This is a genomic window from Pedobacter albus, assembly GCF_036324255.1.
Taxonomy (GTDB): domain Bacteria; phylum Bacteroidota; class Bacteroidia; order Sphingobacteriales; family Sphingobacteriaceae; genus Pedobacter; species Pedobacter albus.
Genome location: NZ_JAZDQT010000001.1, coordinates 2,302,087 through 2,359,757 on the forward strand (window position 1 = coordinate 2,302,087; position 57,671 = coordinate 2,359,757).

The following is a 57,671-nucleotide window of genomic DNA, read 5'->3' on the forward strand; positions in this document are numbered from 1 at the left end:
ATCGTAAGCTGGATAGTTATTCATCAGCTTGGCCAACACCTTGTTGAGGTGAAAGAAAATATTAACGCCAATGCTAAAATTAGAGCCGTACAATAGGGTATTGTCGCTAGTTGCGCAATCGTTTTTGATCTGTTGCAGGTTGCCATACCAGCCGGTGGTACCCACTACTACAGGCACATGGGCCTCAAAACATTTGTAGATATTGTCGACCGCAGCACTTGGCGCACTAAAATCTATGGCCACATCGGCTTTGGCCAAATTGTCTTTGTTCAGGTCTTCTAAGTTATCGATGCTTATTTTGAGCACAACTTCGTGTCCTCTTTCTATGGCAAAGCGCTCTATAATCTGGCCCATTTTGCCATAACCCAATAATGCAATTTTCATCTATACTAATTTTATTTTATCGATCGGCTGGTTGTATGCCCAACGGGCTAAAGGTAACGAAACTGTTTTGCACTTTAAAGCATCACGCCACAGCTCTTTGTTTTTCATAGCTTAATAATCAGCTTTAATGCCGGAGCAGGCGAATTGAACCCATACATGGTATTGGGGCTGATAAAGGAAGGTGCTATTTTAAACGACAGGCTTTCGTCTACGTTGAAGTATTTGAGGCGGGCTGTTACATAGGCATCAACGGCGCTCAATCCGTATAGGCCCACTAATGAAATGAGTACGATTTCGCGGTTACGCTTGTAAATGTTCTTGGCAATGGTCAACGCATCGGTATTGGGGTATTGGCTTAAGCCACCGTTCGGATCGGGCTTGTTGTTATGCAGCTGCCTGTACTGCAGTTCGGTCAGAAACTTGCGGTACATCTTGTTATTGTCCATATAAGAAATAACCAGCATCGTACCTCCACCATAAATAGCGCCCAGTTTGGCCAGGATATAGGTTTTTTGCCAAAATTTGGTTCCTTCTACCCTGCCGCTCCTTACATCGTCAACCACCAGGCCATAATTGTACATCTGGCCCAATCCTGGAAAAATAAGCGAGCGGTGGAAAGCCTTTTTGCCAGCAATTCTACCTTGGTTGATGTATTTGGGCTCCGTGTTTATGGTATCGGTTCTGCTTTTGAGCGTATCTTTCGGTTTTTTGGTTATAGGGTCTTGTGCCTTTGCAGCCACAAAAGCAAAAAACAGAACCATCAAAAGCAAAATGCGCCGCATTACCAATCTAAAAGTTCCAAAATACGGTTCAGGTCATCGTTCGATACGAAAGGAATTTCGATGGCACCTTTGCCATTTTCGTTCACTTTAAGCTTCACCTTGGTTGCAAATTTAGAAGCCAAATCGGTTTGCAGCTTTTGGTATTCGAAAGAAACCCCACTTGGCTTAACCTTATTCGGCTTAACTTGCACATGGTTGATGCTGCGCACCAATTCTTCCACCTTACGTACCGAAAGGCCTTTATCGAGGATTTCCTGATGGATAAACAACTGCTTTTCGGCCTCTTCTACGTTGATGAGTGCACGGGCGTGGCCCATGGAGATTTTACCATCGCGGATGGAAGCCTGTATTACCGGAGGCAATTTGAGCAAACGCAGGTAATTGCTTACCGTAGTGCGGTTTTTGCCTACACGGTCGCCCAACTGCTCGGGCTTAAGGCTGCATTCGTCAATCATCATCTGAAAGCTGAGTGCGACCTCGATGGCATTCAGGTTTTCGCGCTGGATATTTTCGATCAAAGCCATTTCCAACATCTGTTGGTTATCGGCATCGCGGATGTAGGCAGGAATTTGTGCCAATCCGGCCAGTTTCGAAGCCCTTAGCCTGCGTTCTCCAGAAATAAGCTGGTACTTATCGCCATGTTTTCTTACGGTGATGGGTTGGATCAGTCCTTGTACCTTGATCGATTCTGAAAGTTCGTTCAAGGCCACCTGATCAAACTCCGTACGCGGCTGATAAGGGTTGGTTTCTATGTCGTTGATATTAACTTCGCTAATGTTACCGGCCAATAAGGTTGGCGCCGGCGCTTCGGCTACCGCTTTGGGCTGGTTTACCGAATCATTATCATCTAAGAGCGCACTTAATCCTTTTCCTAAACCTGTTTTTCGCTGAAAAGATGTCATCTATATAATTTATATGGTTGCCGTATCTACATTTTGTTCTTCGTCGGTTAACAAACCGTTTTTGCGAACAATTTCCCTGGCCAAGTTCAAATAGTTAATCGCCCCTTTACAGTTGGCATCGTGCATAATTACCGATACGCCATAGCTTGGTGCCTCGCTTAAGCGCGTATTGCGCTGGATAATGGTATCGAAAACCAGGTCTTGGAAGTGGGTTTTCACTTCTTCCACCACTTGGTTAGACAGGCGCAAACGCACATCGTACATGGTTAGCAGAATACCTTCGATCTCCAATGCAGGATTTAAACGGTTTTGAACGATTTTAATTGTGTTCAGCAATTTGCCCAATCCCTCCAATGCAAAATATTCGCACTGTACCGGAACGATAACCGAATCGGCAGCGGTTAAAGAGTTGATGGTAATCAAGCCCAAAGACGGCGAACAGTCGATGATGATAAAATCGTATTGGTCTTTCACCTTGTCGAGCACAGCTTTCATTTTGTACTCGCGGCTGCTCAGGTTGATCATCTCTATCTCCGCACCTACCAAGTCGATGTGGGCCGGCAACAAGTCGAGGTTAGGGGTATCTGTTTTAAGGATGGCATCTTGAGGTTCTACATCGTTGATGATGCACTCGTAGATACTGTTTTTGATGTTTCGTGGATCAAAACCTATACCCGATGTAGAGTTGGCCTGCGGATCGGCATCAACCAATAGCGTTTTGAATTCCAAAACCGCTAAGCTGGCAGCTAAATTAATAGACGAGGTAGTTTTACCTACGCCTCCTTTTTGGTTTGCTAAAGCAATAATTTTACTCATCTATCTTTCTAAAAATCGCCAAAATTGGACATGGCTTTATTTCACAATTAAAAATCTTTAAAAAATGCTATTTTTGTATCGATTTAGGCACTTTTTAACAATTAGCTAAGATACAAACTAAATCAGAATATTAGTAGCCTAGCCATAAGTGTTTTGAACATCTTATCCACAATTTTAGCATGATTACCATCGTATCCGGTACCAACAGACCTGCAAGCAACACCTTAAAAGTAGCTCAATATTATCAGAAAGAGCTGGCTAAAAAGGGATTGCAAACCGAGTTGCTGAACCTGCAGCACCTGCCTGCCGACCTGATCAGTTCGGACCTTTATGGCAAAAGAAGTGCAGCTTTTGAAGAAATACAGCAACTGGTAACGGCTACTTCCAAATTTCTGTTCATCATACCCGAGTATAACGGCAGCTTCCCGGGCGTACTCAAAACCTTTATCGATGCCTGTGCTTTTCCAGAAAGTTTTTACGACAAGAAAGCCTGCCTGGTGGGCATTTCGTCGGGCAAATACGGCAATATTAGAGGCATAGAGCATTTTAACGGGGTTTGCGCCTACCTGCATCTTAACGTAATGCCTTTGCGCCTGCATATTTCGAGTATCAAAAACGAGCTAGACGAAGCCGGAAATCTTTACCAAGCCGATACGCTCAAGTTTACCAACGAGCAAATGGATAAGTTTGTTAAATTTTAGGGGTTATTGTTCAATTGCTTTATTGTTGGATTGCTAAATTGCTGTAATTATTCAATTGTTTAGCCACCCCGCCCTTTGGGCACCCCTCCGAGGGAGAGGAATTGTTCAATTGTTGGGATTGTTCAATTGTGAACTGAAAACTGGCAACCGTTAACTAATAACTGTTCATTGCCAACTGCTACAATTCCTTACAACTTTCCAACCTTACAACCTTTCAACTCTCTGCTAAACCGAAAACCTGATCCAGCGCGAGCCTTCGTGGCCAAAGATAAAATGCCCGGGATGGGTCATTTCGGCCATGTCTTCTATTAAAGTGATGGCATTTTCGGGCGTACGCTGCCTTTCGGCATCATCGTTCAGCAAAATAACACGTCCGTTTTTTACGGCCTGCCATTCCCTATCCAACAGGGCCGGCACTTCGCGCATCAGGTCTGTCAATGTTTTGTTGGGCTGGTAATAAATGATATAAACCGCACCCAGCACATCGGTTTCGAGCATGCCTCCAGCGGCCTTGATTTCTTCGGCCAGCAAAAGGCTTGGGCTATTGCTCAAGTCTAAACAAACTACAGGTACCTGTTCAATAAACTTGATTTTATGGGCTACTATATCCACACGCTCTTGCAGCTCTTCGCGCAGAACGGGGTCATTTTCACTATTTATCAACTCATTTAAAAAAGACATCTGAATTTATTTATTAATTTGTACAAAAATAGTATTCCTCAACCGATGCGTAGAATTATAAGCGATATATTTTGGATTTTCTTCCTGCTTTTGTTGGTTTCCTGCAAAGGCAAGCCCGAAAACGACGACAAAAAGGTATTCAACATCAACCTCGACCAAAATGTAACCTCGCTCGACCCGGCTTTTGCCCGCAACCAGAATGCCATCTGGATGATCAACCAGATTTTTAACGGCTTGGTACAGGTAGACCGGCAACTGAACACCGTTCCGTGCATCGCTAAAAGCTGGACTACTTCTCGCGACGGACTGGTTTACACTTTCAACCTCCGTAACGATGTTTTTTTTCAAGATGATGCCCTGTTTAAAAACGGGAAGGGCCGAAAGGTAGTGGCCGAAGATTTTGTGTACAGCTTTAACAGGCTCATCGACCCCAAGGTGGCTTCGTCGGGAGGCTGGATTTTTAGCGACAAAGTAAAGGATTCGACCAGTTTCAAGGCCGTGAACGACACCACCTTCCAAATTACCTTACTCAAGCCTTTTCCGGCTTTCATGAACCTTTTAACCGCCCAATACTGCTCGGTAGTGCCCCAAGAAGTGGTTGAACATTATGGCAAGGATTTCAGGAGCCATCCAGTAGGCACCGGCCCTTTCAAATTCAAGTACTGGAAAGAAGACGAGATTTTGGTACTGGTGAAGAACGAAAACTATTGGGAAAAAGACGGCACACAGCAACTGCCTTACCTCGATGCCGTAAAAGTGACTTTCATTACCGACAAACAGAGCGCTTTTATGAATTTCATCAAAAAAGACCTCGATTTTTTTAACAGTGTAGATGGCAGCTACCGCGACGACATCCTGACCAAGAGCGGGCGCATGACCAGCAAATACAAGGGCAAATTCCAGCTGATTAAAGGCCCCTACCTCTGTACCGAATACATCGGCATTTTGGTTGACACCTCCAAAGCGATTGTAAAGAACTCGCCTTTGCGAATCCAAAAAGTACGCCAGGCCATTAATTATGCCATCGACCGCCCGAAACTGATCAAATACCTGAGAAACAGCATCGGTACGCCAGCAACAGCAGGCTTTGTGCCCAAAGGCATGCCTGGTTTCGACAGTACCCGCGTAAAAGGCTATGATTACAATCCGGCCCTATCGGCAAAATTGCTGGCCGAAGCAGGTTTTCCGAACGGGAAAGGAATGCCCGAAGTTACGCTCAGCACTTCGACCACCTATAAAGACCTGATCGAGTTTGTACAGGGCGAACTGAACACCATTGGCATTAAAGTAAAGGTAGACGTGAGCCCCAATGCGAGCTTGCGCGACATGATGGCCAAAAACGAGGTCAATTTTTTTAGGGGTTCGTGGATAGCCGACTACCCCGATGCCGAAAACTATCTTTCGGTTTTCTACTCGAAAAACCGTGTTCCTTTTGGCCCCAATTATACAGGTTATTTCAACGACGAATTCGACAGGCTGTTTGAACAGAGCTATTACGAAAGCGACCCAAAAAAACGCTACGAGCTCTACTACAAAATGGACAACATGGTAATGCAGTATTCTTCGGTGGTTCCTTTACTGTACGACCAGTCGGTAGTGATGCTTCAAAACAACATCAGCGGCTACCCTACCAATGCCTTAAGTTTGATGATTTTAAAACGGGTGAAGAAGAAGTAGTTTATTGGTTCACTTGTTCATTGGTTCATTAGTTCATTGGCTCATTAGCTTATTGGTTCACTTGTTCATTAGTCCATTGTTAAATGGCTAGATGGTCGGATTGTTAAATTGCTCAATTGTTAACTTCGAACTGAGAACCGATAGCTGTTAACTCAAAACAAAAAAGCCTCTAATGCAATTGCACCAGAGGCTAGAAATTATATTTGGTTGTTTTGAATCTCTTTTGTACCCCTGCTTGTTTATCATTTCTAGCAGGGCAGTTTTTCAAAGATAGAAGAAAATTTGATTCCAAACGAATCGGATTAAAAATAACTTCAACTATTTTTTGACTGGCTTGGCTGCAACAAAATTTCAATGGCCAAGCCTAAATCCAAATCACCACTAACAAAAAAAGACCTCCGATTTTATCCAGAGGTCTTTGGGTTTATTTGTGTTTTTGTTGCTTGTTATTGGTTGCCACCCATTTGGCCGCCACCGCCCATGCCACCTTGTTGCTGGTCTTGTTTCACGTCGTCGTTTTTGATTTTTTTCTTCTCGGTGAATTTCAGTTTACCAAATTTATAGCTAAAGTTCAAGCCAAAAGAACGCAACGGATAGTAGATATTTTGGCGTTGGAGGTTGCCATCGCCTTGGGTAATGGTTTTGATGTGCAAATCGCGGTTAAACGGATTCAAAACGTTCAAACCAATGGTTCCTTGTTTCTTCAGGATATCTTTTTTAACTGCTCCACCATAGAAAAACATCGGATCGGTTTTGCTTTGGTAAGTATAACGAGGTGAGTTAACCACGCCAAAAAGCTCCAGATTCCAACCTCCCTTAAAGGCGTTTGCCGAACGGAAGAAGAAGTTATAGTTTAAGAATGTTCCTTCGTTCATTCCTTTGATATCTGCCCTGCTTTTAACCTCGTAAGTGTTTAAAGCGATGTTACTCATCAATGTCCACTTAGGCGTAGGGTTGTAAGAGCCAAACAAGTTAAAGCCATAGCTTTGTGTGGTACCCACATTCTCGAAGGTTGATAAAATCCTGCCGTCTACATTTTTATTAAGGGCTTCGATGATGTTTTTGGTATTGCGATAAAACACAGAGGCATTGATGATCGAACCTTTAATAAAAGTCGAATAACCAAATTCAATGTTATCGCTTAGCTCAGGATCCAAATTCGGATTTCCCTGAAAATCGAAACTCAGGTTGCTTTTATTCAAAAATGGATTCAAGTAAGCTAAGCTTGGACGCTGTACCCTACGGTTATAGGCCAATTTCAACGTGGTTTTGCCGTTAATGGTCTGCGATAAAATGGCGCTTGGAAATAAATTCAAGTAGTCGTCTTTACCTACATTGGAATTAACATAGGTATATTCAGCCCTAAGACCTCCTTTAAACTGTATTTTTTTGGTCAGGTTAAAAGCAATTGTACTGTAGGCAGCTCCTACGTTTTGCGTGTAATCAAAATCTTCGCCCACGCCATACTGACTTTGGATGTTCCTAAAAATACCCTTGGCTCCTGCTTCAAAAGTTATGGTTTTGCTAAAAGGGTAAACATAGTCTGTTTGGGCCGTGTACTCTTGGTTTTTACCAATGTTGTTACTGCCCACATAACTGATCGGCACACCAGCTGCAGTTCTGTAATCGTTTACAAATTCGTTGGTGTTTCTGCCTGTGGTTAACTGGCCAGATACCGTAAGCTCTTCGCCTGGTTTTTTAGAAGTAACTCTATAATCTACGTTCCAATCCAGGTTGCCATTGCTCATATCGGTACTGCTTACAATGTTTCCAGTTGCAACATCGTTAGCAAAAATAGCCGATTTTCCGGGGCCACCGTTATAAAAACGAGTGTACTTGGCATTGGTACTGATGTTGTTGTAGGCATTAAAGTCATAATCTAAACCCAAGCTGCCATTGAATGCTTGTCTGGTCCAGTCAGAAGTTCCATCTTGAAGAACAGCGGTGGTGGCATTATTTGCTGTAGTTTGGTTAAAAAACACCACCCTTGATTCTTGCGGATAAGCCAACTGGGTACCTAAAGCCGTATTCACGCTTAAGCGGCTGCTTTTGGCCGTCAAATTAAAGGCACCAGCATTTTGCCTGGTTCCAGCGGTTGCATTTACGCTACCACTTACGCCTTCTGCATTGCTTTTTTTGGTAATGATGTTGATGATACCACCTGAACCTTCGGCATCGTATTTAGCCGATGGGTTGGTAATCACCTCTACGCTTTTGATCTGATCGGCCGGCAACATCTTCAAGGCATCGGCCACGCTGTTGGCCATAGTACCCGATGGTTTGCCATTGATCAAAACCCTTACCGAACTGCCGCGCAGCTGCACGTTGCCGTTGATATCAACCGAAAGCATCGGCACTTTGCGCATTACGTCGGTTGCATCGCCGCCCGCATTGGTCGCATCGGCCTCTGCGTTATACACCATCCTGTCGATTTTGTTCTCGATCACATTTTTCTTGCCCTCTACGGTTACTTCTTTCAACGTATTCGGACTAGGTTTCAATAGGATATTGCCCAAGCTGTTATCCGGCTTGCCAGGCGTAGTTTTAACGATGATTGTTTTTGAATAGTAACCGATAAAACCTACCGACAGCTTATACTCATCGGGCGCTACGTTTTGAAGGGTCACTTTCCCTTTCTCGTCGGTTACGCCACCGTTTACGGCTTTGCCATCTTTCACTTTGGTTAGCGAAACCGTTGCATAATCAATAGGTTGCTTGGTTAACGAATCTATGACGGTTGCGGTTATACGCCCAGTTATTTTGGGTGCGGCACTGCCACCTCCCAAACCTGGGAATTGGGCCTTGGCACCTAAAACTGAAATTAAACCGATACATAGAAGTAGAATTTTTTTCATTGCTATATTGTTTGTTTGTATTTAGTCTGCCAAAATTAGCTTTTGTTACAGCAATGCCTAGCGATTTTTGACCATTTGTTGGTAAAAATCGGTGAACGGAGCTTTTGAAGCGGTGAACTGTTTGCCTAGGCTTTTTCGAAGTGCTCGATTTCTTTTAAAAATGCTGCCGATTCGAGGATTGGTGTCCATTCGGAACCATTGAACAGCAATCGGAACCATTTTTTATGTTTGTTTTCCTCTTTGATATTGATAAATAACCAAATTGCCAAAACAACAAATGCAATAGTGACAATGCACTGTATAGCCCACAGCCAAGCATTTCCGCTTTGGAACATTTCGTTGCTCCAATAAAAAGTGGTCCAGATTGGAAGCTGCAACCATAACCAACGGGCTACGTTAAGCGTAGAAGCCCTCAGGCTCGCCAATTTTTCCTGGGTAGCCAATACCGATCCGCTACTGTCTACTTCGCTAATGAGGATCAGCTGATAGATGTAAGTGCCAATAGCGAACTTACTCAGCAACGTTTGAATGATAGCAGACACCAAGAAATAAGGACTGGCTACATGAAACAGATGAATGATCATTGTATCGACAAAACCTACCCAAGTTATGCCCGCTAAAAGGGCAAATATTTTTATCGGCTTCATGGTAGCCAAAGCAGATTTTACCTTAAGCTGGGTAATAGCTACTGTATTTTTGCGATTGAGAGAAAGCGATTGTTCCAATTTCTCGTCGTATTGTTTCCAAAGATTTATAATTTCTAATTCTTGCATGATGTTAAGCTTTTAAGTTGGAAAATTTTTGTTTGAGCTGTTCCTTGATCCGGCCAATCTTCGTAGCCACGTTGGTGATACTGATGCCTATGATTTCGGCGATTTCCTTGTGTGGCTTTTCTTCCAGGTACAGCAACATCAGCGCCTTGTCTAAGGGCTTTAGCTGTCCAATAAATTGTTGCAACAAGCCCAAATTGCTTTCTAAACCCGCGTCCAGGTTTTCGTCGGCCATTTCTATCACCTGCTCGCCTAGCAACAGGGTGCCGGTCGATTTCTTTTCGCTACGGTAAAATGAAATGGCTACATTCAGGGCAATGCGGTACATCCAGGTAGAGAGCTGATAGGCATTGTTAAAGCTGCCCCACGATTTCCATAGCTGAAAGATGATTTCCTGTGCCAAGTCTTCCCTGTCGCTGGCATTACGGCAATAAGAATTGCATACCTTAAAAATGATGCGCTTATTGGCCTCGATAAGCTGGAGAAAATCTTGTTGTGCTACAGGTGCTTGTTGCATGGATCTTGAAAACTGTTTTCCCTATTATTCGCAACAAGGTCAGAAAAATCACAGTAAGGCAGAAAAATATTTTAAAGGCAACTAAAGGCCAAAGCTTAAAGACTAAAGACCAGATATTCAAATCTCCTCATCATAACCACCCCGCCCTTTGGGCACCCCTCCTGGGGAGGGGAATTGTTGACATGCCAAATTGTTGTTATTGTTGAATTGAGCCCGTTTCCAACAAAAAAAGCCACAAACCAACAGTAAATCTGTCAATCTGTGGCTATATGTTAAGCGCTTAGCGTAACGCGTTTGGCGACTATATTACAATATTTACAATCTTTCCTTTTACGAAAATGATTTTCTTCGGTGTTTTGCCTTCCAGGTGTTTCTGCACCTGTTCATCGGCCAATACCGCTTCGTGAACTTGGCTCTCGTCGAGGCTAAGGCTCAAATTGAGATTCATTTTCATTTTGCCATTGATTGAAATCGGATAGGCAAATTCATTTTCCTCCAGGTAAGCCGGATTAAAGGTTGGGTAAGGTGTTGTCGACAAATGCTCGTTGCCCAACAACGACCATAGCTCCTCGCAAATGTGCGGCGCATACGGCGAAAGTACCACCACCAAATCTTCCAACACCTGACGGTTTTTGCACTTCAGGTCGGTTAGTTCGTTTACGGCAATCATAAAGCTCGACACGGAAGTATTGAACGAGAAGCGCTCGATATCGTCCTGCACTTTTTTGATGATTTTGTGCAAAGCTTTCAGTTCGGCCTTGGTAGGCACCGAATCGTTAACATGGAACTGCCACTCTTCGTTGTGGAACAGGCGCCAGAATTTACGCAAGAACTTGAACACCCCTTCGATACCGTTGGTGTTCCAAGGCTTGCTTTGCTCTAACGGACCCAAAAACATTTCATACATCCGCAAAGTATCGGCACCATAATGCTCAATCAACACATCGGGGTTAACCACGTTGAATTTTGATTTCGACATTTTTTCTACTTCCACTCCACAGATGTATTTGCCACCTTCCAAGATAAACTCGGCATTTTCGAATTCAGGCCTAAAGGCTTTGAATTTCTCGATGTTTAGGATGTCGTTCTCTACAATGTTTACGTCTACGTGCAAAGCGATGGTTTTATAATCTTTTCTTAAGCCATACGAAACCAAAGTATTTGTACCTCTGCCCTCGGCGTCAACCACACGGTATACAAAATTGCTTCGGCCTTGGATCATACCTTGGTTAATCAATTTTTTGAAAGGCTCTTCTTCGGTTACATAACCCAAATCCTTCAAAAACTTGTTCCAAAAACGGCTGTACAACAAGTGCCCGGTAGCATGTTCAGAACCACCGATGTACAAATCAACATCTTTCCAATAAGCTACCGCTTCTTTCGAGGCAAATTCAGAATCGTTCTGTGCATCCATGTAACGGTACCAGTACCAGCTGCTGCCTGCCCAGCCCGGCATGGTGCTCAATTCGTATTCGTACTCGCCATTGTATTTCCAGTCGGCGGCGCGTCCCAAAGGTGGCTCACCACTTTCGGTTGGCAAATATTTGTCAATTTCTGGCAATACCACCGGCAGTTCTTCTTCCTTAACCAAATAAGGCAAGCCGTCTTTGAAATAAACCGGGATGGGCTCGCCCCAATAGCGCTGGCGACCAAAAATGGCGTCGCGCATACGATAGTTGATTTTAGCCTTGCCCACGCCTTGCTCTTCCAACCAGTTGTTTAAAAAGGCAACGGCTGCTGCATAGTTGAGGCCATTGATAAAGCCTGAATTGATGTATTTTCCTTCTTTGGTGGCATCAGCCTGGGTTTCGACGTCTTGCTGGGCATCCAAAATCTGGATGATCGGCAAATTGAAATGCGTAGCAAACAACCAGTCGCGCTGATCGCCACTAGGCACACCCATTACCGCACCTGTACCATAACCGGCCAGTACGTAATCGGCAATCCAGATTTGCACCTTTTCACCGTTAACCGGGTTCAGCACATAGCTGCCCGTAAAAGCGCCCGAAACGGTTTTGGTGTCGGCCATACGGTCTAGCTCCGATTTTTTCTTGGTTTGCGCAATGTAATCGTCAACAATTTGTTGTTGCGCCGGCGTAGTGAGTTGCTGTACCAGTTCGTGCTCTGGCGCCAACACCACAAACGAAACACCGAAAATGGTATCAACGCGGGTGGTGAAAACTTCGATATAGTTTTCGGTAGGCAGTGGCGAGTTTTCAGTATCGATTTTGAATTTTACGCTAGCGCCAACGCTTTTGCCAATCCAGTTGCGTTGCATTTCCTTAACCGGCTCTGGCCAGTCAATCGTATCTAATCCCTGCAACAAGCGTTCGGCATAGGCCGAGATACGCATGCTCCATTGCATCATTTTCTTTTGTTCTACCGGAAAACCCCCACGCTCCGAGAAACCATCTTTCACTTCGTCGTTCGCCAATACGGTTCCCAAGGCTGGGCACCAGTTTACCGTGCTCTCTTTAAGGTAGGTTAAGCGGTATTTCAACAGTTCTTCCTGTTTTTCTTCGTCGCTGAAGTTGGCCCAATCGCTTGGCAGGAAACTGCGCGTGTCTTCGTCGCAAACAGCTTTTACCTCGGCACTGCCCGAAGCATTGAATTTTTCGACCAAGGTGGTGATATCTTCTGCACGGTCGGTTTCCAAGTTATACCAAGAATTGAACAACTGCATAAAAATCCATTGGGTCCATTTGTAATAACCCGGATCGCTGGTGCGCACTTCACGGCTCCAATCGAAAGAAAAACCGATTTGATCTAACTGCCTGCGGTAGGTAGCGATATTGGTTTCGGTGGTAATGGCTGGGTGCTGACCAGTTTGAATAGCATATTGTTCGGCAGGCAAACCAAAAGAGTCGTAACCCATAGGGTGCAACACGTTAAAGCCTTTCAATCTTTTGTACCTCGCAAAAATATCTGAGGCGATGTAGCCCAGTGGATGGCCCACATGCAACCCCGCGCCCGATGGGTAAGGGAACATGTCGAGTACATAATACTTTGGTTTATCCGAATTGCTGTCGGCTTTAAAAGTCTGATTGGTGGCCCAATATTGTTGCCACTTTTGCTCTATCTCTTTAAATTGGTAGTCCATTAAAATGCTCTTGCTTAAATAGTTTGCAAAACTACGGAAATAAAGCCTGTTTTTGAAGCGTGATGAGAAGAATTAATATTGTTGGCATCCCGCCGACTATGCCCAGCGCCACAAACAAAACCGATGGCCGCTTTTCCAACAAAAAAGCCCTAGCTGTTTATGCAGCTAAGGCTTTGCTATTAAAATTTCTTAATGATTAACGGCTCAGGTAATAAGTTTCGGTTACTTTGGGGCTAGATCCCACTACGGTTCCGGTAAAACGGAATTCCTTATCGCCAATTAACGTGGTGGTACATTCGAGGTCTTTTTGCGAAAAGTCGAGAAAAAACGAATCGTTGATCCTCACTTTGTAAAAACCTAGCATCCTGTTGTTTGTTCCCAAGCTCAATTCCACATCATCGCTTTCGGTATCTTTAAAATCCATGTAATCGCTTGCGGTGTAGCTAGTGGTTACTGTAGTTGGAGTACCCGATGTGTTGTAAGTCGTTACATCGATCTTGTTCACCTGCCATTTGCCCAGCATCTTGGTGCGAAGGGGCTCCGTGGCCTTGTTCTGTTTCTTGCAGGCACTGAAGCCGGCTACCATGAAGAGCATCATTCCTGCTAATACTAATTTCTGTTTCATTTAGTTCTTTTGATTTTAGTTTAATAAGAAACGCCAATGCTTTGCCCGGCACAAAACATGTGCCACTTATTTAACTATAACGAAAAGTTAAATAATGTTAAGAGTTGTTGCGGCTATGCGCAATTTGAGTAATTTGTCCTCATTAATTTTAGCTGTTTGCAAAAACAAAGGCCATTTAATTTACATTTTTACTTATCTTTCTTTATTTTCGCAAAAACAAAAACATAGCTACATGGAAGAATTTGAAGTAAGCGAAGCCTCTAAAAAAACGAAGACCATTTACATTTCGACCATTTTTAGTATTGCATTGGTACTATTGATGCTCGGCATGCTAGGCCTAATTTTAGTACACGCTAAGAATCTCTCCAATTATGTAAAAGAAAATATCGTGCTCAACATCATTGTTGACGAGGGCGCCAAGGAAACCGATATCCTGGCTTTTAAGAAAGAACTAGACGGCAATATCGCGGTTAAACAGACCCAATACGTAAACAAAGAGGTTGCACAGCACAACCTGACCAAAGACTTGGGCGAAGATTTTGTGAACTTTTTGGGCTATAATCCTTTGCTTTCTACCATTGATGTTTACCTCAAAGCCGATTACGCGAATAACCAGAACATCGATGCGCTGAAAAAACAAATCGAGAAAAACCCGATTGTGAAAGAAGTAGTCTACCAAAGTTCGCTGATCGATATGGTGAACAAGAACATCAACACCATCAGCTTAATTGTTTTGGGCTTTGCCATTATCCTTTTGGTTATTGCGGTGGCACTCATCAACAATACTATTCGCCTGGCCATTTTCTCGCAACGCTTCTTGATCAAGAGCATGCAGCTGGTAGGCGCCACTAAAAACTTTATCAGAAAACCTTTCATTTGGGTAGCTATATTGCACGGACTGATCGCTTCTTTTATTGCCATCATCATTTTATTGGGCTTATTAACCTATGCGCAAAAAGAGCTTGGCGAAATCAAGATCCTGGAAAGCTATACCGAATTTGGCTTTGTATTCTTAAGCCTGGTGGCTATTGGCATTTTCATTACGGCAATCAGCACCTGGTTTGCAGTAAGCAGATATTTACGTTTAAAAATTTACGACCTTTATAGATAATGGCAGAAAAACAAACTGTTCCGACCAACAAGGAACAAAAATCAGAAATGGTCTTTACCAAAAAGAATTATCAGTTATTATTGATCAGCATTGCAATTGTACTGGTTGGTTTCTTATTGATGATTGGTACTACTGGCGATATTTACGATACCAGAAGAACCCTATTGGCACCTATGGTGGTACTGTTTGGTTTTGGTTTTGGCATTTATGCCGTTCTCAAAAAATAAGGCCAAATGAATTTTCTACAAGCGCTAATCCTTGCCATTATTGAGGGATTGACAGAGTTTTTGCCAATTTCTTCAACTGGCCACATGATTATCGGCTCGTCCGTAATGGGCATTGCCTCCGATCCATTTGTAAAATTGTTTACCATCTGCATCCAGTTGGGGGCCATCTTATCGGTGGTGGTACTTTATTTCAAGCGTTTCTTTAAAACCTTCGATTTTTACATCAAACTGGTTGTTGCCTTTATTCCGGCTGCCATTTTTGGCGTTTTGCTGAGCGATAAAATCGATGCCATGCTCGAAAGTCCGCTTACCGTTGCCATTTCGCTGGTTATTGGAGGGGTAATCCTGTTGTTTGTCGACAAATGGTTTAACCAAGCCACGGTTACCGAAGAAAAAGACATCAACTATTTAACGGCCTTGAAAATCGGCTTCTTTCAGTGCTTGGCTATGATACCCGGCGTATCACGCTCAGGTGCTACCATTGTGGGTGGCATGAGCCAAAAGCTGACCAGAAAGGCGGCTGCCGAATTTTCTTTCTTCTTGGCCGTACCTACCATGTTTGCCGCCACCGCCAAAAAGCTGCTGGACTTTTTTAAAGGAGGCCATACTTTTACCAAAGACCAGATAGAGATTTTGGCCTTTGGCAACATCGTAGCTTTTGTGATTGCCCTTTTGGCCATCAAGAGCTTTATCGGCTACCTGAACAAAAACGGATTTAAGGTATTTGGCTGGTACAGGATTGCCGTAGGATTAGCCATTATCATTTTGATTTTGTCGGGGCACGAGCTTTCTGTGATATAATCCGTAGCTTTGCTGCCACATTAATTTAAGCTTTTGGACCCAAAAAATCCGACATTTCCAGATTTCGATTTTGCAGCAGGCGAACTTTTGCTCATCAACAAACCCTACAAATGGACGTCGTTTGATGTGGTGGGCAAAATCAGGAACTCGCTAAAACCGCTAAAGCTTAAGGTTGGACATGCAGGCACCTTAGATCCGCTGGCTACCGGCCTTTTGATTGTTTGCACGGGCAAACTGACCAAGCAAATCGATACTTTCCAGGCCGAAGAAAAAGAATATACCGGTACTTTTACCTTGGGGGCCACTACCCCATCGTTCGACCTCGAAACGGCCATTGACCAAGAATTTCCAATCGATCATTTAACCAACGAAGCCATTTATGCGGCCACGGCGCCTTTTATTGGCGAGATCGAACAATATCCGCCAGCCCATTCGGCGGTAAAGGTTAATGGCGAAAGGCTTTACGTAAAAGCGCGGTTGGGCGAAGAAGTAGAATTGCGCAAGCGCCAGGTAACGGTGAGCGAATTTGAAATTACCCGAATTGCCTTGCCCGAAGTCGATTTTAGGATTGTATGCAGCAAAGGCACCTACATCAGGTCGCTGGCTTCCGATTTTGGCAAGCAACTGAACAACGGCGCCCATCTTTCTAAACTGACCCGTACCCGCAGCGGCAATTTTTTATTGGCCAACGCATTTGAGGTAGCAGATTTGGTTCAGTATCTTCGTAGCAAAAGAGAAGAAGCTAAGGCAAAAACCGATCAGTAAAAAGCTTATGGAACATATCAAAAACAACAGTTCGCGTTTAATCAAGGAAATTGCACTTATTGTTTGCGGCGTGGTATCGGCTTGTTTCGGACTAAAAAGTTTTTTGATACCCAACCATTTTATTGACGGCGGCGTTACCGGTATTTCGCTTTTAGTGAGTACCCTAACCGGCTGGAAACTGTCGTATCTTATTGTGGTCATCAACATTCCCTTCGTAATTTTGGGCTATCGACAAATCGGCAAAACCTTTGCGCTAAAAACCTCCATTGCCATTATTGCACTTTCATTGGCCCTGATATTTATACCTTTTGCACCCATTACGCACGAAAAACTGCTCATCGCCTTTTTTGGAGGCTTCTTTTTGGGTGGTGGCATCGGATTGGCCATGCGCGGGGGTTGCGTAATTGACGGCACCGAAGTTTTGGCGCTCTACATCAGCCGGAACAGCCAGTTAACGGTAGGCAACATCATCCTGATCCTCAACATCATCATTTTTGCTTTTGCGGCCTATTTCATCAACATAGACACGGCTTTGTATGCCATTTTAACTTATTTATCGGCCTCCAACACCATCGATTTTATTGTAAACGGCCTCGAAGCCTATACTGGAGTGACCATTATTTCGGAAAAGAACGACGAAATCAAAGCCTTCATCATTTCGAACATGAAAAGAGGGGTAACCATTTACAAAGGCGAGGGTGGCTATTTGGAAAAGAAGGACATCGACATCATCTACACGGTAGTAACCAAGCTCGAAATGAGCAAGCTGCAGGCCGAAATCAGGGTAATAGATCCCGATGCTTTTGTGGTACAGCAACAAATTGCCGACATTAAGGGTGGCGTGGTTAAACGTCAAGCCTTTCATTAATCCTATTCGTTTTGAACCTTGCTTGATTAAAATAGGTTCCAGCAAACGAACACCAAACGATAACACACAGATGAAAATATATCACCAACTATCGGATTTTAAAAAACTAGACCACGCCGTGGTTACCATTGGCACTTTTGACGGCGTGCATTATGGCCATCAAAAAATCATCAAAAGATTGTGCGAACTGGCTAAATCAACTGGTGGCGAAAGTGTTATCCTTACCTTTTTTCCGCATCCACGGATGATCATCGACCCTGAAAACCAGGACCTGAAAATGATCAATACCATCAAGGAAAAGGCACAGATCTTGGAAAATTTAGGCGTAGACCATTTGATTATTACTCCTTTTACCCGCGATTTTTCTAACCTTACGGCCGACGAATACATCAAAAACATATTGGTAGATACCATTGGCACCAAACAATTGATTGTAGGCTACGACCACCGTTTTGGCAAAGACCGCAAAGGCGATATGAACCAATTGCTCGCCCATGCCCAACAATATGGCTATACCGTTGAACAAATTCCGGAGCAAGACATTAACGATGTAGCGGTAAGCTCGACCAAAATACGCAAAGCGCTGCTTGATGGCGATGTGGCCCTGGCTGCCGAATACCTGGGTTATTACTTTTCCATCAACGGGCCGGTAATTAAAGGCGATAAGATTGGCCGTACCATCGGCTTCCCTACCGCTAATATCTTTGTTGAGGAAACCTATAAACTTATTCCGAGCGACGGCATTTATGCGGTAACTATTGAGATGGATTGTGAGGGGAAAGGTGCAAGGGCAGAAGGCGGAGGGCAGGAAGACGAAAATTCAGAGTCTAAAACCCAAAATCTAAAGGCGGAAGGGCAATTCCTTCAACCTTTTAACCTTCAACCTTCAACCTTTAAGGGCATGGCCTACATTGGTCAACGGCCAACCATTAACGGCATGACCCGCAACATCGAAGTCAACATTTTCGATTTTAACCGCGAAATTTACGGACAAACCATTACCATGAATTTCCTGAAGTTTTTGCGCCACGATGTAAAATTCACCGGATTGGAGGCCTTAACCGCTCAACTGCATCAGGATAAGCTGGATACTTTGGCTTTTTTTGAGAAATTCGAGGCCAGCCACTAGCTTTAAAACTTACCTGATCAACGTTTCCGGAAAATCTGCTATTTGCTCGCAAGAAAGCTGTTCCATTACCTGTTTCAGCTGTGCCTTGAACATCGAAATGGTGTGATCACCACCTTTTTTGCCCAAAGCGCCAACGCCGTACATAAACGGCCTGCCCATAAAGGTAAAATCGGCACCAGTAGCCAAAGCCCGGCCAATATCTGGTCCCGAGCGCATGCCACCGTCAATCATCATCGTCAGTTTTTCTTGATAAGTCGGAGTGGCCATCAGCTTGCGCAACGAAACGATGGTTGATTCGCCGGCATCGATTTGGCGACCGCCATGGTTAGACACAATAATGCCATCGGCACCCACGGCAATACTGGCTTTGATATCTTCTTCGGTAGTAATACCTTTAAGCACCATCGGCCCCTTCCATTTATCGCGAATGGCTTTAATTTTATCGGTATCTACCCTCCCTGTAAATGTTTTGTTCATGAATTTGCCCAATTGGGTCATATCCAGCCCTTTTTCCATGTAAGGCTTCAACGTGGCAAACGACGGAATGCCGTGCCTCAACGTTTCAATACCCCAAGTAGGGCGAATGGCCGCCTGAAAAATATTGCTGATGTTCATTTTGGGAGGCATCGATAAGCCGCTTTTAATTTCGCGGTACCTCAAGCCAAAAGAAGGCACATCAACCAAAACCACTAAAACCGGGCACTGCACGGCTTCCAAACGTCGCAAAATATCATCTCTTAACGTATTTTCTGTAGGATGGTAAAGCTGAAACCAGGCCTGGCCTTCAGAAACTTCGGCAATGCGTTCGATGCTGCTGGTCGAAACCGTGCTTAAAATATAGGGCACATTATGCTTAAAGGCAGCTTTGGCTAATATTTCTGGTGCATTGGGCCACATGAGCCCTTGCAAACCAATAGGCGAAATGCCAAAAGGCGCATCGTAGCGATGGCCAAACAAAGTAGTCGACATGTCGATGCCGTTGAACTTCTTGAGGTAGCTGGGTTGCAGCAATACGTCGTGATAATCGGTTTCGCTTCTGCTGAGGTTGAGCTCTTCATTGCAGCCGCCTTCCAAATAATCGAAAGCAAATTTCGGCATCCGTGCCTTGGCACGTTTTTTAAGATCCTTAACCGAAGGATAGTTGGGGTTGTAAGTTAGTTTTTCGATAGGCATGCTGTAAATATAGTTAAAAATTGCTGGCTTCGTCAAAGTCGTACAGTAGGAAAAACCTATCTTTTTTGGGCGATTTTTCATCAAAATCGGGCTTTTTTCACTATATTTAGGGCAATGAGAACGTTAATTGCCTTTTTACTGCTCAGCTGTTTGTGCTTGGCCTCGCGCGCCAAAACCAAATCTGGCAGACAAAGCACAGCTATTGCCGTTCAATCATCAGTAACCAGCATCAAGACAGCCGCCCAGTTCAAAAGAACGAAACCGGCTTTACAAAAGGAAACCATAGCCAGCGAAAATGAGCTGATTTATCAGAACATCACTTCCTTCTCGCTCGTGGCGATTGTTTTTTCTCGTATTCAGCATAGTTTTTTAGTATTACCCAACTCAACATTTAGGATTTTTAGGGATAAACGCAACTACAGTTATCATTTTACGTGGAGTTGCCTTTATCCGAAGCATACTTTTTGGTAAATGTACTGCCTCAACAGCACGATTATTTATTTAACAAAAAATTATACTTTATGATCCATTTACCTGTATTAATTGCAGATTTAGGCCTCATTCTGGCCGCCGCTGGAGTTACTACGCTCCTTTTCAAAAAAATTAGACAGCCCCTCGTTCTGGGCTATATCCTGGCAGGCATTTTGGTGGGCCCGCATATTAGTTTCATGCCCACCGTTACCGACCACGAGAGCATTACCATTTGGGCCGAAATTGGCGTTATCTTTTTATTGTTTAGCCTAGGCCTCGAGTTCAGTTTTAAGAAACTGGCTAAAGTAGGTGGTTCGGCCGGTATTACCGCCGTTATTGAGGTCGTATTTATGTTGCTGATTGGCTATGCCGCTGGGCAGTTGATGGGCTGGAGCAATATGGACAGCATCTTTTTGGGTGGTATTCTTTCGGTTTCGTCTACCACCATCATCATCAGGGCTTTCGAAGAACTCGGCGTCAAGCATAAGAAATTTGCTGGCTTGGTGTTTGGCGTGCTCATTGTGGAAGATTTGGTAGCCATTTTATTGCTCGTACTTTTGTCAACCCTGGCGGTAAGTCAGCAATTTGCAGGCAGCGAAATGCTCGTTTCCATCTTGAAATTGGGCTTTTTCCTCATCATCTGGTTTTTGGGTGGCATATTCCTCATCCCTACCTTTTTAAAAAGAACCAAGAAGCTGATGAACGACGAAACCATGCTCATCGTTTCGCTGGCGCTTTGCCTGGTGATGGTGCTATTGGCCGTAAAGGTTGGCTTCTCGCCTGCTTTGGGCGCCTTTATCATGGGTTCTATTTTGGCCGAAACTACGCAGGCCGAAAAGATAGAGCACCTTACCAAATCGGTGAAAGACTTGTTCGCGGCCATCTTTTTTGTATCAGTAGGCATGTTGATTGACCCTAAAATCTTGCTCGATTATGCCTTTCCGATCTTGGTGGTTACTTTGGCTACCATTTTGGGCAAACTGATCAGTTCTACTTTTGGCGCACTGCTTTCGGGCCAGCCTTTAAAAACCTCGGTGCAGGCAGGTATGAGCCTGGCTCAAATTGGCGAATTCTCTTTTATCATTGCCACTTTGGGGCTTACGCTCAAGGTAACCAGCGAGTTCCTCTACCCTATTGCTGTGGCGGCATCGGCCATTACTACTTTTACTACGCCATACCTGATCAAGGTGTCGGAGCCTTTCTATAACTTTTTAAACAGGGTATTGCCACAAAAATGGCTCGACGGTATTAGTCGTTATAGCTCTGGTACGCAAGGCATTACCACCATGAGCGATTGGAAAACTCTTTTGCGCGGCTATGCCTTTAACACCATTATCCATGGCGCTATTTTAACCGGTATTGTGCTGTTAGCCTCAAAATACCTGCAGCCTTTTGTAAACAAGCACCTGCTCGATGGCAACAATGGCATTATCTTATCGCTGATTATTACCTTGGTCATCATGTTGCCGTTTCTGTATGCCTTAGCCATTAGGCGGATTGAACGCAAGGCTTATTCACATCTTTGGCTTAACAAAAGATATACCCGCGGACCGCTTATTGCCATTGAGCTACTGAGGATTGCGCTGGCTATTTTCTTTGTGGCCTTCTTGATGGTACAGTTTTATAATACCTGGATAGCCATCAGTATTGCCCTGGTTTTAATTGTAGGAGGCATGTTTATTTTTTCCAGAAAGTTGCAAAGCTTTTATGAACGCATGGAAAACCGATTTTTGTACAACCTGCATGCCCGCGACGAAGCAAACAAACAACCTGAAATATTGCCTTGGGATAGTCATTTATTGGAACTGACTGTTGCGCCCGAGTCGGAACTAGTGGGCAAAAGCCTAATTGATTTGGCCATGCGAGAGAAGCACGGGGTTAATATTGCATTGATTGAACGTGGCAAAATCATGTTGCCTACCCCCAGCCGCGATGAACGCCTTTACCCGAACGACAAGGTATTGATTATAGGCACCGACGATCAACTGGCCGCTGTAACGCCATTGTTTGAAGGTCAAGTTTCGGAAGACAGCGCCACTTTTCCGAAGCAGGACATGTCGCTGCAAAAAGTGGTGATTACCAGCAAATCGCCGGTTTTTGGACAGAGCATCCGCAGTTCTGGCATCAGGGAACAAACCCAAGGCTTGGTGGTGGGCATTGAACGCAACGGACAACGTATTTTAAATCCCGATTCGAACATGGTATTCGAAAACGAGGACATTGTATGGATTGTGGGCAACAACAAGCGTATTCCGGAGTTGCTTAAATAAATCCTCTTTGCTAAATTCATTCTACCAATTAACAAAGAATGAAACAATTCGACGAGCGCGTAGATGCCTACATCGAGCAATCGGCTGGCTTTGCCCAGCCCATTTTAAAACAGTTGCGGGCAATCATCCACGAGGCTTCGCCCCTCATTAACGAAACCATCAAATGGGGCTTTCCGCATTTCGACTACAAGGGCACCGTTTGTTCGATGGCCGCCTTTAAGGCACATTGCGCTTTTGGCTTTTGGAAAACTTCCTTAATGAAAGATCCCTATCAACTGTTTGACGAAAAGGAAAACGCCATGGGTAGCTTGGGCAGATTAACAAAGCTGGAAGATTTGCCCGAAGCGAAGATACTTATCGAATATACGCTGGAAGCCATCAAACTTAACGAAGCAGGAGTTAAGGTAAAAAAAGTAATCGTTCCGAAAGCGGCCATTGCCATGCCTGCAGACTTTGCCGGTTTATTGGCCGAGCATCCGCGGGCACAGCAACAATTTGAGGCTTTCAGTCCCTCCCACCGGCGCGAATATTTAGCATGGATTACCGAAGCCAAAACCGAGGCCACCAAAAACAAACGCATGGCAACCGCCATTGAATGGCTTAGCGAAGGCAAATCGAGAAACTGGAAGTACGAAAGGTAAGTTTTCAGTTGGCAGTTTTCAGTTGGCAGTTTTCAGTTAGCAATTTTCGATTTGCAGTTAGCAGTTAACGAGCCAACTATTTAGCCATTCGGCAATGCGACAATTTTAACCACCCAACAATTTAGCGATAACACAAAGCGATTTAACAATTCCCCTCCCCTGGAGGGGTGCCCAAAGGGCGGGGTGGTTAATTCACTAACAATGTAACCATCCTAACAATTTAGCAATCCAACAATTTAGCGCCATAACCATTCGATCTACTTCCCAAGTGCCAATTTGATGCTTTCGCGATTGGGTTTTGATACCGGAATTTTATGCCCATTGTCGAGCAAGAGCGTGCCACCATCCTCTTTGAGCCAGCTTTTTACATAGGCCGGATTAACCAAGTGGCTTTGGTGCACCCGCAGAAATCCGTAAGGCTTGAGCAAATCGGCATATTCTTTCAGCGATTTCGAAATGAGGATCTTCTCGGTGGTCAACACAAAATTGGTATAATTGTCGTCGGCCTCACACCGGATAATATCGCTTATTTTAACATACCTGATCTCGCTCTGTTGAGGCAGGGCAATTTTCAATTCGGTAGCCAAAGCCGATGTGTCTTTAGGCGCATCGGCTGATTTGGGGGCTACGGTTGACGGTACTTGGCGAAAATCCTTAAAACCTACCTGATCTGGATAAACCACAACAGGGATTTTTTGCGTACCGGTTCGCCTGGCCAGATACACGATAAAGAAAACAACTCCACCAAACAAGAGGGCAAAAAAGATACTTGCAACTAAAATCAGGATAATTTCGGGCGTACCAAGGTTTAACATAAGGCTAAAGTTAATCAACAAAATTTAATATGCTTACTTATTTCGATTAACCAGCCTTCTGAGCAAGAAAACAAGGAATACAATTCCACCGATAAAAAAAGCCGAAACAAGAACAATCAAGATGATTTCGGGTGTGCCTAAGTTTAACATCTGCATTTAATTTAACATCGCATCCTCCATTGGATTTGACAGTTCAAAATTAACGCACAACAATCCCGGCAAAAGTCCTACCGAGTATTTCGCCACATCGGATGAGTATTTGTAAGCGGTTTCGGTTGACAGTTTTCAGTTCTCAGTTAGCAGTTTTCAATTTGCAGTTAACAATAGACACTCCAGCCATTCAGCAATACAACAATTTTAACCACCCTACAATTTAACAATAACACAAAGCAATTTAACCATTCCCCTCCACTGGAGGGGTGCCCAAAGGGCGGGGTGGTTAATTCACTAACCATACAACCATCTTAACAATTTAACAATCTTAACCATCCACCTATTTCCCAAGTGCCAATTTGATGCTTTCGCGGTTGGGTTTTGACACCGGTACTTTGTGTCCATTGTTGAGCAAGAGCGTGCCACCATCTTCTTTGAGCCAGCTTTTTACATAGGCCGGATTAACCAGGTGGCTTTGGTGCACCCGCAGAAATCCATAGGGCTTGAGCAAATCGGCATATTCTTTCAGTGATTTCGAAATCAGGATTTTGTCGGCATTGGCCAAGAAAAAGAAAGTGTAGTTGTTTGACGATTCGCAACGCACCACCTCGTTTATCGCCACATACATAATTTCGTTGAGCTGTGGCAAGGCTATTTTGGGAGAAGAAAAATCGGTTCTTTTGAGCTGTTGCAACAAAAAGCCAAGCTGGTTGTTTGCTGTTTTATGTTTGATGCGGTCTGTAGCTTTGTTTACGGCCAGTACCAGTTCGTCGGGGTTTACGGGTTTCAGCAAATAATCGAGCGCGGCAAACTTTACCGCCTGAATGCCATATTGATCGTAAGCCGTTACAAAAATCACTTCAAAAGATTTTTCCGGCAGCAAGTTCAGCAAATCGAAACCCGACTGCTTGCCCATTTGTATGTCGAGGAAAAGCAAGTCTGGTTGGTGCAGTTGCATTAACCGAACGGCCTCCTCTATTTTAGAAGTGATCGCTACAATGGTTACCATCGGACAATAGGTGGCCAACAAGGCCTGCAGGTTTTGCAGGTTGGCCTTTTCATCATCAACTAAAATCGCCCTCATTTTATAGCCATTGGGTTAAAGTTATGGTCATCGTGGTTTCGTTTGCCCGGGCATCCATGTGCAACACAAAAGGTGTTTGTTTGTAAATGGTGTTGAGCAAAGCTATTCTATTTTTGCTCAGTTGCAAACCCAGGCCTTCGTAATTTTTGGTGGTATCGAAACCTTGGCCATTGTCCTTTACCGTTAAAACAAGGTCTTCATTTTGTTTGGTGAATTCGATGCTGATTTGACCTGCCTCCTCCATTTCGGCGATGCCATGTTTTACGGCATTTTCTACAAAGGGTTGCAGCAACATGGCCGGTATCTCTACATCTACGATCACCAATTGCGGATCGATGCTGATTTGATAGGCAAAGCCAAAGCGCAACTGCTCCATCTGCAGATAATCGTCAATCAGCGCTTTTTCGTCGGCCAGACTAATGAGCTCCTTATTGTCGAGCACGTTGCGGGTCAATCGGGCAAATTTGGCCAAATAACGGTTGGCTTCATCGGTTTTATGCTGGTTCATCAGGTTTTGGATTCCGGCCAAAGCATTGAACAAGAAATGCGGATTGAGTTGCGATCGTACCGTAGCCAACTGTGTTTTGGCCATTTCTTTTTGTTGTTGTTCGGCCAGTAGCTTCTTTCTGTTCTTCCTTTTGGTGGTCACGATAATCACAGCAAATACAACCAGCAACATTAAAAACACCAATCCAGCGTATAGGCCAATCTCTTTGGTACTCAACGCAGGCTTGCGCATCTCGAAATTGATTTTCACGCCATTCTCCATTTTATTGAAGTCGATTTTCCCAATTCGTGGAAAAATGACGATTTCGTATTTGCCTGGTTTTAAAAAATGTTTGATGTCTAAACGTGTAGTGAGGTTACCATAAGTATCCGATATCCAATTCTGGTTATCGAGCAAGGTCGTTTCTAGGTTATCTCCTTCTTGGCGTTTGATTAAGATTTGGTACAAAAAGATATTCTCTGTGGGCCCAATAACAATCTCGGCATAGCTGCGCTTGGCATCCATCGACACCAAATGCCCTTGGATATTCATGTTCACTGATTCGCTTTGCGCCGTAACCACAGTTGTGGTTGTGGTAGTTTGATTATTTTCTATTTTCTTTTCGACAAGGGGCTTTTCCTTGGCCTCAATTTCCTTAACAAGCTCTGCGCTAATGATGTGAACTGGGCCTAGCTTTTTATTATAAATGATCGTTTCTCTGCCATTATCCCTGTCGCCAACCTTATAGACAGTCAACACCAGCTTTCTATTGGCGACTTCATAGGTCCCCAAATTTGCGCTAAACATGCGGTTTCCTTTAATCGCCGTGGGATGTAGTTCTTTGGCCAACACGATCGTATCGTCGGCAATTACCGTGTAGCGATAGTTCTTGAGGCTATCGTGCGCAATATCTGCCCTTAATTCGATTTGGTGGGCTCCCTCCAAGTAGAAAAAAAAGGTTTTGGGTTTGGCCGGATAGATCAACATCTCTGATGCCTTTTTTGTAGCGCTATCAGCCGATAAATAAATGGCCTCAGCACTTTCATTGTAACCCAAGGTCAAGACATTGACATAGTTTCGGTAATAACCCGGAAAAGGATTTAGCGTAACCGATTTCATACCGCCTATTTGTCCAAAACAGGATGAGGCAATAAATAACAGCACAATAGCAAGATAGTTTTTCATAGTTTTCAAGTTTAAGTTTCCTCAAACCTGCGGGTAATTTAGCTCAGAAAAAATGTGAAGATAGCAATTACCCAAAATCATTGAGCATTTTTGGGAAATGGGGTAGAATTTGTTTCAGTTGCCGGTTAGCAGTTTTCAATTGGCGGTTAACAGTTGATGACCCCATCATCTAACAATACAACAATTTTAACCAGCTAACAATTTAACAATCTAACATTAACAATTCCCCTCCCCTGGAGGGGTGCCCAAAGGGCGGGGTGGTTAAACAATTTAGCAATTACTGCAATTGAACAATACACCAATTTAGCAATTTTAACCATTAGCCTACTTCCCAAGCGCCGATTTGATACTTTCGCGGTTAGGCTTTGATACGGGGATTTTTTCTTCGTTTTTCATTAACAAGATACCTCCATCCTCTTTGAGCCAGCTTTTTACATAGGCCGGATTAACCAAATGGCTTTGGTGAGCGCGCAAAAAACCATGTGGCTTTAACAAATCGGCGTATTCCTTAAGCGATTTCGAAACCAGTATCTTATCGCCATTAGACAGGAAAAAGAAAGTATAGGTATTGGCGGCTTCGCACCTTACAATATCGTTTACCACCACATACCTGATTTCATTTTGCTGGGGCAAGGCTATTTTGGGTGCGCTTTTCTCGCCGAGGTTCAATTGTTGCAACAAAAACGAAAGCTGCTCGTTTTGTTGCTTATGCCTGAGCTTGTGCAAGGCTTTTTGAACGGCAGCCTTAAGCTCGTCGGCACTAACCGGTTTAAGCAGGTAGTCTAAGGCCGCAAACTTAATGGCCTGTATGCCATAATTATCGTAGGCAGTTACAAAGATTACCTCAAAGGTTTTTTCCCTGATCTCATTCAGCAGATCGAAACCCGAGTTTTTGCCCAACTGTATATCCAAAAACAACAAGTCGGGCTGATGAAGCTCCATCAAACTTTTGGCAACGGCGATATCCGAGGCACAGGCCACTATTTTTACCTCCGCACAATATTTTTCTAAAAGATGGCGCAGATTCTCTAGGTTGGCCAGTTCATCATCTACCAGTATTGCCCGCATTTTATAGCCATTGGGTTAAAGTAATTGTAATCATCGTGCCTTTATCATTGGCTTCCATGGTTAGGTAAAGTGGCGAGTCCTGATAAATGGCATTCAATAAAGATATCCTGTTTTTACTCAACTGCAAACCCAAGCCTTCATAATTTTTAGTGGTGTCGAAACCCAGGCCATTGTCACTTACGGTTAACACCAAGTCTTTTTCGCGCTGTTCAAAAGCAACGGCAATGTGTCCGGCTTTTTCCTTTGTTGCAATTCCGTGCTTTACCGCGTTTTCTACAAAAGGCTGCAACAACATGGCCGGAATTTCGATGTTATGGATATCCAATCCTGGACTTACCTTAAGCTCGAAACTGAAGCCAAAGCGTTGCTGTTCCATTTCCAGGTAATCGGTTAACAGGGCCTGTTCTTCGGCCAGGCTTACCTGTTCCTTATTGTCGAGCACATTTCTGGTTAGCCGTGCAAACTTGTTCAAATAATGGTTGGCTTCCTCGAGTTGCTGCTTGTTCATCAGGTTTTGGATGCCAGCCAAGGCGTTGAACATAAAATGCGGGTTAAGCTGTGCGCGTACCGAGGCCAATTGTGTTTTGGCCAGTTCTTTTTGCTGTTGCTCGTCCTGTACACGTTGCTGGTTCTTCTTTTTGAGTTTGGTAACCACCGCTCCGAAAATACCCCCCAAAACGGCACAGAGCAACAATCCGAACAAAGCGATTTGCTTGCTGGAAAAAAGACGCTTCGGGTTTTGGTCTGGCAATACTTCAAACCGATAGCTCACTGCCTTGTCTTTTAAATAAACAACAGGCGTACCGCCCGGCCTAGGCAATTTGGGCGTTAAAATCAACTCATATTGCCCGGGTTGCTTCCAGTATTCCTTATAAATAAAAAAGAACTTGTTGTTGGTACCTAGATCCAGTCTTTCTGTTTTACCGTCTATGTTACGGATCAGCTCGATTTTAAAATCGAAGTTATAGGTGTAGTTTTCCGGCAGAACATGCAGCCTCACCAAGGAATCGGCCAAGTAGAATTGGTGCAATCCGTTTTTTGGTTCTTTGGCTTTACCCGAAGGCGTTCTTTCGTCAATAGACTTGTAGAGCAAACCGATCGGAAAATCCTTATCGCTGTATTCGAGCCCTACGCTAATGCCCAGAGGCTTAACCGCTCTCCAATCGACCATAATACCATCTCTCTTCTTGTAATTACGGACATTATAAAGTTCGATTCTGATATAACCATTAGGCTGCGCGGCGTAACTGCCAAAATAGGCATAGGTATATTGGCCATCGGAGGTGGTTTTAAAATTGTTGGGGATGGTCCAGCCCACAATCTCGGTATCGTCGTTGGTTACTACGTGGTAGCGGTAGTCTTTGGCATTGGCCGGGGTAATGCTTACATCGGCAAATTCAATGCTTGCCTCCTTATCCAACAGGTACCTGCGCAGGCTATTGCGGCCGCTCCAGCTCCAATCCAAACCTTCGTAAACCGTAGCACTTGTATTTTGCTGAAACCGCAGGGCCATGGTTTGGAATGCCGGACCAAGATTCTCTCCTACCGAAAACAGAAAGTGGTCTTTACTAATGGCCACCAGGCGTTTTTTACGGGCAATAAGCTGTAGCTGTGCCGGCGTAGCCTTCCTGACATCAACCAGCTGATTACCCGCAAATTCAAAATACTTGCTTTCGGCAGCGCTATCCACGGTTTTCTGTTGCCCAAAAGCCAACATGCTGCTGAGCAATAAAATCAATAAGCTAATGTTTTTCATTTTATTTATTGATTTCGCGGTTTAAAATAGCGGTTAGTTTTTCGGGTTCGCTTGGCCTAACGGCATCGCTGTCTACAATACGCCCTTCTTTATCGATGATGATGAACCTCGGAATAAAGTTGGCCTGGTAAGCCTTGGCAAAAGCATCGTTTGTATCTTCCAATTGCAACCAATCCATTCCATCTTTTTTAATGATGTCGTATCTGAATTTTCTGTTCTTGGCATCGAAAGCTGCAATGCTGATCACCTGAAGCTTGTCATTACCTTTATATTGATCGTATATTTTTTTGAGAAATGGTGTTTCTTCTTTGCATGGCCCACACCAGCTGGCCCATAAATCAATGTAAACCACCTTGCCCTTAAAGCTCTCTAATTGATACAACGTGCCGCTGGTATCGGGCAGATTGAAAACAGGCGAAACATTTCCGGCCTGTAGCCCCATAGCCGTTTTTACCCTATCGGCCTCCACATCTTTAAGTTTTTGCTTCAAGCCACGATCGTTTATTTTTGCGATATAGGGGCTTAGCTTGTAGATATCGTCGAGTTTGTAAACAGACGACATGTTTCTTTGCAAGGTTTGCGAAGCCACGTAATCGTACACTTTGCCCTTAAGCAGCTTCGCGGTAAGGTACAGCGTATAATTGCCTTGTTGCTTTTGCGTACTATCAGCCGGAAAAGCATGATACTCGTTGCAATAGAAAGGATATTCGGAAACAAAATACGAGAAGGCACTGCTCGACAAATTGGCTTCGTTGTTCAGCTCTTTTTCCAGGTTCTTAAAACCCAATCGCTTCGCCATTTTTTGAAGCTGCTTCCATGGCAGCTTATTCACGTAGGCATACGAGCTGAACAAACCGATAAGCGGCCCAAATTTTTTGTCGAGCAAAAGCGATTGCCTAAAATAATCGGCATAGGGTTCGTGGTTGCTGGCATCGAATATTTTATCGATTACTGTATGATCGTTTACAAAAGAAAGCTGGTGCGCCAGGTACGTATCGGCATCTTTCTTGTTCCAATTCACGGTATCGGGCTTAGTCTTGCCGATGCCTTCTTGCCAGTAGCTGTTGGTTTTAGCACCGATTCCGGTATAGGCCAACGTTGATTTTGCCGTTTGGTAATCCTTTACATCGGCATTGAGTTGCAAATTATAGCCTGGCGCCAAAAAAAGTTGCACCTGGATTTGCTTGCGGTTGGTGAGGTTGGCACGAAAAGGTTCGGTAATTTTGGTGGTTTCGTAACTGAAGCTGCCATCGGCATTAACCAGAATACTGTCTTTAAAATCGCCGGTACTGGGTGCCAGTTCCAGCACTTTGTCTTGGCAGTTGATGAATTTTCCGGTAATCCGGGTCTTTTGTTGCGCTTTGCTGGCCATGGCAATCAGGCACAGCAACATCAAGTAGATTGTCTTTTTCATTTTCGGCATTGTTGATGTTTCAAAATTCATCAATCCACCTTTGCCAAAAAAGCTAAAAACAGGATGTGGGCTACCTACAAAAGTATCTGCGCAGCTGCAAACAGTATTTGGAATTACCCCAAATAAATAACCGTTTGTTTAATGATCAGGTACAAGGCCAATACCCACAGAAATATGGCAATCGATTTATTGATCAAATGGCTGCTCAGCGCAAATTTTTCCTGGATGTAGCGGGCAAAATGGGCATAGCCATAAAGCGCCAAGGCAGAGCCAATACCAGAACCCAAGCTGAAAATAATGAGCGACAGGTAATCAGTCCTGATCCACTCGTGCAGGATAACATAGTTGCCAAAGAAGAGCCAAAACGGAATCTGAACCGGATTTAAAACCCCCAACAACATGCCATAAAATACGCTTCCCCTTTTGCTGGTATCGTTGCTGTCTTTGGTTTTGGGCAACTTATTGCGGTTGATCCAGGTAATGGTACCCATCACCACAAAAAGCATGATCATGAAGGCATCTACATAAGTGCCCAGCCTTACTTCGTTGATATTGGCATCGAGGTTTACATCGCTCGATACCCAACGCGCAAAGCGCATCATGCCAAAAGTGAACAGCACTTCTACGCAAGAAAAGGCTAAAATAAACGACCATGCCTGACGCATGCCCTTATTGATGGTGAGCTGTGCAACCGTCAGGTTGATGTTTCCAGGCGGTATATAGCCCATGGCATTTAACAATATGCCTATAATTAAGGTCAAAAAGAGCATAAGTTCGCTAAGATACTATTTCAAATGAGCTTTTAAAAATTGACCTGTATAAGAATCCTTTGCCTGGAGCAAATCTTCGGGTTTGCCTTCAAACACAACGTTTCCGCCCTTATCGCCCCCCTCCGGACCGATATCGATTACCCAATCGGCGCATTTGATCATATCCATGTTATGCTCGATCACCAAAATGGTATTGCCTTGTTCAATCAAGGTATTTAGGGCTTTCAGCAGTTTTTTGATGTCGTGGAAATGCAAACCGGTAGTAGGTTCGTCAAAAATGAACATGGTTTTTTGTGCATTGTTGCCTTTGATGAGGAAAGAAGCCAACTTGATGCGCTGCGCCTCGCCGCCCGAAAGGGTATTTGACGATTGTCCCAAATGCACATAGCCCAAACCCACATCGACCAGTGGTTGCAGTTTTTGCAGGATTTTTGGCTCTTTGGCAAAAAACTCGACGGCCTGATCAATAGTCATATCCAAAATATCGGATACGTTTTTATCCTGATAGGTTATATCCAGTACCTGTTGCTTAAATCTCCGGCCACCGCAGGCTTCGCAAGGCAAGAAGATATCGGCCATAAACTGCATTTCTATCTTCACCTCACCTTCGCCCTGGCAAACCTCGCAACGGCCACCCTCTACGTTAAAAGAGAAAGCCGCGGGTTTAAGTCCGGCAGCCTTTGCCGATGGCAATGCCGAAAACAAGGCCCTAACATCGTCCCAAGCCTTGACATAGGTTACCGGATTGGAGCGCGACGAACGGCCAATCGGGTTTTGATCTACCATTTCTACGGCACTCACCAGGTCGATATGCCCGAAAAGTCCATCGTAGGCACCCGTTTGCTCGCCGGCATAATTGCCAATGGCCTTTTGCAGCGCGGGATAAAGTATTTTTTTAACCAAACTGGTTTTGCCAGAACCCGACACGCCCGTTACGCAGGTAAATATGCCCAATGGAAATTTAACATCGATATTCTTCAGGTTGTTTTCGCGGGCACCCTTTACCAGGATATGGTCGCGCCACTCCCTTCTTTTGGCAGGCACCGCAATTTCGTCCTTGCCCGCCAAATACCTGCCCGTAAGCGAGTTTTTGTCCTTAACAATTTCTTTATAGGTGCCACTAAAAACCAGGTTGCCACCATGAGTACCTGCTTCGGGACCAATATCTATAATATGATCGGCCGCCTTCATCATTTCTTCCTCATGCTCGACCACCAAAACCGTATTGCCCACATCGCGCAATGATTCGAGTACGCCGATTAAACGGTGCGTATCTCTTGGGTGCAGCCCAATGCTCGGCTCGTCGAGTACATACACCGACCCCACCAAACTGCTGCCCAACGAAGTGGCCAAGTTGATGCGTTGGCTTTCTCCTCCCGACAAGGTATTTGACAAGCGGTTGAGGGTTAGGTAACCCAAGCCTACATTATTAAGGTAAAGCACCCGATTGGAGATTTCGGCCAATAAACGCTTGGCAATTTTTGCCTGTGTGGCGCTAAGGTCGAGCTGTTCGAAAAAAGGCAACAAAGTAGACAAAGGCATCAAAACCATTTCTAAAATAGACTTGCCACCTATTTTTACATAAGAAGCGTCTTTGCGCAGGCGCGTGCCTTTGCAATCGGGACAAACCGTTTTGCCACGATAACGCGAAAGCATCACACGGTACTGTATTTTATAGGTTTGTTCTTCCAGTTCTTTAAAAAACTGATCTAGACCCGCAAAATAGCTATTACCAGTCCATAACAGCTGTTGCTGTGCCTCGGTAAGTTCGCGGTAAGGCCTATGGATGGGGAAATCGAATTTCTCGGCATTTTTAACCAGGCGTTTTAGCCATTCGCCCATTTTTTCGCCACGCCAAGGCGCAATGGCATTATCGTAAATGCTTTTGCTTTTGTCTGGAACAACCAGGTCTTCATCGATCCCGATTACGTTTCCATAACCCTCGCAACGTTTACAGGCTCCATAAGGATTGTTAAAACTGAAGAAATTTGGAGTTGGTTCTTCGAATTTCAGGCCATCCAGTTCAAAGCGATCGCAGAAGAAGGTCTGTTCGCCATCATGCTCCACATAACAATCGCCCTTGCCTTCAAAAAAAGCAGTCTGTACCGAATCGGCAATGCGGCTCAAGGTTTCTTCCTCTTCGTTAACCACAATGCGGTCTATCAAAATCTTGATGGCATCGCTATCGGCCAGTTTAATGTCTTTGATGGATTGATCTTCGAGGATATCCTCTATTTTGGTAATCTTGTGATTGAAGTAAACCCTCAAAAATCCCTTTTGCAACAACACGGCCAACTCTTCCTTAATGGTTCTGTTGTTGTGCGGATGCAAGGGGCAGAACACCGTAGCTACGCTATCCGTACCCAAGCCCACAATAAAATCGACCACGGTGCTTACGGTATCTTTTTTAACTACCTGACCCGAAACGGGCGAATAAGTAGTACCGATACGCGAATAAAGCAGTTTGAGGTAATCGTATATTTCGGTAGAGGTACCCACGGTTGAGCGTGGATTGGAAGTAATCACCTTTTGTTCGATGGCAATGGCCGGGGCAATGCCTTTGATATAATCTACGTCGGGCTTGTTCATACGGCCCATAAACTGGCGCGCATAAGACGACAAACTTTCCACATAGCGACGCTGGCCTTCGGCATACAAAGTATCGAAGGCAAGAGAAGATTTTCCGGAGCCCGACATGCCGGTAACCACCACGAGTTTGTTCTTCGGAATGGCTACGTCGATGTTTTTGAGGTTGTGTACCCTGGCGCCTTTGATAATGATATGTTGGTGTGGATCTTTCTCTATTTCCTTGCTCATGTGCCGCTTGCTTAGCTCTGATTTAATGTAACCCCAAAATTACGATTTTGGTTTCAACCCCTCTAAAAATAAGCGGCCTTTTATAAAATTTTACAAATTTTAGCAGATTTATTGTTGGATATTCAAAAAAAAGTCTTTCTTTTGAATTTATAACTCACACGATTAGAAACTGTAATTTAAAAACAAGGAGAGCTGCTATAGATTAAAAAGCTACTTATTTATTATTTTAATAAAACGAGAAGAATTTTAGTATACGCACTCCTATGAAATTACAGCAGCATAGTGATCAGGATTTGGTGAAGCTATATCTTAACGGAGAAGAATCTGTATTAGAAGAATTACTTCGTAGGCATAAATCCAAAATATATACCTCCATTTATTTATTGGTAAAGGATCAGTACCTGGCCGAAGACATCTTTCAGGATGCCTTTATCAAGGTCATCAACACCTTACGCAGTGGCCGTTACAACGAAGAAGGCAAGTTTTTGCCTTGGGTAATGCGCATTGCACACAACTTGGTAATCGATTATTTCCGTCGCGAGAAACGCGCACCGGTCATTACCAGCGCCGACGGTACAGATGTGCTCAATCTTTTGCAGGTACACGAAGAAAGTGCCGAAGAACGCATGTTGCGCGAGCAGACCCACCTCGATTTAAGAGCCATGATACACCTGTTGCCCGACGAGCAGAAAGAGGTGCTCATTATGCGCCATTACGCCGATTTGAGCTTTAAGGAAATTGCCGACCTTACCGACGTCAGCATCAACACCGCGTTAGGCCGCATGCGCTATGCGCTGAGCAACTTGCGCAAAATGATGAAGGTGAAAGAGGTAAGTCCGAGGGGACTTTAAGCAGGCTGACTACTAATCTTTTAACAGCTAAGTAGTGTATAATTTTGTCAGTTGAGCACCTAGAGGCCTATTGGAAAATTTAATTTGGAAAATGTTAAAATTTTCTGAAAGGCGACGAAATAAAACATACGCAATTACGTTTACCTTGTAAACATTAAATAAATACACTGCGTATGACAAAAACCTCTACACTAAATGATCTTTCCAACTTCTCGAGTCCACAGCCTGTAGAAAAGGCAGTTGATGAGGGCGACCAACAAAACCTGCTGTTCTACAACAGCATCAGGTCTAAACTTGACCAATTGGTAAAGGAGCCTTCCGACGAAACCATCCAAAAAATTTTGGATTACTCGAAGAAAAAGTAATTGAAAGTCCCGCGCAAAAACCGGGACTTTTTTTCTGACCCGATACTATATCCCGGTCTTGGGGTAAACATTTCTGTACTTCCATGTACGGCCATCCAAAAAACCGATCAGCATAATTGCTCCCGAAACATGATTGGTTACATCGAATACCAAATCGCCTGTTGCGGTTTTGGTTAACCGAGTTTTTTTGACATCCAAAGCCCCAAAAACATAAGGAACAATAACGAAACCTACATTCTTGTTTTTCAGGTATAAATAACCGTCGCTTTTTAATTTTGTCTTTAAAATCCTTTCCCTCGCCACCTTGCCATCTTCCAGGTAGTTTATTTTGAGCCTTTTGCCCGTTAATACCTGCAGTTCAAAGCCATACTTCTTTGTCGAATCGAAGGCTAGTGTATCTTTCAATAATTTCCGATCGATTTCCTGAAGAAAGTTCTCCCCTAACCGATGAGGTTTTGGGGAGCTCACATTTTCCAGGCTAACGATATCGTATTTCCCGTTAAGCGTTGTTAGGTTGCCCGAAGTTAAGGGATTAGGATTGGTGAGGTTCTTTTGAAAAGAACAGGCCGAACAAAGCACTATAGCAATGAGTGCAGCCAAGAATGGTATAGCTTTCATAACCGTTTATTTTTAGTTTAAAAATCGAACGCTTTCAATGTTTTAAGCCGTTTTTCTTTTCACGCAAGAAACCAAAAGCCACTCCCACGGCAAATACGCTATAGCTATCCACCTTATTAAGATTGCTGTTTAAAGAGCAGGTAATTCCTGCCGACCAGTCAATCATATAGCAATACTTAAGCTCAAGCGACAAACCGACCGCCCTTTTTTTGTAGGTTTCTTCAAGCGGGGCTCGTTTTTCCTTTTTGATGAATGCAACACCAGATCCGAGCTTCAAATTATGGCAGGTAAAAACTGTATAGCTTTTGCCTAAAATCAAGCTTAGGTCAGTCATCATTGGCTCCTCATCGTTCCAAGAAAAAAGTGGCCGCGCATTTTCAGAAGCTTTTAACCTGACATAGTTATTTCTTTTTTGAACAACTAGCGAAACCTGAGTATAAGAGCCATAAGTTGCACCGCCTCCACCAAACTCGAGATCTCCATAAATATAGAATCGTTTAGGCAAGTGCAGGCTATCTGTTTGCGCATCAGCGGTGCCAATAAATAAGAAACAGGCTAACGCAATTAAAAGGGATAATTTCATGTTATTTTGGTTTGAAGATTTAACTTGTTAAAACATGCCAAAGGCTACTCCTGCCGATACGGCAACATAACTTTTAAGAAAATTGGCATTGCCTGTCCCCGTAACGCTGAAAGCAAAAGCTCTCCCAAACTGGAACGAATACCTGAGCTCGGCAGGCAGGCCAACCGTGAACCTGGTTTTGTAGCGATCGGGTTGATAAGCCTGTTTCTGATTATTGAAAGCCTCGTCTTTATCCGTCTTGAAAAAGGCCGACAGTCCAGCTCCAAATTGGATTTGATGATGCTTCGGCGACCTAAAGCCTTTCCCCACCATAAAGCTTACGTCTTGAAAGCCTACGTTTTCTTGCGGAGGACCACCATCGTAATAATAGGCTTTGTACAGCTGTTTCTCGGCATCCGTATTATAGTCGAAAGCACTTACCGACTTAACTTTGAAGTAGAACCCTTCTGCCTGCAGGTACGCCCCGCCCTGGAACAGGTGCTGATAGCCTTTCGTTTGGCCATACTCTGCATAAATGTATAGGTTATTGAATGAGCTTTCATCGCCCCTTCCTTGCGCCGTTGCCCCGTTGCAGGCAAGCACCAAGGCTATAAATATCAATTTGCTTTTCATGTGTTTTTGGTTTTAATGGTTTAATCGAAATTACCACATCAAAAACCATCAAATCCGCCTTAAAAGCACTTATAAATGAAAAATCAAACCTTTAAATAAAATTTATAGAATTAAAACCCATTTAATTAATCTTAAAAATTATTTAAATACAATAAAGAGAACCAATAAATTATTAAATTAGAGGAGATTAACTTTATACAGGATTTTTTTATGTCTGATTTTCAGGTTGCATTTTTCGAAAGGCTCAGGGCAGCCCTCCCCGATTACCAGAATTTGGCCCAAAGCGTGGCCGATGCCTTAAACATCAGCATGAACGAGGCCTACAAGAAAATAAGGGGCAACAGCGCACTCAGCCTGCAGCAAGTGGTTCAACTGTCTGACACCTTTAATGTGCCTTTCATTTATAATCCGAATCAATCATCGAGCGTAACCTTTAATTTTTTAAGCGTTAACGAAGACCTGAACATGGTCAATTACCTTGGCGATTTGCTGGCCAATCTTAAGCTCATCCAACAAAGCAAAACCAAGCACATTACCATCACCACCGACGACATCCCTATTTTCCATTTTTTCAAATATCCCGAGTTAACGGCATTCAAGCTGTTTTTCTGGGCTAACAACGTCAATAATAGCGAGCTTAAATTTGACGGCTCGACCATTACCGACGAGATCATCGCGCTTTCGGGGGAGCTGCACCGACTTTACCTCGAGATACCGAGCACTGAAATCTGGGCCAAAGACACCGTGCATGGCACCATCGAGCAGATCAGGTATGCTTACGAGGCCGGCTACATCAGCAATAAGGCATTGGCCGAAAAAGTGGTCGAACAGGTGCGCTACTGCCTAACCGATATGAATATGTATGCCATCAGCAGCAAAAAAACCATCGATCCCAACCATACTTTTAACTGGTACAACTGCGATGTGCTGGGCAGCATTGCCTATCTGGTCGATTTTAAGGAAAGTATGCTTTGCTTTAACCGCTTCAATACCTTTAACTACCTCAAAACCAACGACCAGTTTTATTGCGAGCAAACCAAGCGCTGGATGCAGGGCCTCATCAACAAATCGATTGCCTTTAGCGGTCAGGGCGAAAAGCACCGCAACAAATATTTATACGAATCCTTCGCCGCCTGCGATGCGCTGATCGGCGAAATCGCCGGTTAATTCAGTTGGCAGTTCGCAGTTGGCAGCAATGACAGTTGCAATTTGACGATCCAATAGGTCGATAGCTAATAGACCATGGTCCATGGACTAATAGACTATGTACTATCGACCATTCACTATCAACTATGAACTAACATACCTATATTTGTACATGCTCAAAAAAGAACGCTACCAAGAATTTGTGGCCCACTTTGCCGCCAAACAACCTAATGCAGAAACAGAGTTGCACTACAACAACCCCTATCAGCTTTTGGTGGCCGTTATTTTATCTGCCCAATGTACCGACAAGCGCATTAATCAGGTTACACCTGCACTTTTTCAGCGTTACCCCAACCCTAAATCGCTGGCCGAAACAACACCAGACCAGGTTTTCGATTACATCAGGAGCGTGAGCTATCCCAACAACAAAGCCAAACACTTAGTAGGTATGGCCAATATGTTGGTCAACGATTTTAATAGCCAAGTTCCATCCGACGTAAAAGAGCTTCAAAAAATGCCGGGTGTTGGTCGCAAAACGGCAAATGTAATCGCTTCGGTAGTTTTTGATGCGCCGGCGATGGCTGTGGATACACATGTTTTCAGGGTGGCCAACAGAATTGGGCTTACCCGGGGCAAAACGCCTTTGGCCGTAGAAAAAGACCTCGTGAAACATCTGCCAGAATACACCATCTCTACCGCTCACCACTGGCTTATCCTGCATGGTCGCTATGTTTGCGTGGCCAGAAACCCAAAATGCAGCATTTGTGAAATTACGCACTTCTGCAAGTATTTTGAGCAACACTTTAAAGCTAAATAATTTAGCTATTCGGCGATGTTGAAAAAATAATTCCAATTTTATTTGCACATATTAAATTTAAATTGATATGTTTGCTAAAGTTATTAGCATTACTGCTTTTTATTAGCCGATATTTATTTTACATTTACTTTCAGATTTACAGACATGAACCCAAACACAGAAAAACTTAAAGCGTTACAGCTTACCTTAGATAAATTAGAAAAATCATACGGCAAAGGCTCGATCATGAAATTGGGCGATCAAGCCGTAGAAACGATGGATGCCATCTCTACCGGCTCGATCAGTTTAGACATTGCCTTGGGCATTGGCGGCGTACCTAAAGGCCGTGTCATAGAAATCTATGGCCCGGAATCTTCTGGTAAAACCACCTTGGCAACCCACATCATTGCCGAAGCCCAAAAGAAAGGTGGCATTGCTGCCATTATCGATGCCGAACACGCCTTTGATAAATTTTATGCCAAAAAATTAGGCGTAGACACCGACAATCTATTGATCTCGCAACCAGATAACGGCGAGCAGGCCTTGGAAATTGCCGATAACCTGATCCGTTCTGGCGCTATCGATGTGATCGTCATCGACTCGGTGGCGGCCTTGGTACCCAAAGCAGAGATTGAAGGCGAAATGGGCGACAGCAAAATGGGCTTACAGGCCCGTTTAATGAGCCAGGCCTTGCGTAAGCTAACCGGAACGATTTCAAAAACCGGATGTTGCTGTATTTTCATCAACCAGTTGCGCGAAAAAATCGGTGTAATGTTTGGTAATCCGGAAACCACAACCGGCGGTAACGCCCTTAAATTCTATGCTTCGGTACGTTTGGATATCCGCAGAACTTCGCAAATCAAAGATTCTGACGAGGTATCTGGAAATCGCGTTAAGGTAAAAATCGTGAAGAACAAAGTTGCTCCTCCTTTCCGTATTGCCGAATTTGACATTATGTTTGGCGAAGGCATTTCGAAAACCGGCGAGATCATCGATTTGGGCGTCGACTTCAACATCATCAAAAAAGCTGGCTCTTGGTTCTCTTATGGTGATACCAAACTGGGACAAGGCCGAGATGCAGTGAAGCAATTGCTGTTAGACAATCCAGAATTGGCTGAAGAAATAGAAGCTAAAATCCGTGAAGAGGTAACCGGAGATAAGCTGGAAGACAAAGAAGCTTAGTAGTTAAGTCTAAAATCATTTACAACCGCCATCAGCTCGTATGAGCGAATGAAGGGAGATCAATCTACATGTTTGCCAAGACAGGATAACTCTTTGTTCGCTCAGTCGATGAGATGGCTTTTTTGTCTATGCCCTATTTCAACCTCGAGGGTTAAAAGGATGAAGGCGTAAGAAATAAGAGTAAAGAATAAGGCTTCAAAAATCCGTCATTACGAAGCCCCAAGCGATGAAGCAATTCTCTTTCTGGTGAATTTCAAGCTTTACGCCTCAACCAATCATTGGCCAAATCAACAATCAACCAATCAGCGAAATAAGCATTTTGGCTCAAGCCTATTTAAAACTTGAAGATTTAGGCGCTACCTGGCCATTATTTTCCATGAAGTTTTTATCCAGCTTGATAATAGTATAGAGGGCAATAACGATACCGAACAACAAAAAAAACAATCCCAAATAGTTTTTCTTTTTGTCTTGCTTAATCATCCAAATTAAAAAGACAATCAGTGGAATAAGCAACAGACCAAAAAACACATAACTCGTCGTTCCCATAATTTTATTTTTTTAAAAGTTCATTCTCGCCATCGGCGAAACTTCCTGTCCAACAAATTCACCAGCCAAAAACTTATGATAACCAGCAATAGCAATCATCCCTGCGTTATCTGTGCAATACTGAAAAGCGGGAATGTAAACGTTCCAGCCCAACAGCGCCTTCATGTCCTGAAGTGCATTTCTTAATCCAGAATTGGCCGAAACACCTCCAGCTATGGCAATGTCCTTAATTCCGTACTCCTTAGCCGCTTTTTTTAATTTATTTAACAGAATACCGACAATACTATGCTGAACCGAAGCGCAAATATCGGCTAGGTTTTCTTCAACAAATTGAGGATTTTCTTTTTGCTTGTCCCTAACAAAATACAAAATGGCGGTTTTAAACCCGCTAAAGCTATAATTTAATCCAGGGATTTGCGGTTCTGGAAATTTAAAAGCCAAAGGATTGCCCTTTTGGGCATATTTATCAATCAACGGACCACCGGGATAAGGTAAATTGAGGATTTTTGCGGTTTTGTCAAAAGCCTCGCCCGCAGCATCATCCAAGGTTTCGCCCACAATCTCCATGTCAAAATAATCTTTCACCAATACAATTTGCGTATGTCCGCCCGAAACCGTAAGGCACAAAAACGGAAATGAAGGTTTCGGATCGTCGATAAAATGGGCCAAAATATGTGCCTGCATGTGATTAACCGAAATAAGTGGTAAATTAAGCGCCAACGCAAACGATTTGGCAAAAGAAACCCCGACCAACAAAGCCCCCAACAAACCGGGACCTTGTGTAAAAGCCACCCCATCCAGTTCGTTTTTTTCAACTTTAGCTATAGCCAAGGCCTGCTGCACCGCAGGCACAATGTTCTGCTGATGAACCCTTGAAGCCAATTCTGGAATTACGCCACCATAATTTTCATGAATTGTTTGGTTTGCAATAACATTGGCAGTAATTTTGCCGTTGTTACAAACGGCAACTGAAGTTTCATCGCATGAGGATTCTATAGCAAGTATGATAGGCACAGTTAAAGATTATTAAGCTACAAAATTATTAAAAAACTATTAAAAATACTGCTTTGGGTTGTCGCATCAATTATATTGTTGCTTGGCGTGTTGCTATTCTCGCTTCAGTTTAAGCCCGTACAGACCTATGTAGCCAAAAAAGCCGCGGCTTATTTATCCAAAGAACTTCATACCACCGTTTCCATTAGCGGTCTTTATGTAAAGCCATTTAAATCGGTAGTGCTCGAAGAACTGGTCGTACTTGACCAACAAAAAGACACTTTGGCCAATTTTCCCAAGTTTTTGGTCGACATTAACAAGTTTTCCTTAAAAGAAAGAATACTGGATGTCAACACGGTTCAGGTTAACAATGGTGCTTTCTTTTTAAAAGACTATCCAAACGGCACCTCCAACCTCGATTTCATTATCGATTACTTTGACACGCCAAGTGCTAAACCTAAAAAGAAGAAAAAGAAATTCCAGTTCTTGTTTAATCGCGTTATTCTCAACAACGTAGCCTTTAAGTATAAGAACCTTAAAATCAATACGGTTGTGAAAGGCGTAAACTTTGAGGATATCGACCTGAAACAGCTGAACGGCATTTTCGAGAAACTGAATACGAACGACCACATTATTCAAGCCAATATCAAAAACCTGACTTTCAGGGAAAAAAGTGGCTTCTACCTCAAAAATCTTACTGCTTTCACTACGGTCGACACCAACCAGATCGAATTGCAAAAGCTGTTGCTGGTCACCAACCAAAGTCGCTTAACCGATTACTATCAGATGAAGTTCAGCCGGTTTAAAGACTTCAACGATTATGTAAACAAGGTAAGGATGAAGGCTAACTTTAGGGGAAGCCATATTTCTTCGAGAGATGTTGCCTACTTTGCCCCCGAGCTGAACAAAATGAAGCTCGATCTGGACATCGACGGGCAGATTACCGGCTATGTGAGCGACTTAAAAGCCAAAAAACTAGCCGTAAAGGCGGGCCAGGCCACCTATATCAAAGGCGATTTTACCATGAAGGGGCTACCGGATTGGCAACAGACCTTTATGGATATGAAAATAGAACTGGCCGGCACCAACAAAAAGGACCTTGAAGCCATCCTCACCGATGTAACGGGCAAGCCGATGCGTTCTATACCACAAATCGTCAGCAAATTTGGCAATGTGAACTTCAATGGTTCGTTTACGGGTTTTCAGAACGATTTTATCGCTTATGGCGAATTCAAAACCAATCTTGGCCGTTTCAAGTCTGATGTGAACATGAAAATCGACAAGAAAGGCACGCCATCCTACACTGGAAACGTGCAGACTTTTGATTTTAACCTTGGCGATCTGCTCAACGAAAAAAGCCTTGGACGCATCACCTCTGCACTTTACGTCAAAGGCAAAGGTGATGAAGTAAAAGAACTGACCGAACAGCTGAATGGCGATGTAACTTATATCGATTTTAACGGCTACCGCTACCGCAACATCAAAATTGATGGTACTTTCGACAAAAAATATTTTGATGGTAGCCTTAAAATCAACGACAAAAATGTACAGCTCACTTTTGATGGTGGCGTGAATCTCAATCCGGCATTACCCATATTTAATTTCAAAGCCAATATCAGGAATGCCCGTTTAAAGACTCTAAAACTGTATAAGGATTCGTTAAAAGTAGATGCCGATTTCAGCACCAATTTTTCGGGCACTAACCTCGACAACATTCAAGGTAACCTCCTGGTACAACATATTACCTTGAACAACAAAAAGGGAATTTACCATGTCGATTCGGTACAACTGAATGCCAAAGGTATTGGTCAGGAAAGAAGTTTGGCCATCAAATCGGATATTTTCGATGCGAGCATCAAGGGCCAATATGATTTGAATACCATCGTATCTTATTACAAGGCTATTGCCAAAACTTATATTCCTTCGTTAAAGGCCGACATTATCAGCTATAAAACGCAGATTTTCGATTTCAACCTCAGGGTGAAGCGATTTGAACCGATTGCCGAACTGGTAGCGCCGGGCCTTTCCATTGATGATCAGGCCATTCTGATTGGTTCTTTCGATTCGAGGAACAACACGGCAACGCTTAACGGCAGCATCAGAAAGCTCACCTACAAGGGCATTACGGCCAACAATATTATCCTGGAGGAAAACACCACGGCCAAACAGCTGCAGGCCATCATCACCTCCGACCGCGTGGACCTGAACGACAGCTTGTACATTAAAAATGTGAACATCGCCAATGTGTTGCGCAACGACAGCTTGGCGCTCAACTTGAAAATGTCTAATGCCGACGATGCCAACCAGCTCGATTTGAACGGTTTGGTCGAATTTGTAAACGATAGCGCGAAAATCAGCATCCTGCCTTCCATCCTCAAAATCAACAGCGAAGATTGGAACATTCAGGAGAAAGTACGCATCAATTTTAACAAAGGAAAAACGGCTATCGACAATTTCTCGCTCAGCAATGGTGAGCAAATGCTTTCGGTTGACGGCGTACTTTCTGACGACCCCAAAGACCTTTTGCTGGTGGGCTTCGAAAATTTCAACCTCAGAACGCTTAATCCATTTGTGAAAGCAATGGGCATTAAATTGGCCGGAAAGGTAAATGGTCGAACGCGATTGTACGACATTTTAAAAACGCCTCGAATTACGGATAGCCTCGCCATCGATTCATTGAATTTTAACGGTACTTACATTGGTCGCTTAACCGATACTTCGGCCTACGACCAAGCGAAAAACGCGGTAAACGTGTATACGCAGATCATGACCGACAACAGGGAAACCTTTAAAATAACCGGCGGTGTTGACCTAAAGGAGAAAAATATAGACTTAGCGGTGAAGATGGACGGCAGCAAACTTACCGTGCTCGAGCCTTTTGTGAAAAAGCTGGTTTCTAACCTTAAAGGCAATATTTCTGCCGATCTTACCGTAAAAGGGCCACTCAGTAAGCCGCACATCAATGGCGATGTTTCTTTTGACCGGGGCGAAGTAACCGTTAATTACCTCAAAACGCCTTACACGCTTAACGATAAGATCCAGATAGACAACAGCGTAATCCAGATTAACGATTTGGTGCTGGAAGATGCCGAAGGCAACGAAGCCAGAGCCAATGGAACAGTCGACCTGAACAACCTCGACGATCCGACAATCAAAGTCCAGTTGAATGCCACCAACTTTATGGCGCTCAATACCACTTCAAAAGACAATTCGCTTTACTATGGCAGGGCTTATGCTACCGGCGACTTCTCTTTTAGCGGACCTACCAGCAGCATGCTGATTAACATTGACGCCAAAACCGAAAAAGGAACCATCTTTAACCTGCCGTTAAACAGTTCTGAAACTATTTCGGATAAGGATTTTATCACTTTTGTAAGCAAAGATACCACCAAAACCGTGAAGAAACAGACGAGTTTTGATGGCTTGAAAATGAATTTTAAACTGCGGGTAGACCCTAATTCGATAGCCAACATTTATACGGTGTTGGGCAAGCTGAGCGGCAAGGGAAATGCTGAATTGGAATTGAACATTACCAGCAGCGGTGATTTTGAAATGAAAGGCGATTACATTATTGAAAGCGGTCTTTTCGATTTTACGGCACAGGAAGTGATCAACAAACGTTTTGAAATTCGCCAGGGGGGAACTATCCGATGGACGGGCAATCCGGCCAATGCGCAAATCAACCTCAAGGCCATTTATGCCTTGCGGGCCAGCACTGCCGATTTGTATACCGCAGCCAATCAGGATCAATCGTCGAGCACCAACGAAAGGGTACAAACTGAAGTAGAAATGGGGCTAAGTGGACTGCTTTTGCAACCCGATATCAAACTGGATATTTTCTTTCCAGCCAACCCTGCCATCAAAGAAAAGCTACAGTCGTACTTTAACGATGGCAATAACCTGAATACGCAGGCACTGAGCTTGATTATTCAACGCAGGTTTGCGCCAGGCACAGGCAAGGAAAACCTGGGCCAACAGTTGGGTTCTGTAGGCACAAGTACGGCCAGCGAACTGATTTTTAACCAGTTCAACAACCTGCTTTCGTCTTTAAACCTCAACTTTGTCGACATTAATATCCGCTCTTTTAACGAAGCCAGTGCTTCATTTAAATTCTTTAACGACCGTATTATCGTAAACGCAGGTATCGTAGACAACACCAAGAGCTCAACCGATTATTCGGTAGGTTTGTTTAAAGACAATGTGGGCAAAGAGGTGGAGATTTTAGGCCTGATCAGAAAAGACGGAACGCTGGTAGGTAAATTGGCCAACAAGCCACCTACGCAACAAAGTATATTTGCCAATCCGGGGGTCGACCCGAATGCCAACGTTACTTCTTTTGGTTTGATTTACAGTCAGCAGTTTGATTCGTTTAGGGAGTTTCTGCAAAAAGTAACTGGCAAATACCGCAAAGAACAAAAGAAAAAGCAAGAACAGGCTCAAAAAGAGAAAGTAAATAAAGAAGCCATTTTGAACGAGAGCAAGAAAAACAATCCGAAGAAATAGTTGGCAGTTTTCGGTTCGCAGTTTTCAATAACCAGTTAACGGTTTCCAGTTGACAGTTGGCAGTTTTGAGCTGGCACTTAATGAATAGGCATAAAAAAATCCGAAGTTTTGAGCTTCGGATTTTTTGTTTTATTTCATGATTTGGTGACCCATTTTATCACGCTTGGTCTTCAAATAGGTTTCGTTGTGCTTGTTGCTTTCTATCTCGATGGGCACATTTTCTATGATTTCCAAACCATAACCGATTAAACCGGCTCTTTTGGTAGGATTATTAGACATTAAGCGCATTTTGCTTACGCCTTGTGCCCTCAAAATTTGTGCGCCCACGCCATAATCGCGTTCATCGCCTTTAAAGCCCAGCTTAATGTTGGCCTCAACGGTATCAAAACCTGCATCTTGAAGGTTATACGAACGCAACTTGTTGATCAGGCCAATGCCTCGGCCTTCTTGGTTCATGTATACGATGATTCCTTTTCCTTCTTGTTCAATCATTTGGAAAGCCTTGTGCAATTGCGGACCGCAGTCGCAACGGCAAGAGCCGAAGATATCGCCAGTAACACAAGAACTGTGGATGCGGGTCAAAATAGGCTCGTCTTCTTCCCATTCGCCCTTGGTAATGGCCAAGTGGGTGGCATTATTGCTCAACTGGGTGTAGGCGGTCATTTTAAAATCGCCCCATTCGGTTGGCAAATTGACGGTAACTTCTTCCCTGATGAGGCTTTCGGCCGCCAAACGGTAGGCAATCAAATCTTTAATCGAGATGATTTTCAGTTCGTGCTGCGCTGCGATTTTCATCAAATCGGGCAAACGCGCCATCGTACCATCTTCGTTCATGATTTCGACCAATACGCCAGCAGGTTCAAAACCAGCCAAACGGGCAATATCAATGGTAGCTTCGGTATGTCCGGTTCTTCTCAATACCCCTTCCCTACGCGCCTTAAGCGGAAAAATATGGCCCGGTCTGCCTAAATCTTCAGGCTTGGTATCAGGATTGATCAACGCCTGTACGGTTTTGGCCCTATCGTGCGTAGAAATGCCGGTTGTACAGCCGTGGCCAATCAAATCGACCGATACGGTGAACGGCGTTTGATGCAAAACGGTATTGTTTTGTACCATAAGATCGAGCTTCAGGTCGTTGCACAAATCCTCGATTAAAGGCGCACAAATCAGTCCTCTTCCATATTTAGACATGAAGTTGATTACTTCTGGCGTTACGTTTCTGGCAGCCGTGATAAAATCGCCTTCGTTTTCGCGATCCTCGTCGTCTACCACAATAATGATTTTACCAGCCCTGATTTCTTCTAGTGCTTCGTCTATGGTATTTAATTTTATTTCCATTTTATATTTGATCAAAAAATTGGCGGGACGGAACATATAACCGGCTCCCGTAATGCAAAGTTACAACCTTTGCCGACAATAAATTGGCTTAAAATATCATTGATAAGTAAGGAATAGCGTCGGTTTAGCTTGATTTTTTGCTTTCTTTCTTTTTAAACAGGCCTACGATCAGTTGTTTGTAATAGTCTATATCGAACAAAGCCGAGTCGACTGTTGCCTTATAAGTGAGGAAAATACCCAAAGGCGTTAAGATGATGATGGCTACCCACATGCCAAAATTTGGATCAAGCGAGCCTTCCTTAGCCGATTTTTCGGCCACCGTAGAAAGAATGTGGTAAATGAGGAAGAACACAATGGCTATAACCACCGGCAATCCCAAACCGCCCTTTCGGATGATTGCGCCCAAAGGAGCGCCTATGAAAAACAACAACAAACAGGAAACAGCCAGGGTGTATTTACGCTGGTATTCTATCTGTGCCCGGATAATTTCCTTCGATTTGAAATCGAAATCCAAGATCCGGTTAATCACGATTTGCTTTATGGTTTCGGCCTGATCGTAGCCACTTTGCACCGCTTGTATGCGCAGATTTTTAGGAATGGCATTTAAGATAGAGCCCTTGATTACCTTGGCGGGCACCTTTACCTTGGTGTAGCCTTTGGCCATTTCGTTTTGTTTAAAATAGGCAGAAGCATTAACCTTGGTGGTTTTATTCAAGCTGTCAAGGCTTTTCTTGATCGAATCTTCGCGATGCAACAGTTCCCCCCTGTTCAGCATCGGGGCGTTGTTTTTGAAACTGGCTTCCTGCGTACGGTTGAATCCGCCAAAGCTGCCCAGGTCAAATTTCACTTCCGTTTGCTTAAAGCGCATGCGGGTTAGGGTTTGACGTGGATTAAAAGAACCTGAACTGCTGTTTTCTTCGTAGCGCACGCCATTCACCAAACTCAGCACCAGGTATTGGTCGTCGCTGGTTTTGGCCATTCTGCCTTTTTCGGCCAGGATGATTTTAGGAATACCATTGGTGCCGGTATGGTCGTAGATCATGATGCCATACAAAGAATCGATTGCGCCTTCGCCTTTACGCTCTACGCGCATGGCATAATTCTGTATGCTGTTGTTAAAAACTCCGGGTTTAATCAGAAACGAAAGTTTTTTGTTGCGCATATCGTACAGCAACGAACCATATTTGAGGTTGGCTTTGGGCAACATGTAATCTGAAAACAGAAAAGAGGCAAAAGAGAGGCCTATGATGAAGACAAACAGCGGGCGCATGGCCTTTTGCAAGGAAACGCCGGCAGATTTGATGGCCACCAGTTCATAGTTTTCGCCCAGGCTACCGAAGGTCATGATGGAAGAAAGCAGTACGGCCAAAGGCAAGGCCATGGCTACGTTGGCCGCCGAGGCATAAAGCATTACTTCGGCAATGGTATACCACTCGAAGCCCTTTCCAATCAAATCGTCGATGTACTTGAACAGGAAAAACATCAACAGGATAAACATCACAATAAAAAATGTGACGAAAAACGGCCTGATAAATGCCTTAATCAGCAGTAGGTGTATCTTTTTCAATATGCAAAGATAGGCAAAGCCGACGAAAAAATTAGCCTCCGATAACGCTAACTAGGTAGGTAATCTGGTTATCCCAGATTTGTTTTTTTTCGGCAAGGGTTTCGTCGGTGGCAAAATCGGTAATGGCGAGGGCCACATCGTTGGTCAGTTCATCCTGAACAATCTCCATTTCGAAATAGCAATGCGGATCATCGTCAACCCACTTAAACTTAACGAGTTTGTTTTCTTTTACGCTTAGCAGCTTGGCCTTTTGCACTTCTCCGTCCCAGGTAAAGGTATAGGTTTGGTCTCTGAAAACCACATCGTCTGCAAACCATTGCGACAGCCCATTAGGCTCGCTGATAAAGCTGAACAGTATACGTGGAGAAGACCTCAATTCATATTCTAGATTAAATTTTTTCTTTTCTGACATCCTTAAACACCGCTATCTGTAAAAATAATGGACTATTTTTTTAATTTTTGTTTCTAAAGAAAAGTAATTTATTCTATATTTGCAACTCTTTAAAAAATAGTATTCAACATTTGATATTATTTTTCCTGGCGGGGTAGCTCAGATGGTTAGAGCGCAGGATTCATAACCCTGAGGTCGGCAGTTCGATCCTGCTCCCCGCTACTGGTAAAAAAGGCTTTTACGGTTCAAACTGTAAAAGCCTTTTTGTTTGTTAACGGTTTTTATCGCTTGTTTGCGTTAAACATAGACATTCCTTACTTCCGAACTGATTTAAACAGCGCTCTTTTACTTCACTTACCTACGGTTTCAGCCGTTTTGAATTGATTTTTTCCCTGAACCAGTCAATCCGCCTTTTGTTTTCTTGCTGTAGCAGCAAAGGATAGAGGTTCATCAGGATGTTCACCAATATCATGATCGTGGCGAACAACCAATCGCCTTTGCCGAGCTTTACCACTACAAATGGTATCACAAACAGGAATCCGCACAGATGTCCGATTTCTGCCACCGTCATCTCGTTGCGCAAGGAATCCAGTTCACTGGGCCTGATCCTCTTTTTCATGGAAAGCTTCGGGTTAAAATATTTGAAGAACGAATTTTGGACAACCCACCTGAACGCGTCAAGCCCGATCATCCTTCCGAACCATTCGTTCCTGATCAAAAGGAGGTTCGATAATCGTGTCTTGTAAAACTGGGTTCTGGCCAAGAGTGCATTGGCAATGATGCCGATGATCCAAGAAATAAAGACAAGGGATAGGCTGAACGTAAAATACTTGAGAACCATGGTTTATTTTGACGGATGCAAATGTAAAGATCACTTTATTTTATCCTCAAAAAAACCACGTTTATCCTTAAAAAAAACCTGTATGTCCCCAGAGAACTAAAAACTTAGTCTTAAATTTTCACCTTACTCTTTTTAGGCATAGATTTATTGGAGATAACAGCAATATGCTAAATATCTATTTGGGATGCGCACCTCTTTTAACTAAAAACCAATTATCAATTCTAACTTAAAAATCTCATGAACAAAAACATCTTTACAATTGCATTAATAGCATTTCTATCTTTGGGGATTATTTCCAGTTGCAATAAAATCAGCGAAATAGATAACGCAAAAAATGAAGAAGCGAGGACAATTGCAAGTTTAAAACTTGAAAAGGGCGATCCTAATATCAAACTTTCGGAAGCAAAAAGCCTTGAAATCCTTAAATCAAAAGAAGCAAAAGAACTCATCAGTGCGCAGAATGAGTTTTTGGACAAAGTAAAAGCAGCTGTCAAATCAGGAAAAACATTACAGGAACTAAAAGACGCCATCACTTTAGAAATGAGCGACCCCAGATCTGAAGCATTTACCAAAATTGTTTTTGGCGATAAAGACAAATGGGAAACTTACCTTAAAAGATTAAGTTCTGCTCGTTTAGCCTATCTAAAAGCAAATGAAATATTTAGACTAAATACATCTTCATTTACTTGCTCAAATTGTAACGTTTCTGAAAAGGAGCAAGTAAATAATTTTTTCCGTAACTTTAATGCATACTATGATGGCAAATTACAAGTAATTGAAAACAACACTTCTGTACCTAGCGCAAATAAAACATCGACATTGAAACCAAATTCAGTTTCTGTAGCCGACGACTCTGATTCTGACCCGAACGGCGACCCAACTTGTGGTTCTTATTGGCAACAGGCGAAGTTACTTGCCTGCATGACAGCATGTTCGTTTTCAACAGTAGGCGTAGGTACGCCGTTATGCGGTTGGGCTTGTTGGTGTATGTTATGTAGCAAAAACTCAGCAACAGCCGATTTTATTTGTTAAACCTAAATCTAAAAATATGTATGAATCTATATTGGTAGTATTGGCGATCGTTGCCTTGCTCCTGCCTAAAATTCTCCTCCATTTCATTAGGGAACCTTATTCATTTTATTTAAAAACAGCTATAGGCATTGCCTTGTTGGCCTTTGCATGGATTTTTGAAACGAACGCCCCTTTGCCTCCTAAATTTTTACTGACTTTGGCGGTATTATATGGATGCATTGAAAATTATAAAATGTTTAAAAGAAACAAACTTTCTGTTCCTAAAGAACGCTTCTAGGTAAATTAGAACCTACATTGATATGGGTTTGGGCCGACACTCAAACCCATATTTATTCCCCATTGTCGGTAGCAGGATTATTATTTAGACACCAACATCCAATGCACAACCTTAATGATTTTTCATTATTGTTTTCGACCTTATTCCTTTCATAAAAGAGCTTTTATATAATTCTCCTAAAGGCACCGTGGAATCATTATCCATTATAATTACGTCGTCTGTTTCAATTGATTTTATGGCCATTATATTGACAATAAACGACCTGTGAACGCGTGAAAATAAAGAATAAGGGAGTATTTCATGAACCTCTTTTAAGCTGGCTCTCGCAACATATTTATTGCCTCTTGCATAGATATGGGTATAATTTTTTAAGGCTTCGACATATAGAATTTCCGACACCCGAATAGAAACGATGGAATTTTTCTCTCCTGTTTTAATAAATATTTTTTCTTTCTGATAAATTTTATCAGGCTGGACTGAAGTTGAAGACACCTTAGATACAGCTTTAACAAAACGTTCAAATGAATATGGTTTGAGCAAAAAGTCCGTAGCATTTTTTTCAAAAGCCTCATGTGCTTTCTTCACATATCCTGTTGTAAATATAATAGCAACATCATCTGGCAATAAATCAGCAATATCCGTTCCTGAAAGTTCATGCATTTCTATATCAAGGAAAACAATGTCAGGCTTTTCACCTGTCTGCAATTCTTCCAATCCGATCAGGGGGCTTGTACTGCTACCAATAAGCGAGAGATTTGGCATTTTCTCTATATGTTTTATAACAGATTCTATCGAATAAATATCATCATCTATAATGTAGCACGTTAGCATTCTTTGTTTGTTTTAGTCTTATCCTAAGATACACAAAAACGCAACAAAATTGATACAAACACAAATATTAAGCATTAAAAAGCCCCGTTACGCAATGCAACGGGGCTTTAGGCTATACACAGCTAATGTTTGTATTAAAAGCTATACCTCAAACCCAATTGCATTTGATAACGCGAAGCGAAAAAGTCTTTGGCATAGGAAGTTACGTTCTTTTGGTCAAATGAATAGGTTGGATAGGCTGTTGGCGTTCCTGCTTTCTCTACCTTTAAACCTACGCTCGCCATTGAATTGAAGGTATTTGGCGAGAAATACTGCACACCCCAATCCTTGTTCAACAAATTGGTCAGGTTGATGATGTCGTAGGTAAAAGTAAGCGTATGTTTTTGGGCGCCTTTTCCGGCCAGCAAAATATCTTGAGAAAAGCGGAAATCACTTTGCACATTCCATGGGGTACGGGCACCGTTACGCTCGGTAAAATTGCCCCTTCTGGTACTCAGGTATTTGTTGCCATCTATAAAGGCATCAAATGCAGCAGCCTGTGCCACCCCTGTTGGCGTAGCGGCAAAAAACTTGCTGGTTTCTCCGGTCTGCGGAATATACACCAAGCTTACGGTTTGCCCTGTACCGTTAATGGTGGCGTTAACAAAGCCATAAGAATAAGGAGAGCCCGATTGCGCGCTGAAGAAGAGCGAGAAGTTGGCTACATATTTATTTCCTTTGTCCCAACTGTGTTTGTAATTGAGGGTTGACACTATACGATTGCGGATATCGAAATTTGAATAGGCCAAGCCAGGATTGTTCGGGCTCAGGGCCTGATTCAGCTGCCAGTTCGATTCCATCGAGTTACGGATACCATTGGTAATGTCTTTCGACTGGCCATAAGTATAGGCAGCCATCACATCCAATCCGAATGGAAAGGCCTTGCTAACCTGTCCGGTAATGCTGTAACGATAACCTTGGCTGGTATTCGACAACAAATAGGCATTGGTATACTTGCTGTTGATTTTGGTGCCTGAGTAAATAGGCTGCTGATGCTGGGTATCGTAAATCATATAGGTCGGGTTATCGACATAATTGATTTGCTGGAATTTCAGGTCGTTGATGACCTTGGTATAAATGCCTTCAAGCGTAAACTTCCATTGATCGTCTGTTTTATAGTCTAAAGCCAGGCTACTCCTCCAGGTTTTTGGCATTTTAAAATTATTATCAATCAAATCTACCTGTGTTGCACCCGAGGCATCATTTACGTTGATACCCTGCTTTTGGGCATATCCGGCTTCTCCATTGCCATTCTGCGCATCTTTGATGGGATCGGTGCCCGGAACCTGCGTAACGATAGCGCCATTTGCAGGGTTGTAGTTGTATTTTTTATCGTAAGCACCATAAGTTACGCCGTTATTGTAGTAGGCATAACCCAACCAAGCGAAAGGCACTCTACCTGTAAACAAACCACTACCGCCGCGCAAAATCAGGCTTTGGTTGCCCAATACATCAAAGTTAAAACCCAAACGTGGCGACAGTTGCAATTGGCCCAGGTAATCATTTTTGATGTTTTTTGGCAAGGTATAGTTATAAGTGGTGCCATAATTCACATCAACAGGCGCATTGGTGGTTTTATCGCTCAAAGGCTGCATATTTGGCAGGTCGGCCAGATCCAAACGCAAGCCTCCGGTAATTTTCAGTCGGTCGTTTACCTGAAACTGGTCTTCGGCATATACGCTGTACATGTTCAACTTAAATGTTGCCGGCGGATTGGCCATGATGTTATCTCTGGTATTATCGGCATAATTAAAGTTGGTACGCACGCGCGAAGGCAGGTTGTTCAGAAAATCGTTCACGCTGCCATAGGCCACACGTCCATTCCATGAATTCACAAAACCATAAGTAATGTTGTACAACTCGTTGTGCGTGCCAAAGGTAAAGGTGTGCTTGCCTTTGGTGTAGGTAAAGTTATCTGTAAACTCGAAAGTTTTTTGTTTCATGTTAAAAATACTGGCCTCACGGTCTGTGCCCAGAAAGATTGTTCCCCCATTGGAAGAAATCTCGATTTGTGGCACCGAAGAAGCAGATAGTGGATCTCTGAAATCGTGAATGCTCGAATAGCCAACTACCAAACTGTTCGACGAAGCATTGGAGATACGGCTTTTGAGTTCGGCCACCGTAGAACTTTGGTTATTGGTTTGTTTATAATCGATGCTTCCAAACCTGAAGTTCAACTGGTCGCGCTCCAAATTAGTGGCTGTAGACCTAATGGTATTATTACGAATAGTCAACTGGTTTTTATCGTTGATGTTCCAATCTAAACGGTTAAAGAACTTGTTCGATCGCGAATAAATGTTGTAATTATCAAAAGAACCCGCATCAATGCCATACGCATTCTTCATGCGGTCTGTTATCTGTTGCGCCTGGCTTTGGCTGATGATCGGCATATCAGCCGAACCCGCAGCCAAGATTACCGGATCTTGACGACGCGTGATTTCCTCATTGGTAAAGAAGAAAAGTTTGTCCTTGATAATCGGAAAGCCCAACCTGAAACCTGTTTGATAATCGTGAAAGGCCGAAGGCATTTTGGCATTATCGCCTGTTCTATTTCTTCCAACCAAAGCGGCATTGCGCCCAAAACCATACACAGATCCTTTGAGTTCGTTGGTACCGCTACGGGTCACCGCATTTACGCTGCCACCGGTAAAGTTACCGATCTTTACATCATAGGGAGCCAGCAATACCTGCACATCCTGAATGGCATCAAGCGAAACCGGATTGGTACGCGTGCTGCTTCCCGGCATACCCGAACTGCCGCTTTGGCCACCAAGCGAAGGGCTAAAGCCAATCGCATCATTGTTAATGGCCCCATCAATAGTAACGTTGTTGTACCTGAAGTTGGTACCCACAAACGAATTATCCTTGCTGCCTTGTGGCGTTAGGCGGGTTACATCCTGCAAGCTACGGTTCGATGTAGGCAGGGTTTTGAGCTGCTCTTCGCCAATGCGCGTACCCGTGCCTGTTTTCAAACCACCCCTTGTTCCACTAATCTTTACTTCGTTAAGGGTCTTTCCTTCCTCCAGCAAGACCACATCCAAACGCTGGTCGGCCCCCAGGCTCAAGCTAATCCCCTCTTTTTCTTGTTTGGCATAACCAATATAGCTGATGGTGGCTTTGTAGGGACCACCAGGGTTCAGGTTGTTCAGCCTGAAACCACCCTCGGCATCAGTAATCACCCCATATTTGGTTCCCGTAGGCTGATGCACCAATAGTACACTTGCCCCCGGAATACCAATGCCTTTGGCGTCCTTTATTCTTCCACTAACGCTCGATGTTGTGACTTGTGCCTGTGCAAACAAAGCAAACATCATTAAAATACCCCATAGGGATAGTACACGTGTTTTCATTTTTTATGATTTTATTAATCACAAAACAACAAACACATCATTAACAAATTGTTAACAAAACATTACATTTAACAATTTATTAATAAAAAACAAACGATATTTTAACAATAATTGAATATTCCTAGACACCTGAACAGGTCGGAAACAATTTGCGGTATTTGGGTTTACAAAAAAACACATAACATGATGAAGATTTGATGAAGTATTGTTTTTGAATGAGATAACCCGATAGCATGAATACAGTTTTTAATGCGAAAGGCCAGTCTTGTAAAAGACTGGCCTTTCGCATGGAGCAGTTTTATATCAGTTGTTACCCCTGATGTTCAGGCATGCCGTCGGGATTCATCCATACAAACTCCCAATGGTGGCCATCGAGGTCTTCAAAGCTGTGTTGGTACATAAAGCCATAATCGCTGGCCGGATTAGGCACGGTCGCTCCTGCAGCCACCGCCTTGTCTACCATTTCATTAACGGCTTCTTTACTGTCGGCAGACAGGGCAATAGAACACTCTATCGCTTTATGCGCATCAACAATTTCTTTTTTGGTAAAAGTCTGGAAGAAAGGCACTGTAAGCAACATCACGTAAATGGTATCGCTGATGACCATACAGGTTGCTTTTTCGTCGGTAAATTGCGGATTAAAAGTATAGCCCAATTTGGTAAAAAACTCCACGGATTTGTTGAGGTCTTTAACCGATAGGTTTACAAAAATTTGAGTTGCCATAAGGATTTTTGATTTAGTTTACTCAAAATTACGGCAATGTTGTCTACCTATAAGCGTGCAAAAGGGACAAGTTAAGGGGTTAATTGCGACTTATTTCCATACGCAACGATTGAGCAACCAATAACTTTCCCGTCCTTAATAAACAATATTTCCTTTGGCAATCAACGATCTTACCGGCGATATTCTCGACACGGCTTCGGCCGAACAGCTGGCCTCAATCAGCACTACATCGGCTGCATCGCCCACTTTGGGCCATTGCTGCACACCCTTA

The 57,671-nt window shown here is 43.5% G+C and carries 51 protein-coding genes and 1 tRNA gene (2 of these 52 only partly in view); 20 read left to right on the forward strand and 32 right to left on the reverse strand.

The features are described from left to right. The 4 genes from dapB to VRU48_RS09460 all read right to left on the reverse strand — a co-directional run. Positions 1-384: the 5' portion of a 4-hydroxy-tetrahydrodipicolinate reductase gene (gene dapB / locus VRU48_RS09445; RefSeq protein ID WP_330107675.1), read on the reverse strand. The gene continues 357 nt to the left of window position 1, outside the view; the window shows 384 of its 741 coding nt (coding positions 1-384); its start codon is at positions 382-384; its stop codon lies beyond the left edge, outside the window. A 104-nt stretch (positions 385-488) separates the two neighbouring features. Then, positions 489-1,145: a DUF5683 domain-containing protein gene (locus tag VRU48_RS09450; protein ID WP_330107676.1), complete on the reverse strand. Its 657-nt coding sequence runs from the start codon at positions 1,143-1,145 to the stop codon at positions 489-491. Between the two features lie 20 nt (positions 1,146-1,165). Further along, positions 1,166-2,068: a ParB/RepB/Spo0J family partition protein gene (locus VRU48_RS09455; protein WP_330107677.1), complete on the reverse strand. Its 903-nt coding sequence runs from the start codon at positions 2,066-2,068 to the stop codon at positions 1,166-1,168. A gap of 9 nt (positions 2,069-2,077) precedes the next feature. Beyond that, the gene (locus VRU48_RS09460) at positions 2,078-2,884 is read right to left on the reverse strand and encodes a ParA family protein (protein ID WP_330107678.1); all 807 of its coding nucleotides are present in this window, start codon (positions 2,882-2,884) and stop codon (positions 2,078-2,080) included. A 179-nt stretch (positions 2,885-3,063) separates the two neighbouring features. Here VRU48_RS09460 and VRU48_RS09465 point away from each other — a divergent pair, with 179 nt between their 5' ends. After that, positions 3,064-3,585, forward strand: coding sequence for an NADPH-dependent FMN reductase (locus tag VRU48_RS09465; protein ID WP_330107679.1), 522 nt, complete (start codon positions 3,064-3,066; stop codon positions 3,583-3,585). A 225-nt stretch (positions 3,586-3,810) separates the two neighbouring features. Here the strand turns inward: VRU48_RS09465 and VRU48_RS09470 are convergent, their stop codons facing one another. Further along, on the reverse strand, positions 3,811-4,266 hold the full coding sequence (locus VRU48_RS09470; RefSeq protein WP_330107680.1) for a substrate-binding domain-containing protein: 456 nt from the start codon (positions 4,264-4,266) through the stop codon (positions 3,811-3,813). 45 nt (positions 4,267-4,311) lie between these two features. Between VRU48_RS09470 and VRU48_RS09475 the strand changes: the two genes are divergently transcribed. Next, positions 4,312-5,943 (forward strand): ABC transporter substrate-binding protein, encoded by a 1,632-nt coding sequence (locus VRU48_RS09475; protein WP_330107681.1) that lies wholly within the window; start codon positions 4,312-4,314, stop codon positions 5,941-5,943. Positions 5,944-6,389: 446 nt separating this feature from the next. Here the strand turns inward: VRU48_RS09475 and VRU48_RS09480 are convergent, their stop codons facing one another. From VRU48_RS09480 to VRU48_RS09500, 5 genes are all read right to left on the reverse strand, one after another. Beyond that, positions 6,390-8,798 (reverse strand): TonB-dependent receptor, encoded by a 2,409-nt coding sequence (locus VRU48_RS09480; protein WP_330107682.1) that lies wholly within the window; start codon positions 8,796-8,798, stop codon positions 6,390-6,392. Positions 8,799-8,923: 125 nt separating this feature from the next. Further along, positions 8,924-9,571, reverse strand: a complete 648-nt coding sequence (locus VRU48_RS09485) for a hypothetical protein (protein WP_330107683.1) — start codon at positions 9,569-9,571, stop codon at positions 8,924-8,926. Positions 9,572-9,575: 4 nt separating this feature from the next. Beyond that, entirely contained in the window at positions 9,576-10,085 is a 510-nt protein-coding gene (locus VRU48_RS09490) for an RNA polymerase sigma factor (protein ID WP_330107684.1), read from the reverse strand. 301 nt (positions 10,086-10,386) lie between these two features. After that, positions 10,387-13,185 (reverse strand): leucine--tRNA ligase, encoded by a 2,799-nt coding sequence (leuS, locus tag VRU48_RS09495; RefSeq protein ID WP_330107685.1) that lies wholly within the window; start codon positions 13,183-13,185, stop codon positions 10,387-10,389. A gap of 196 nt (positions 13,186-13,381) precedes the next feature. After that, entirely contained in the window at positions 13,382-13,810 is a 429-nt protein-coding gene (locus VRU48_RS09500; RefSeq protein ID WP_330107686.1) for a hypothetical protein, read from the reverse strand. Between the two features lie 232 nt (positions 13,811-14,042). On the opposite strand from VRU48_RS09500, the gene VRU48_RS09505 reads away from it, so the two are divergent. The 6 genes from VRU48_RS09505 (at position 14,043) to VRU48_RS09530 (ending at position 18,711) form a co-directional block, all read left to right on the forward strand. Then, positions 14,043-14,921, forward strand: coding sequence for a cell division protein FtsX (locus VRU48_RS09505; RefSeq protein ID WP_330107687.1), 879 nt, complete (start codon positions 14,043-14,045; stop codon positions 14,919-14,921). After that, on the forward strand, positions 14,921-15,148 hold the full coding sequence (locus VRU48_RS09510) for a DUF3098 domain-containing protein (protein WP_330107688.1): 228 nt from the start codon (positions 14,921-14,923) through the stop codon (positions 15,146-15,148). Before VRU48_RS09505 ends, VRU48_RS09510 begins: the two co-directional genes overlap by 1 nt. Positions 15,149-15,154: 6 nt before the next feature. After that, positions 15,155-15,949 (forward strand): undecaprenyl-diphosphate phosphatase, encoded by a 795-nt coding sequence (locus VRU48_RS09515; protein WP_330107689.1) that lies wholly within the window; start codon positions 15,155-15,157, stop codon positions 15,947-15,949. Between the two features lie 33 nt (positions 15,950-15,982). Beyond that, complete coding sequence (gene truB / locus VRU48_RS09520) at positions 15,983-16,714, forward strand: tRNA pseudouridine(55) synthase TruB (RefSeq protein ID WP_330107690.1); 732 nt, start codon at positions 15,983-15,985, stop codon at positions 16,712-16,714. Positions 16,715-16,721: 7 nt separating this feature from the next. After that, complete coding sequence (locus tag VRU48_RS09525) at positions 16,722-17,582, forward strand: YitT family protein (protein WP_330107691.1); 861 nt, start codon at positions 16,722-16,724, stop codon at positions 17,580-17,582. A 70-nt stretch (positions 17,583-17,652) separates the two neighbouring features. Beyond that, a complete protein-coding gene (locus VRU48_RS09530; RefSeq protein WP_330107692.1) occupies positions 17,653-18,711 on the forward strand; it encodes a bifunctional riboflavin kinase/FAD synthetase in 1,059 nt (352 codons plus the stop codon). Positions 18,712-18,720: 9 nt separating this feature from the next. Here the strand turns inward: VRU48_RS09530 and VRU48_RS09535 are convergent, their stop codons facing one another. Next, the gene (locus VRU48_RS09535; protein ID WP_330107693.1) at positions 18,721-19,884 is read right to left on the reverse strand and encodes an alpha-hydroxy acid oxidase; all 1,164 of its coding nucleotides are present in this window, start codon (positions 19,882-19,884) and stop codon (positions 18,721-18,723) included. A gap of 114 nt (positions 19,885-19,998) precedes the next feature. Between VRU48_RS09535 and VRU48_RS09540 the strand changes: the two genes are divergently transcribed. The 3 genes from VRU48_RS09540 to VRU48_RS09550 are packed head-to-tail and all read left to right on the forward strand — an operon-like array spanning position 19,999 to position 23,266. Continuing rightward, positions 19,999-20,355 (forward strand): hypothetical protein, encoded by a 357-nt coding sequence (locus tag VRU48_RS09540; RefSeq protein ID WP_330107694.1) that lies wholly within the window; start codon positions 19,999-20,001, stop codon positions 20,353-20,355. A gap of 50 nt (positions 20,356-20,405) precedes the next feature. Further along, positions 20,406-22,625, forward strand: coding sequence for a cation:proton antiporter (locus VRU48_RS09545; RefSeq protein ID WP_330107695.1), 2,220 nt, complete (start codon positions 20,406-20,408; stop codon positions 22,623-22,625). A gap of 38 nt (positions 22,626-22,663) precedes the next feature. Continuing rightward, complete coding sequence (locus VRU48_RS09550) at positions 22,664-23,266, forward strand: YdeI/OmpD-associated family protein (protein WP_330107696.1); 603 nt, start codon at positions 22,664-22,666, stop codon at positions 23,264-23,266. 257 nt (positions 23,267-23,523) lie between these two features. On the opposite strand, the gene VRU48_RS09555 is transcribed toward VRU48_RS09550, so the two are convergent. From VRU48_RS09555 to uvrA, 8 genes are all read right to left on the reverse strand, one after another. Next, positions 23,524-24,081 (reverse strand): LytR/AlgR family response regulator transcription factor, encoded by a 558-nt coding sequence (locus tag VRU48_RS09555; RefSeq protein ID WP_330107697.1) that lies wholly within the window; start codon positions 24,079-24,081, stop codon positions 23,524-23,526. Between the two features lie 493 nt (positions 24,082-24,574). After that, on the reverse strand, positions 24,575-25,318 hold the full coding sequence (locus VRU48_RS09560; RefSeq protein WP_330107698.1) for a LytR/AlgR family response regulator transcription factor: 744 nt from the start codon (positions 25,316-25,318) through the stop codon (positions 24,575-24,577). Position 25,319: 1 nt separating this feature from the next. Then, complete coding sequence (locus VRU48_RS09565) at positions 25,320-26,990, reverse strand: sensor histidine kinase (RefSeq protein WP_330107699.1); 1,671 nt, start codon at positions 26,988-26,990, stop codon at positions 25,320-25,322. Positions 26,991-27,314: 324 nt separating this feature from the next. Further along, positions 27,315-28,058: a LytR/AlgR family response regulator transcription factor gene (locus VRU48_RS09570; protein WP_330107700.1), complete on the reverse strand. Its 744-nt coding sequence runs from the start codon at positions 28,056-28,058 to the stop codon at positions 27,315-27,317. Position 28,059: 1 nt separating this feature from the next. Next, positions 28,060-29,814 carry a sensor histidine kinase gene (locus VRU48_RS09575; protein WP_330107701.1) on the reverse strand — a complete coding sequence of 585 codons (1,755 nt, stop codon included), beginning with the start codon at positions 29,812-29,814 and terminating at the stop codon, positions 28,060-28,062. A 1-nt stretch (position 29,815) separates the two neighbouring features. Beyond that, entirely contained in the window at positions 29,816-31,228 is a 1,413-nt protein-coding gene (locus VRU48_RS09580) for a TlpA family protein disulfide reductase (protein ID WP_330107702.1), read from the reverse strand. A 113-nt stretch (positions 31,229-31,341) separates the two neighbouring features. Beyond that, positions 31,342-31,956: a LysE family transporter gene (locus VRU48_RS09585; protein ID WP_330107703.1), complete on the reverse strand. Its 615-nt coding sequence runs from the start codon at positions 31,954-31,956 to the stop codon at positions 31,342-31,344. Between the two features lie 57 nt (positions 31,957-32,013). Continuing rightward, entirely contained in the window at positions 32,014-34,815 is a 2,802-nt protein-coding gene (gene uvrA / locus VRU48_RS09590) for an excinuclease ABC subunit UvrA (RefSeq protein ID WP_330107704.1), read from the reverse strand. A 263-nt stretch (positions 34,816-35,078) separates the two neighbouring features. Here uvrA and VRU48_RS09595 point away from each other — a divergent pair, with 263 nt between their 5' ends. Together VRU48_RS09595 and VRU48_RS09600 are read left to right on the forward strand one after the other, a co-directional pair. Continuing rightward, on the forward strand, positions 35,079-35,666 hold the full coding sequence (locus VRU48_RS09595) for an RNA polymerase sigma factor (protein WP_330107705.1): 588 nt from the start codon (positions 35,079-35,081) through the stop codon (positions 35,664-35,666). 173 nt (positions 35,667-35,839) lie between these two features. After that, positions 35,840-36,031, forward strand: a complete 192-nt coding sequence (locus VRU48_RS09600) for a hypothetical protein (RefSeq protein WP_330107706.1) — start codon at positions 35,840-35,842, stop codon at positions 36,029-36,031. A 45-nt stretch (positions 36,032-36,076) separates the two neighbouring features. Here the strand turns inward: VRU48_RS09600 and VRU48_RS09605 are convergent, their stop codons facing one another. Genes VRU48_RS09605 through VRU48_RS09615 form a run of 3 tightly spaced genes read right to left on the reverse strand, consistent with a single transcriptional unit; the run spans position 36,077 to position 37,844 of the window. Beyond that, positions 36,077-36,649 (reverse strand): hypothetical protein, encoded by a 573-nt coding sequence (locus VRU48_RS09605; protein ID WP_330107707.1) that lies wholly within the window; start codon positions 36,647-36,649, stop codon positions 36,077-36,079. Between the two features lie 34 nt (positions 36,650-36,683). Beyond that, positions 36,684-37,232 (reverse strand): hypothetical protein, encoded by a 549-nt coding sequence (locus VRU48_RS09610; RefSeq protein WP_330107708.1) that lies wholly within the window; start codon positions 37,230-37,232, stop codon positions 36,684-36,686. A gap of 27 nt (positions 37,233-37,259) precedes the next feature. Then, the gene (locus VRU48_RS09615; protein ID WP_330107709.1) at positions 37,260-37,844 is read right to left on the reverse strand and encodes a hypothetical protein; all 585 of its coding nucleotides are present in this window, start codon (positions 37,842-37,844) and stop codon (positions 37,260-37,262) included. Positions 37,845-38,054: 210 nt separating this feature from the next. Here VRU48_RS09615 and VRU48_RS09620 point away from each other — a divergent pair, with 210 nt between their 5' ends. The 3 genes from VRU48_RS09620 (at position 38,055) to recA (ending at position 40,968) form a co-directional block, all read left to right on the forward strand. Further along, entirely contained in the window at positions 38,055-39,011 is a 957-nt protein-coding gene (locus VRU48_RS09620) for a helix-turn-helix domain-containing protein (RefSeq protein WP_330107710.1), read from the forward strand. Between the two features lie 151 nt (positions 39,012-39,162). Next, entirely contained in the window at positions 39,163-39,807 is a 645-nt protein-coding gene (nth, locus tag VRU48_RS09625; RefSeq protein WP_330107711.1) for an endonuclease III, read from the forward strand. 144 nt (positions 39,808-39,951) lie between these two features. After that, positions 39,952-40,968, forward strand: a complete 1,017-nt coding sequence (recA, locus tag VRU48_RS09630) for a recombinase RecA (protein WP_330107712.1) — start codon at positions 39,952-39,954, stop codon at positions 40,966-40,968. A 330-nt stretch (positions 40,969-41,298) separates the two neighbouring features. Here recA and VRU48_RS09635 read toward each other — a convergent pair whose 3' ends face one another. Both VRU48_RS09635 and tsaD read right to left on the reverse strand, forming a co-directional pair. Continuing rightward, positions 41,299-41,514, reverse strand: coding sequence for a hypothetical protein (locus tag VRU48_RS09635; RefSeq protein WP_199138992.1), 216 nt, complete (start codon positions 41,512-41,514; stop codon positions 41,299-41,301). A 12-nt stretch (positions 41,515-41,526) separates the two neighbouring features. After that, positions 41,527-42,528 carry a tRNA (adenosine(37)-N6)-threonylcarbamoyltransferase complex transferase subunit TsaD gene (tsaD, locus tag VRU48_RS09640; RefSeq protein WP_330107713.1) on the reverse strand — a complete coding sequence of 334 codons (1,002 nt, stop codon included), beginning with the start codon at positions 42,526-42,528 and terminating at the stop codon, positions 41,527-41,529. Positions 42,529-42,615: 87 nt separating this feature from the next. Here tsaD and VRU48_RS09645 point away from each other — a divergent pair, with 87 nt between their 5' ends. After that, positions 42,616-47,010, forward strand: a complete 4,395-nt coding sequence (locus VRU48_RS09645; protein WP_330107714.1) for a translocation/assembly module TamB domain-containing protein — start codon at positions 42,616-42,618, stop codon at positions 47,008-47,010. A 129-nt stretch (positions 47,011-47,139) separates the two neighbouring features. Here the strand turns inward: VRU48_RS09645 and VRU48_RS09650 are convergent, their stop codons facing one another. From VRU48_RS09650 to VRU48_RS09660, 3 genes are all read right to left on the reverse strand, one after another. After that, positions 47,140-48,348: a bifunctional 3,4-dihydroxy-2-butanone-4-phosphate synthase/GTP cyclohydrolase II gene (locus VRU48_RS09650; RefSeq protein ID WP_330107715.1), complete on the reverse strand. Its 1,209-nt coding sequence runs from the start codon at positions 48,346-48,348 to the stop codon at positions 47,140-47,142. A 124-nt stretch (positions 48,349-48,472) separates the two neighbouring features. Next, entirely contained in the window at positions 48,473-49,915 is a 1,443-nt protein-coding gene (locus tag VRU48_RS09655; protein WP_330107716.1) for an LptF/LptG family permease, read from the reverse strand. Between the two features lie 31 nt (positions 49,916-49,946). Beyond that, positions 49,947-50,327, reverse strand: coding sequence for an START-like domain-containing protein (locus tag VRU48_RS09660; protein ID WP_199138998.1), 381 nt, complete (start codon positions 50,325-50,327; stop codon positions 49,947-49,949). 127 nt (positions 50,328-50,454) lie between these two features. On the opposite strand from VRU48_RS09660, the gene VRU48_RS09665 reads away from it, so the two are divergent. After that, positions 50,455-50,528 (forward strand) — tRNA-Met (locus tag VRU48_RS09665). Between the two features lie 136 nt (positions 50,529-50,664). Here the strand turns inward: VRU48_RS09665 and VRU48_RS09670 are convergent. Next, positions 50,665-51,147 (reverse strand): glycosyl-4,4'-diaponeurosporenoate acyltransferase CrtO family protein, encoded by a 483-nt coding sequence (locus VRU48_RS09670; protein WP_330107717.1) that lies wholly within the window; start codon positions 51,145-51,147, stop codon positions 50,665-50,667. A 237-nt stretch (positions 51,148-51,384) separates the two neighbouring features. Here VRU48_RS09670 and VRU48_RS09675 point away from each other — a divergent pair, with 237 nt between their 5' ends. Together VRU48_RS09675 and VRU48_RS09680 are read left to right on the forward strand one after the other, a co-directional pair. Next, positions 51,385-52,179: a hypothetical protein gene (locus VRU48_RS09675; RefSeq protein WP_330107718.1), complete on the forward strand. Its 795-nt coding sequence runs from the start codon at positions 51,385-51,387 to the stop codon at positions 52,177-52,179. A 16-nt stretch (positions 52,180-52,195) separates the two neighbouring features. Then, positions 52,196-52,456, forward strand: a complete 261-nt coding sequence (locus VRU48_RS09680; RefSeq protein ID WP_330107719.1) for a hypothetical protein — start codon at positions 52,196-52,198, stop codon at positions 52,454-52,456. A 111-nt stretch (positions 52,457-52,567) separates the two neighbouring features. On the opposite strand, the gene VRU48_RS09685 is transcribed toward VRU48_RS09680, so the two are convergent. The 4 genes from VRU48_RS09685 to VRU48_RS09700 all read right to left on the reverse strand — a co-directional run. Next, positions 52,568-53,287 carry a LytR/AlgR family response regulator transcription factor gene (locus VRU48_RS09685; RefSeq protein WP_330107720.1) on the reverse strand — a complete coding sequence of 240 codons (720 nt, stop codon included), beginning with the start codon at positions 53,285-53,287 and terminating at the stop codon, positions 52,568-52,570. A 134-nt stretch (positions 53,288-53,421) separates the two neighbouring features. Next, positions 53,422-56,676 (reverse strand): TonB-dependent receptor, encoded by a 3,255-nt coding sequence (locus VRU48_RS09690; RefSeq protein WP_330107721.1) that lies wholly within the window; start codon positions 56,674-56,676, stop codon positions 53,422-53,424. A gap of 310 nt (positions 56,677-56,986) precedes the next feature. Continuing rightward, positions 56,987-57,400, reverse strand: a complete 414-nt coding sequence (locus VRU48_RS09695; protein WP_330107722.1) for a VOC family protein — start codon at positions 57,398-57,400, stop codon at positions 56,987-56,989. Positions 57,401-57,535: 135 nt separating this feature from the next. Next, positions 57,536-57,671, reverse strand: the final stretch of a protein-coding gene (locus tag VRU48_RS09700; protein WP_330107723.1) for an amidohydrolase. Its footprint extends 1,211 nt past the window's final position; only the last 136 of its 1,347 coding nucleotides appear in the window; its start codon lies off the right edge, out of view; its stop codon occupies positions 57,536-57,538.

What these genes read in the sequence shown, in the direction of transcription:
- VRU48_RS09585 (WP_330107703.1), bottom strand. Translation starts at nt 31,956, where the DNA reads ATGGGCTATATACCGCCTGGAAACATCAACCTGACGGTTGCACAGCTC.
- VRU48_RS09615 (WP_330107709.1), bottom strand. Translation starts at nt 37,844, where the DNA reads ATGAAAAGCAAATTGATATTTATAGCCTTGGTGCTTGCCTGCAACGGG.
- VRU48_RS09660 (WP_199138998.1), bottom strand. Translation starts at nt 50,327, where the DNA reads ATGTCAGAAAAGAAAAAATTTAATCTAGAATATGAATTGAGGTCTTCT.
- VRU48_RS09485 (WP_330107683.1), bottom strand. Translation starts at nt 9,571, where the DNA reads ATGCAAGAATTAGAAATTATAAATCTTTGGAAACAATACGACGAGAAA.
- VRU48_RS09550 (WP_330107696.1), top strand. Translation starts at nt 22,664, where the DNA reads ATGAAACAATTCGACGAGCGCGTAGATGCCTACATCGAGCAATCGGCT.
- VRU48_RS09680 (WP_330107719.1), top strand. Translation starts at nt 52,196, where the DNA reads ATGTATGAATCTATATTGGTAGTATTGGCGATCGTTGCCTTGCTCCTG.
- VRU48_RS09545 (WP_330107695.1), top strand. Translation starts at nt 20,406, where the DNA reads ATGATCCATTTACCTGTATTAATTGCAGATTTAGGCCTCATTCTGGCC.
- recA (WP_330107712.1), top strand. Translation starts at nt 39,952, where the DNA reads ATGAACCCAAACACAGAAAAACTTAAAGCGTTACAGCTTACCTTAGAT.
- VRU48_RS09490 (WP_330107684.1), bottom strand. Translation starts at nt 10,085, where the DNA reads ATGCAACAAGCACCTGTAGCACAACAAGATTTTCTCCAGCTTATCGAG.
- VRU48_RS09610 (WP_330107708.1), bottom strand. Translation starts at nt 37,232, where the DNA reads ATGAAATTATCCCTTTTAATTGCGTTAGCCTGTTTCTTATTTATTGGC.
- VRU48_RS09470 (WP_330107680.1), bottom strand. Translation starts at nt 4,266, where the DNA reads ATGTCTTTTTTAAATGAGTTGATAAATAGTGAAAATGACCCCGTTCTG.
- VRU48_RS09480 (WP_330107682.1), bottom strand. Translation starts at nt 8,798, where the DNA reads ATGAAAAAAATTCTACTTCTATGTATCGGTTTAATTTCAGTTTTAGGT.
- VRU48_RS09475 (WP_330107681.1), top strand. Translation starts at nt 4,312, where the DNA reads ATGCGTAGAATTATAAGCGATATATTTTGGATTTTCTTCCTGCTTTTG.
- VRU48_RS09515 (WP_330107689.1), top strand. Translation starts at nt 15,155, where the DNA reads ATGAATTTTCTACAAGCGCTAATCCTTGCCATTATTGAGGGATTGACA.
- VRU48_RS09565 (WP_330107699.1), bottom strand. Translation starts at nt 26,990, where the DNA reads ATGAAAAACTATCTTGCTATTGTGCTGTTATTTATTGCCTCATCCTGT.
- leuS (WP_330107685.1), bottom strand. Translation starts at nt 13,185, where the DNA reads ATGGACTACCAATTTAAAGAGATAGAGCAAAAGTGGCAACAATATTGG.
- VRU48_RS09635 (WP_199138992.1), bottom strand. Translation starts at nt 41,514, where the DNA reads ATGGGAACGACGAGTTATGTGTTTTTTGGTCTGTTGCTTATTCCACTG.
- VRU48_RS09535 (WP_330107693.1), bottom strand. Translation starts at nt 19,884, where the DNA reads ATGCCTATCGAAAAACTAACTTACAACCCCAACTATCCTTCGGTTAAG.
- VRU48_RS09575 (WP_330107701.1), bottom strand. Translation starts at nt 29,814, where the DNA reads ATGAAAAACATTAGCTTATTGATTTTATTGCTCAGCAGCATGTTGGCT.
- VRU48_RS09580 (WP_330107702.1), bottom strand. Translation starts at nt 31,228, where the DNA reads ATGAAAAAGACAATCTACTTGATGTTGCTGTGCCTGATTGCCATGGCC.
- VRU48_RS09500 (WP_330107686.1), bottom strand. Translation starts at nt 13,810, where the DNA reads ATGAAACAGAAATTAGTATTAGCAGGAATGATGCTCTTCATGGTAGCC.
- VRU48_RS09605 (WP_330107707.1), bottom strand. Translation starts at nt 36,649, where the DNA reads ATGAAAGCTATACCATTCTTGGCTGCACTCATTGCTATAGTGCTTTGT.
- VRU48_RS09600 (WP_330107706.1), top strand. Translation starts at nt 35,840, where the DNA reads ATGACAAAAACCTCTACACTAAATGATCTTTCCAACTTCTCGAGTCCA.
- VRU48_RS09690 (WP_330107721.1), bottom strand. Translation starts at nt 56,676, where the DNA reads ATGAAAACACGTGTACTATCCCTATGGGGTATTTTAATGATGTTTGCT.
- VRU48_RS09530 (WP_330107692.1), top strand. Translation starts at nt 17,653, where the DNA reads ATGAAAATATATCACCAACTATCGGATTTTAAAAAACTAGACCACGCC.
- VRU48_RS09560 (WP_330107698.1), bottom strand. Translation starts at nt 25,318, where the DNA reads ATGAGGGCGATTTTAGTTGATGATGAAAAGGCCAACCTGCAAAACCTG.
- VRU48_RS09650 (WP_330107715.1), bottom strand. Translation starts at nt 48,348, where the DNA reads ATGGAAATAAAATTAAATACCATAGACGAAGCACTAGAAGAAATCAGG.
- VRU48_RS09505 (WP_330107687.1), top strand. Translation starts at nt 14,043, where the DNA reads ATGGAAGAATTTGAAGTAAGCGAAGCCTCTAAAAAAACGAAGACCATT.
- VRU48_RS09510 (WP_330107688.1), top strand. Translation starts at nt 14,921, where the DNA reads ATGGCAGAAAAACAAACTGTTCCGACCAACAAGGAACAAAAATCAGAA.
- VRU48_RS09620 (WP_330107710.1), top strand. Translation starts at nt 38,055, where the DNA reads ATGTCTGATTTTCAGGTTGCATTTTTCGAAAGGCTCAGGGCAGCCCTC.
- VRU48_RS09670 (WP_330107717.1), bottom strand. Translation starts at nt 51,147, where the DNA reads ATGGTTCTCAAGTATTTTACGTTCAGCCTATCCCTTGTCTTTATTTCT.
- VRU48_RS09455 (WP_330107677.1), bottom strand. Translation starts at nt 2,068, where the DNA reads ATGACATCTTTTCAGCGAAAAACAGGTTTAGGAAAAGGATTAAGTGCG.
- VRU48_RS09460 (WP_330107678.1), bottom strand. Translation starts at nt 2,884, where the DNA reads ATGAGTAAAATTATTGCTTTAGCAAACCAAAAAGGAGGCGTAGGTAAA.
- VRU48_RS09695 (WP_330107722.1), bottom strand. Translation starts at nt 57,400, where the DNA reads ATGGCAACTCAAATTTTTGTAAACCTATCGGTTAAAGACCTCAACAAA.
- nth (WP_330107711.1), top strand. Translation starts at nt 39,163, where the DNA reads ATGCTCAAAAAAGAACGCTACCAAGAATTTGTGGCCCACTTTGCCGCC.
- VRU48_RS09525 (WP_330107691.1), top strand. Translation starts at nt 16,722, where the DNA reads ATGGAACATATCAAAAACAACAGTTCGCGTTTAATCAAGGAAATTGCA.
- VRU48_RS09540 (WP_330107694.1), top strand. Translation starts at nt 19,999, where the DNA reads ATGAGAACGTTAATTGCCTTTTTACTGCTCAGCTGTTTGTGCTTGGCC.
- VRU48_RS09555 (WP_330107697.1), bottom strand. Translation starts at nt 24,081, where the DNA reads ATGTTAAACCTTGGTACGCCCGAAATTATCCTGATTTTAGTTGCAAGT.
- VRU48_RS09465 (WP_330107679.1), top strand. Translation starts at nt 3,064, where the DNA reads ATGATTACCATCGTATCCGGTACCAACAGACCTGCAAGCAACACCTTA.
- VRU48_RS09685 (WP_330107720.1), bottom strand. Translation starts at nt 53,287, where the DNA reads ATGCTAACGTGCTACATTATAGATGATGATATTTATTCGATAGAATCT.
- uvrA (WP_330107704.1), bottom strand. Translation starts at nt 34,815, where the DNA reads ATGAGCAAGGAAATAGAGAAAGATCCACACCAACATATCATTATCAAA.
- VRU48_RS09450 (WP_330107676.1), bottom strand. Translation starts at nt 1,145, where the DNA reads ATGGTTCTGTTTTTTGCTTTTGTGGCTGCAAAGGCACAAGACCCTATA.
- VRU48_RS09595 (WP_330107705.1), top strand. Translation starts at nt 35,079, where the DNA reads ATGAAATTACAGCAGCATAGTGATCAGGATTTGGTGAAGCTATATCTT.
- VRU48_RS09675 (WP_330107718.1), top strand. Translation starts at nt 51,385, where the DNA reads ATGAACAAAAACATCTTTACAATTGCATTAATAGCATTTCTATCTTTG.
- VRU48_RS09570 (WP_330107700.1), bottom strand. Translation starts at nt 28,058, where the DNA reads ATGCGGGCAATACTGGTAGATGATGAACTGGCCAACCTAGAGAATCTG.